The organism is Pseudomonas sp. GW822-FHT07A10 (assembly GCF_058798795.1).
Genome location: NZ_JBXAKV010000013.1, coordinates 1 through 54,698, shown reverse-complemented (window position 1 = coordinate 54,698; position 54,698 = coordinate 1). Strand labels below are relative to the sequence as shown.

General features: G+C 59.6%; 57 protein-coding genes (1 of these 57 running past the window's edge). 34 read left to right on the top strand and 23 right to left on the bottom strand.

The window, feature by feature from the left end:
• The 5 genes in view from AC1RL4_RS21140 to AC1RL4_RS21120 are tightly spaced (each overlapping or abutting the next) and all read right to left on the bottom strand, a layout consistent with a single transcriptional unit that may run on beyond the window.
• Window positions 1-1,618 carry the 5' portion of a hypothetical protein gene (locus tag AC1RL4_RS21140; protein WP_230174461.1) on the bottom strand. The gene continues 434 nt to the left of window position 1, outside the view, so only the first 1,618 of its 2,052 coding nucleotides appear in the window; its start codon is at window positions 1,616-1,618; the stop codon falls past the left edge of the window.
• Entirely contained in the window at window positions 1,615-2,220 is a 606-nt protein-coding gene (locus AC1RL4_RS21135) for a phosphatidylinositol-specific phospholipase C/glycerophosphodiester phosphodiesterase family protein (protein WP_230174459.1), read from the bottom strand. Before AC1RL4_RS21135 ends, AC1RL4_RS21140 begins: the two co-directional genes overlap by 4 nt.
• Window positions 2,217-2,915, bottom strand: coding sequence for a glycosyltransferase family 2 protein (locus AC1RL4_RS21130; RefSeq protein WP_230174457.1), 699 nt, complete (start codon window positions 2,913-2,915; stop codon window positions 2,217-2,219). The genes AC1RL4_RS21135 and AC1RL4_RS21130 overlap by 4 nt, the downstream gene beginning before the upstream one ends.
• Window positions 2,912-3,316, bottom strand: a complete 405-nt coding sequence (locus AC1RL4_RS21125; protein ID WP_230174455.1) for a GtrA family protein — start codon at window positions 3,314-3,316, stop codon at window positions 2,912-2,914. The genes AC1RL4_RS21130 and AC1RL4_RS21125 overlap by 4 nt, the downstream gene beginning before the upstream one ends.
• Entirely contained in the window at window positions 3,313-4,986 is a 1,674-nt protein-coding gene (locus AC1RL4_RS21120) for a sugar phosphate nucleotidyltransferase (protein WP_230174453.1), read from the bottom strand. Before AC1RL4_RS21120 ends, AC1RL4_RS21125 begins: the two co-directional genes overlap by 4 nt.
• 493 nt (window positions 4,987-5,479) lie before the next feature.
• Between AC1RL4_RS21120 and AC1RL4_RS21115 the strand changes: the two genes are divergently transcribed.
• From AC1RL4_RS21115 to AC1RL4_RS21080, 8 genes are all read left to right on the top strand, one after another.
• A complete protein-coding gene (locus AC1RL4_RS21115) occupies window positions 5,480-6,451 on the top strand; it encodes a UDP-glucose 4-epimerase family protein (protein WP_230174451.1) in 972 nt (323 codons plus the stop codon).
• On the top strand, window positions 6,448-7,464 hold the full coding sequence (locus tag AC1RL4_RS21110; RefSeq protein WP_230174449.1) for an MraY family glycosyltransferase: 1,017 nt from the start codon (window positions 6,448-6,450) through the stop codon (window positions 7,462-7,464). The genes AC1RL4_RS21115 and AC1RL4_RS21110 overlap by 4 nt, the downstream gene beginning before the upstream one ends.
• Before the next feature lie 106 nt (window positions 7,465-7,570).
• Window positions 7,571-9,565, top strand: coding sequence for a polysaccharide biosynthesis protein (locus AC1RL4_RS21105; RefSeq protein ID WP_493120074.1), 1,995 nt, complete (start codon window positions 7,571-7,573; stop codon window positions 9,563-9,565).
• 113 nt (window positions 9,566-9,678) lie between these two features.
• A complete protein-coding gene (locus tag AC1RL4_RS21100; RefSeq protein ID WP_019582567.1) occupies window positions 9,679-10,014 on the top strand; it encodes a ComEA family DNA-binding protein in 336 nt (111 codons plus the stop codon).
• Window positions 10,015-10,207: 193 nt separating this feature from the next.
• On the top strand, window positions 10,208-11,002 hold the full coding sequence (locus tag AC1RL4_RS21095) for an SDR family NAD(P)-dependent oxidoreductase (protein WP_493120071.1): 795 nt from the start codon (window positions 10,208-10,210) through the stop codon (window positions 11,000-11,002).
• 31 nt (window positions 11,003-11,033) lie between these two features.
• The gene (fabF, locus tag AC1RL4_RS21090) at window positions 11,034-12,308 is read left to right on the top strand and encodes a beta-ketoacyl-ACP synthase II (protein ID WP_305409783.1); all 1,275 of its coding nucleotides are present in this window, start codon (window positions 11,034-11,036) and stop codon (window positions 12,306-12,308) included.
• A 78-nt stretch (window positions 12,309-12,386) separates the two neighbouring features.
• Window positions 12,387-13,040, top strand: a complete 654-nt coding sequence (locus AC1RL4_RS21085; RefSeq protein ID WP_019582564.1) for a GntR family transcriptional regulator — start codon at window positions 12,387-12,389, stop codon at window positions 13,038-13,040.
• Between the two features lie 16 nt (window positions 13,041-13,056).
• Entirely contained in the window at window positions 13,057-13,908 is an 852-nt protein-coding gene (locus AC1RL4_RS21080; RefSeq protein WP_433785688.1) for an urea carboxylase-associated family protein, read from the top strand.
• 125 nt (window positions 13,909-14,033) lie between these two features.
• Here the strand turns inward: AC1RL4_RS21080 and AC1RL4_RS21075 are convergent, their stop codons facing one another.
• On the bottom strand, window positions 14,034-14,201 hold the full coding sequence (locus AC1RL4_RS21075; protein WP_008006000.1) for a DUF2897 family protein: 168 nt from the start codon (window positions 14,199-14,201) through the stop codon (window positions 14,034-14,036).
• A gap of 125 nt (window positions 14,202-14,326) precedes the next feature.
• A complete protein-coding gene (gene eat, locus AC1RL4_RS21070; RefSeq protein WP_019582562.1) occupies window positions 14,327-15,691 on the bottom strand; it encodes an ethanolamine permease in 1,365 nt (454 codons plus the stop codon).
• 326 nt (window positions 15,692-16,017) lie between these two features.
• Here eat and kdpF point away from each other — a divergent pair, with 326 nt between their 5' ends.
• The 6 genes from kdpF to AC1RL4_RS21040 all read left to right on the top strand — a co-directional run bounded on the left by kdpF (window position 16,018) and on the right by AC1RL4_RS21040 (window position 24,151).
• A complete protein-coding gene (kdpF, locus tag AC1RL4_RS21065) occupies window positions 16,018-16,107 on the top strand; it encodes a K(+)-transporting ATPase subunit F (protein ID WP_007899818.1) in 90 nt (29 codons plus the stop codon).
• A gap of 8 nt (window positions 16,108-16,115) precedes the next feature.
• Complete coding sequence (gene kdpA / locus AC1RL4_RS21060; protein ID WP_019582561.1) at window positions 16,116-17,810, top strand: potassium-transporting ATPase subunit KdpA; 1,695 nt, start codon at window positions 16,116-16,118, stop codon at window positions 17,808-17,810.
• A 10-nt stretch (window positions 17,811-17,820) separates the two neighbouring features.
• Window positions 17,821-19,878 (top strand): potassium-transporting ATPase subunit KdpB, encoded by a 2,058-nt coding sequence (kdpB, locus tag AC1RL4_RS21055; protein WP_430954360.1) that lies wholly within the window; start codon window positions 17,821-17,823, stop codon window positions 19,876-19,878.
• A 241-nt stretch (window positions 19,879-20,119) separates the two neighbouring features.
• Complete coding sequence (kdpC, locus tag AC1RL4_RS21050) at window positions 20,120-20,665, top strand: potassium-transporting ATPase subunit KdpC (RefSeq protein WP_019582559.1); 546 nt, start codon at window positions 20,120-20,122, stop codon at window positions 20,663-20,665.
• Window positions 20,666-20,752: 87 nt separating this feature from the next.
• On the top strand, window positions 20,753-23,404 hold the full coding sequence (locus AC1RL4_RS21045) for a DUF4118 domain-containing protein (RefSeq protein ID WP_028939003.1): 2,652 nt from the start codon (window positions 20,753-20,755) through the stop codon (window positions 23,402-23,404).
• A gap of 48 nt (window positions 23,405-23,452) precedes the next feature.
• Complete coding sequence (locus AC1RL4_RS21040; RefSeq protein WP_086944657.1) at window positions 23,453-24,151, top strand: response regulator; 699 nt, start codon at window positions 23,453-23,455, stop codon at window positions 24,149-24,151.
• 49 nt (window positions 24,152-24,200) lie between these two features.
• On the opposite strand, the gene AC1RL4_RS21035 is transcribed toward AC1RL4_RS21040, so the two are convergent.
• Window positions 24,201-25,250, bottom strand: a complete 1,050-nt coding sequence (locus tag AC1RL4_RS21035; RefSeq protein ID WP_018929812.1) for a patatin-like phospholipase family protein — start codon at window positions 25,248-25,250, stop codon at window positions 24,201-24,203.
• Between the two features lie 219 nt (window positions 25,251-25,469).
• Between AC1RL4_RS21035 and AC1RL4_RS21030 the strand changes: the two genes are divergently transcribed.
• From AC1RL4_RS21030 to AC1RL4_RS21020, 3 genes are all read left to right on the top strand, one after another.
• Window positions 25,470-25,748 carry a hypothetical protein gene (locus AC1RL4_RS21030; protein ID WP_018929811.1) on the top strand — a complete coding sequence of 93 codons (279 nt, stop codon included), beginning with the start codon at window positions 25,470-25,472 and terminating at the stop codon, window positions 25,746-25,748.
• A gap of 46 nt (window positions 25,749-25,794) precedes the next feature.
• Window positions 25,795-26,562, top strand: coding sequence for a CHAD domain-containing protein (locus AC1RL4_RS21025; protein ID WP_430954361.1), 768 nt, complete (start codon window positions 25,795-25,797; stop codon window positions 26,560-26,562).
• Window positions 26,563-26,696: 134 nt separating this feature from the next.
• Window positions 26,697-27,494 carry an acyl-CoA thioesterase gene (locus AC1RL4_RS21020; protein ID WP_019582555.1) on the top strand — a complete coding sequence of 266 codons (798 nt, stop codon included), beginning with the start codon at window positions 26,697-26,699 and terminating at the stop codon, window positions 27,492-27,494.
• On the opposite strand, the gene AC1RL4_RS21015 is transcribed toward AC1RL4_RS21020, so the two are convergent.
• The 3 genes from AC1RL4_RS21015 to AC1RL4_RS21005 all read right to left on the bottom strand — a co-directional run bounded on the left by AC1RL4_RS21015 (window position 27,495) and on the right by AC1RL4_RS21005 (window position 30,570).
• Window positions 27,495-27,863, bottom strand: a complete 369-nt coding sequence (locus AC1RL4_RS21015; RefSeq protein WP_349746921.1) for a terminase — start codon at window positions 27,861-27,863, stop codon at window positions 27,495-27,497. It lies immediately after the preceding gene.
• A gap of 132 nt (window positions 27,864-27,995) precedes the next feature.
• On the bottom strand, window positions 27,996-29,477 hold the full coding sequence (locus AC1RL4_RS21010) for a methyl-accepting chemotaxis protein (protein WP_204124596.1): 1,482 nt from the start codon (window positions 29,475-29,477) through the stop codon (window positions 27,996-27,998).
• A gap of 283 nt (window positions 29,478-29,760) precedes the next feature.
• On the bottom strand, window positions 29,761-30,570 hold the full coding sequence (locus tag AC1RL4_RS21005) for a TatD family hydrolase (protein ID WP_204124597.1): 810 nt from the start codon (window positions 30,568-30,570) through the stop codon (window positions 29,761-29,763).
• 237 nt (window positions 30,571-30,807) lie between these two features.
• Between AC1RL4_RS21005 and AC1RL4_RS21000 the strand changes: the two genes are divergently transcribed.
• From AC1RL4_RS21000 to AC1RL4_RS20990, 3 genes are all read left to right on the top strand, one after another.
• The gene (locus AC1RL4_RS21000; RefSeq protein ID WP_028939008.1) at window positions 30,808-32,229 is read left to right on the top strand and encodes an MltF family protein; all 1,422 of its coding nucleotides are present in this window, start codon (window positions 30,808-30,810) and stop codon (window positions 32,227-32,229) included.
• Between the two features lie 103 nt (window positions 32,230-32,332).
• Window positions 32,333-32,767, top strand: a complete 435-nt coding sequence (locus AC1RL4_RS20995; RefSeq protein WP_019582550.1) for a DoxX family protein — start codon at window positions 32,333-32,335, stop codon at window positions 32,765-32,767.
• Window positions 32,768-33,027: 260 nt separating this feature from the next.
• The gene (locus AC1RL4_RS20990; protein WP_007939981.1) at window positions 33,028-33,336 is read left to right on the top strand and encodes a hypothetical protein; all 309 of its coding nucleotides are present in this window, start codon (window positions 33,028-33,030) and stop codon (window positions 33,334-33,336) included.
• Window positions 33,337-33,369: 33 nt separating this feature from the next.
• Here the strand turns inward: AC1RL4_RS20990 and greB are convergent, their stop codons facing one another.
• Genes greB through AC1RL4_RS20975 form a run of 3 tightly spaced genes read right to left on the bottom strand, consistent with a single transcriptional unit; the run spans window position 33,370 to window position 37,114 of the window.
• Window positions 33,370-33,867 (bottom strand): transcription elongation factor GreB, encoded by a 498-nt coding sequence (greB, locus tag AC1RL4_RS20985; protein WP_018929803.1) that lies wholly within the window; start codon window positions 33,865-33,867, stop codon window positions 33,370-33,372.
• 59 nt (window positions 33,868-33,926) lie between these two features.
• On the bottom strand, window positions 33,927-36,431 hold the full coding sequence (locus tag AC1RL4_RS20980) for an ABC transporter permease (RefSeq protein WP_430954362.1): 2,505 nt from the start codon (window positions 36,429-36,431) through the stop codon (window positions 33,927-33,929).
• Entirely contained in the window at window positions 36,431-37,114 is a 684-nt protein-coding gene (locus tag AC1RL4_RS20975; protein WP_007939984.1) for an ABC transporter ATP-binding protein, read from the bottom strand. Before AC1RL4_RS20975 ends, AC1RL4_RS20980 begins: the two co-directional genes overlap by 1 nt.
• A gap of 10 nt (window positions 37,115-37,124) precedes the next feature.
• Here AC1RL4_RS20975 and AC1RL4_RS20970 point away from each other — a divergent pair, with 10 nt between their 5' ends.
• The 3 genes from AC1RL4_RS20970 (at window position 37,125) to AC1RL4_RS20960 (ending at window position 39,184) form a co-directional block, all read left to right on the top strand.
• Complete coding sequence (locus AC1RL4_RS20970; protein WP_430954363.1) at window positions 37,125-37,730, top strand: arylesterase; 606 nt, start codon at window positions 37,125-37,127, stop codon at window positions 37,728-37,730.
• Between the two features lie 56 nt (window positions 37,731-37,786).
• A complete protein-coding gene (locus tag AC1RL4_RS20965) occupies window positions 37,787-38,080 on the top strand; it encodes a hypothetical protein (protein WP_007899882.1) in 294 nt (97 codons plus the stop codon).
• Between the two features lie 132 nt (window positions 38,081-38,212).
• A complete protein-coding gene (locus AC1RL4_RS20960; protein ID WP_019650542.1) occupies window positions 38,213-39,184 on the top strand; it encodes a L,D-transpeptidase family protein in 972 nt (323 codons plus the stop codon).
• A gap of 123 nt (window positions 39,185-39,307) precedes the next feature.
• Here the strand turns inward: AC1RL4_RS20960 and oprI are convergent, their stop codons facing one another.
• Complete coding sequence (gene oprI / locus AC1RL4_RS20955; protein ID WP_003172710.1) at window positions 39,308-39,559, bottom strand: outer membrane lipoprotei OprI; 252 nt, start codon at window positions 39,557-39,559, stop codon at window positions 39,308-39,310.
• A gap of 629 nt (window positions 39,560-40,188) precedes the next feature.
• Here oprI and AC1RL4_RS20950 point away from each other — a divergent pair.
• Window positions 40,189-40,470 carry a GNAT family N-acetyltransferase gene (locus tag AC1RL4_RS20950; RefSeq protein ID WP_007939987.1) on the top strand — a complete coding sequence of 94 codons (282 nt, stop codon included), beginning with the start codon at window positions 40,189-40,191 and terminating at the stop codon, window positions 40,468-40,470.
• Between the two features lie 65 nt (window positions 40,471-40,535).
• Here AC1RL4_RS20950 and AC1RL4_RS20945 read toward each other — a convergent pair whose 3' ends face one another.
• Both AC1RL4_RS20945 and AC1RL4_RS20940 read right to left on the bottom strand, forming a co-directional pair.
• Window positions 40,536-41,612, bottom strand: coding sequence for a 3-deoxy-7-phosphoheptulonate synthase (locus AC1RL4_RS20945; protein ID WP_019582545.1), 1,077 nt, complete (start codon window positions 41,610-41,612; stop codon window positions 40,536-40,538).
• A gap of 189 nt (window positions 41,613-41,801) precedes the next feature.
• Entirely contained in the window at window positions 41,802-42,245 is a 444-nt protein-coding gene (locus AC1RL4_RS20940) for a PilZ domain-containing protein (protein WP_081625788.1), read from the bottom strand.
• Here AC1RL4_RS20940 and AC1RL4_RS20935 point away from each other — a divergent pair.
• From AC1RL4_RS20935 to cysB, 5 genes are all read left to right on the top strand, one after another.
• A complete protein-coding gene (locus AC1RL4_RS20935; RefSeq protein WP_493120057.1) occupies window positions 42,244-42,630 on the top strand; it encodes a thioredoxin family protein in 387 nt (128 codons plus the stop codon). The two genes, AC1RL4_RS20940 and AC1RL4_RS20935, sit on opposite strands and share 2 nt — an antisense overlap.
• Window positions 42,627-43,583: a putative 2-dehydropantoate 2-reductase gene (locus tag AC1RL4_RS20930; protein ID WP_028939011.1), complete on the top strand. Its 957-nt coding sequence runs from the start codon at window positions 42,627-42,629 to the stop codon at window positions 43,581-43,583. The genes AC1RL4_RS20935 and AC1RL4_RS20930 overlap by 4 nt, the downstream gene beginning before the upstream one ends.
• Before the next feature lie 23 nt (window positions 43,584-43,606).
• A complete protein-coding gene (locus AC1RL4_RS20925; RefSeq protein WP_018929795.1) occupies window positions 43,607-44,512 on the top strand; it encodes a 5'-nucleotidase in 906 nt (301 codons plus the stop codon).
• Window positions 44,513-44,608: 96 nt separating this feature from the next.
• The gene (locus AC1RL4_RS20920; RefSeq protein ID WP_019582542.1) at window positions 44,609-45,112 is read left to right on the top strand and encodes a universal stress protein; all 504 of its coding nucleotides are present in this window, start codon (window positions 44,609-44,611) and stop codon (window positions 45,110-45,112) included.
• A gap of 113 nt (window positions 45,113-45,225) precedes the next feature.
• Complete coding sequence (cysB, locus tag AC1RL4_RS20915; RefSeq protein WP_007899921.1) at window positions 45,226-46,200, top strand: HTH-type transcriptional regulator CysB; 975 nt, start codon at window positions 45,226-45,228, stop codon at window positions 46,198-46,200.
• Between the two features lie 13 nt (window positions 46,201-46,213).
• Here cysB and AC1RL4_RS20910 read toward each other — a convergent pair whose 3' ends face one another.
• Window positions 46,214-46,696 carry a GreA/GreB family elongation factor gene (locus AC1RL4_RS20910; protein ID WP_026331950.1) on the bottom strand — a complete coding sequence of 161 codons (483 nt, stop codon included), beginning with the start codon at window positions 46,694-46,696 and terminating at the stop codon, window positions 46,214-46,216.
• 14 nt (window positions 46,697-46,710) lie between these two features.
• Window positions 46,711-47,109 carry a hypothetical protein gene (locus AC1RL4_RS20905; RefSeq protein ID WP_007939998.1) on the bottom strand — a complete coding sequence of 133 codons (399 nt, stop codon included), beginning with the start codon at window positions 47,107-47,109 and terminating at the stop codon, window positions 46,711-46,713.
• A 124-nt stretch (window positions 47,110-47,233) separates the two neighbouring features.
• On the opposite strand from AC1RL4_RS20905, the gene earP reads away from it, so the two are divergent.
• Together earP and AC1RL4_RS20895 are read left to right on the top strand one after the other, a co-directional pair.
• Window positions 47,234-48,376 carry an elongation factor P maturation arginine rhamnosyltransferase EarP gene (gene earP / locus AC1RL4_RS20900; RefSeq protein ID WP_033051726.1) on the top strand — a complete coding sequence of 381 codons (1,143 nt, stop codon included), beginning with the start codon at window positions 47,234-47,236 and terminating at the stop codon, window positions 48,374-48,376.
• A 48-nt stretch (window positions 48,377-48,424) separates the two neighbouring features.
• Complete coding sequence (locus AC1RL4_RS20895; RefSeq protein ID WP_007940000.1) at window positions 48,425-48,994, top strand: elongation factor P; 570 nt, start codon at window positions 48,425-48,427, stop codon at window positions 48,992-48,994.
• 73 nt (window positions 48,995-49,067) lie between these two features.
• Here AC1RL4_RS20895 and AC1RL4_RS20890 read toward each other — a convergent pair whose 3' ends face one another.
• The 3 genes from AC1RL4_RS20890 to AC1RL4_RS20880 all read right to left on the bottom strand — a co-directional run bounded on the left by AC1RL4_RS20890 (window position 49,068) and on the right by AC1RL4_RS20880 (window position 51,240).
• Window positions 49,068-49,487, bottom strand: coding sequence for an organic hydroperoxide resistance protein (locus tag AC1RL4_RS20890; protein WP_018930027.1), 420 nt, complete (start codon window positions 49,485-49,487; stop codon window positions 49,068-49,070).
• A gap of 265 nt (window positions 49,488-49,752) precedes the next feature.
• Window positions 49,753-50,214 (bottom strand): MarR family winged helix-turn-helix transcriptional regulator, encoded by a 462-nt coding sequence (locus tag AC1RL4_RS20885; protein ID WP_430954368.1) that lies wholly within the window; start codon window positions 50,212-50,214, stop codon window positions 49,753-49,755.
• A 69-nt stretch (window positions 50,215-50,283) separates the two neighbouring features.
• Window positions 50,284-51,240 (bottom strand): LysR family transcriptional regulator, encoded by a 957-nt coding sequence (locus AC1RL4_RS20880; protein WP_230174402.1) that lies wholly within the window; start codon window positions 51,238-51,240, stop codon window positions 50,284-50,286.
• A gap of 125 nt (window positions 51,241-51,365) precedes the next feature.
• Here AC1RL4_RS20880 and AC1RL4_RS20875 point away from each other — a divergent pair, with 125 nt between their 5' ends.
• Window positions 51,366-52,100: a sulfite exporter TauE/SafE family protein gene (locus AC1RL4_RS20875; RefSeq protein ID WP_081625787.1), complete on the top strand. Its 735-nt coding sequence runs from the start codon at window positions 51,366-51,368 to the stop codon at window positions 52,098-52,100.
• On the opposite strand, the gene AC1RL4_RS20870 is transcribed toward AC1RL4_RS20875, so the two are convergent.
• On the bottom strand, window positions 52,090-52,944 hold the full coding sequence (locus tag AC1RL4_RS20870) for a LysR family transcriptional regulator (RefSeq protein ID WP_019650550.1): 855 nt from the start codon (window positions 52,942-52,944) through the stop codon (window positions 52,090-52,092). The two genes, AC1RL4_RS20875 and AC1RL4_RS20870, sit on opposite strands and share 11 nt — an antisense overlap.
• Before the next feature lie 96 nt (window positions 52,945-53,040).
• Between AC1RL4_RS20870 and AC1RL4_RS20865 the strand changes: the two genes are divergently transcribed.
• Window positions 53,041-53,256 carry a DUF1127 domain-containing protein gene (locus AC1RL4_RS20865; RefSeq protein ID WP_018930023.1) on the top strand — a complete coding sequence of 72 codons (216 nt, stop codon included), beginning with the start codon at window positions 53,041-53,043 and terminating at the stop codon, window positions 53,254-53,256.
• Window positions 53,257-53,320: 64 nt separating this feature from the next.
• On the top strand, window positions 53,321-54,550 hold the full coding sequence (locus AC1RL4_RS20860; RefSeq protein ID WP_430954364.1) for a winged helix-turn-helix domain-containing protein: 1,230 nt from the start codon (window positions 53,321-53,323) through the stop codon (window positions 54,548-54,550).
• Window positions 54,551-54,698 lie beyond the last annotated feature (148 nt).

The window sequence follows — 54,698 nt, the reverse complement described above, 5'->3', positions numbered from 1 at the left end:
GCACCTTCTCTTCGGTGTGCCCGCGCTGATGTACGTCGCGCTGAAGCTTGAAGTGGCGCCTCAGGCTTTCGTCGATATCGAGGTAGACACTCAGGTTGTAGCACTCGCGAAGAATCGGCATATAGAGCGCGTGCAAGCCGCTGGCAATGACAAAGTCATTACTCTTGATCATGAAGGGGCGGCTCATGCGACCGGTTTGATGATCGTAATGCCGCGAATGGATATTCTTCGAATCGGTCAATGCCACCAGGTCATTGGCGAAGCCTTCAAGGTCGTTGGCCATGGGGTTCAAGTGAGTCATGACCTGCCACATCGGTTTCTGACGGTCCCACAGGTGGTAGTCATCACCGGAGAGAGTTGTGACCGAGTGGCCGCCAAACAGCCCTTTTATCGCATCCGAATAGGTATCCTTACCCGCGCCAGAGTCGCCGGCCACGCCAATGACGAATGGCTTGCGGCTGAGACGGAAGTAATCGTTGCGGCTGACAGACTCTCGCCAGATTCGAATGGCCAGGACTACACCGGTCGCGACCATGGCGGTGTGGACCAACGACAACAGCTTGTCGCTGAACAACCATTGGCTGGCCGCTTGCGGCAGCCATGATGCCTGCTCGATGATCAGTTTGATGTCCGGGGTTACCAGCAGAGCGCTGACCACATAGAGCAGCGAAAAGATCCCGGTGATAGCGACCGCAACCCGGTTGCTGGCGGCCTGATAGGCCACGAGGGATGGAATGGCCCAGATAAACCATCCCGGGGACGCCGGCGTCATCAGGATAACGAGCAGGAACACCATGCCGAGCATGGAGTGAAAGAGCTCGAAGTTTGGACGTTTGATTCGCCAGGCCGCATAGAGCATCAGCAGGTAGGCGAGGGGCACCACATATAGGGTGGTATCGCCGATGCTGAATGCCAGCTTGTAGACTTTGCCTATTTCCGGATTGTTGAAGAGCATGCTGACGCCTGCGCTGGACAACAGGAATGGAAGAATTGTCGCGACGGCACCTACGCCAAGACCGATCAACAGGCGTGGCAGGTGCTGACGCAGAGGGCGGTTGTGTTGCAGGTAGATCAGGAAGAAAGGGAGTGCCAGCACCATGCTCAGCTTGGCTGAGATCGCGGTCACAAACACCACGCCCGCCAGGATCAACCGTGCACGCTTGAGGAAGTAAAGCGACCCAGCAAGCAGAAGCACCGGTACAAGGTCATTGAACCCGAGTACGTAACTGCCGACGATTACGATAGGCGATAGCCAATACACCGCAATGAGCAATCGGTCGCGGTTGGGTACTATTTTTCTGAGCACTGCCAAGAGCAGGATGTCTGCGCCTATGAGTGTCAGGCCATATCCGAGTATCAGGGGGAGCGAGAGCGCTTTACACAGCAACATCGCTGGCAGGAAGGCCCCCCACATGACATAGCCATAGGGGAATGCGTTGATTGCGCCACCTTGATCCAGCCATGTCCCCCACGGGTTCAGTGTCAGTATGTTGGTGCTGGTGTCCAGAAATGGCAGATACCACTCGGTCACCGGTGCAGGGGCTACCCATAGTACAAGCACAAGACGAAGCACCAATCCGATCAGAAAGGTCGGGTGGCAGAAAAACTTTATATTCATGCGTTCGCAGCCAACGTTTCCCAGAGGTCCGGTCGTTTGGTGCAAACCGCTTCGGCAACAATATTCCGTTCGGCCAATAGTTTCGCCAGCATTGGAATTTCGGTTTCGGCGTTACGGCCTTGGAGTTCCGGGGAAACCAGGCACAGTTTGAACCCCGCATCCTGCAGTCGCTTGGCGTCGTCATGGCTGAGTGGGAATTGGGTGAAGCAGTCGACCCACACCCAATCAACCTTGCCTGCCAGCGTCAGCGCCGTTTCGATCGATTCGAACTCGGACACACGGACGGCGCAACGGCGTTCGCCGGCTTTGGACCACTTGATCAGGAACGGAAAGGATTGATCGAGGAAGAAGTAATCTTCAATTCCTTTCTCTTTCATCAGCGCGATCAAGCGTGCTTCCAGGCCTTCTTCCTTGACGTTCAGAATCAGCGTGCCGTGCCGATATTCGGCAATCCACTCATCAAACGATTCACCTGGCACGCAGGGGTCATGGTGAATGATCAGGTCGTTACCGTAGCTGCGGATATCGACTTCAATGCCATATTTTTCTTCAGTAGCATTGAGTTCCTGGCGGGTGTTGCGCCGATGCGAGATGAGCTTCATGTCCTTAGACTCTTCTTAAGTTGCAAACTGAAATCGACAGTTCTGCGGATGAACTTCCGTTTCGCGGCCCAGTTCACGTTCCAATGCGAAACGCCATGGGCGCGCTCACCAAAATGCACAGCAAATCGATAAACTTTCAGACCCTGAATGTGGGCTTGGTAGTACGCATATAGATCAAGTGCGAAATCCGATGGTGCAGCCTGCCAGCGCTCAAAAAAGGCTTTGGAGAACATGGTGGGCTGCGCATTTATATCCCACATCGGTTTGCCGAGCAGAACCGTTTCGAAAACGCTCATGCCGAAGGTGAACACAACATCTGCCAATGGTCGGCCGAAGCGACGTCCTTTTACGAAAATGTCTGGCCCGTGCTGGTCAAAGAACGTCAGGCCACGCATGGCGTCCATTGGGTCGGTTTGCAGGTCTGCATGGGTCCAGCCGAGAATCTCGCCCTCGGCTGCACGCAGGCCGGAAAGAATGCCGAAACCATAACCTTGATTGACGTCGACTCGAACACTTCTGCATCCGGGATACGCCGGCAACAGACGCTCTAGAACCTTCGGGCTGTCGTCGGTGGAGCCATTGTCGACCAGAATCACCTCTACGCCAGGTTGTTCGACCAGGCCTTTGCAGCGTTCCAGCAGCAGCGGCAAATTGGCCGACTCGTTATAGCAGGGGATGATGAGCGAAAACTTCATGACTTCTCCGTAAGGCTGCTGGCCTTGAACACGAACAACTTCATTCCAAGGAAGTTGAGAGCGGCCGATACGCCCGTGGCAATCAAAAATGCAACCGGGACTGCAATGGACATTGTGCTGAGTAACGCCAGGCACCCGGCGTTGACCAGAACGTTGGCGCCCAACGTGATTGCATACAGCAGGACGAAGCGCCATACGCTGCCGGGCGCGTGCTCCTGGTGACCGAATGTCCATACCTTGTTTGCAAAGTAGGCAAACAGGGTGCCGGTCAGAAAGCCTACCGCTTTGGCCTGGTCGACACTCATCCACCCAGTCCAGACCAGGCCGCGATAGGTCAGGAAATCGATCAGGACAGTCAGCGAGCCTACGACCAGAAAGACTGCAAGCTCACGCTTGATCATGCTGCAGTGCCTGGTAACGCGGGCACCGTTGCTTGATAACGAGACTCAAGCTCGGCAACAGCATCGCGCGGGATCCGACCATCGTTCTGCAGTCGATAAGGGTGACCTGCCCATTTGTGGAAACACGACTGCCAGTATTCGAACGTGCGCAGGTCATTCGGGGTGCCCCATGACAGGAAGCTGTCGACTTCGAACAGTTCGCAGCGCAGGCCCGATTCGATGGCATCATTAATTGTCGAGTCAATGTAGAACTCGCCATTGATACGACCATCACGCTGAACCAGTCGCGAAACCACTTGGCGGAAGTCTTCCGCGCGGCGGAATGTAAAGGTTCCCAGGACGATCGGATCTGTCGCCGGGGATTGCAGTGGTGTCTTCACGGAGATTTGACGAATCCGACCGTTCTCGGCATCTATCCAGCCAAACATTTGCGGATGGCGGACGGCATTTGCATGCCCCCTCACGCCCCACACAATGACATCGACATCCGGATTGTCGATCAGGGCCTGAAATGCCTGCTCATCATAAAGAACACCATTGTCACAGGCGCCAAAGGTGATGGGGCCTTGAATATCCGCGACGGCACGCTCCAGAGCCTCCAGGCCGAGCAACGCTGTGCAGGCTTGGCCTTCCGTTACTTGCGGGATTGTTTCAATCACGGTGCCAGGGAATACACGCTCGAGTTCTTTGGCGATCTCGGCGTAACCGGGCATGTCCTGGCGAAGAACAAAGGCATGGTGCTCGGCTTTGGGCAAGTCTTCAGTGGCCTGGGTAACCATGGGTTTGCCTGACACGGGGATCAGCGGTTTGGTCAGTGCATAACCCTCGTTTGCAAATCGCTGCCCCATTCCCGCCATCGGGATCACAAGAGCGCCTGTCGGGGAGGTCTGCGAACGTTTCGGTTGGCGGTTCATCGTTTCAAACGCTGCCGACCAGCCGTTGTATTCACGGACATCGTCCGGTGTACCCCACTGCATGAAGTGCTGGAGGGGGTAAACCGCGACGGGTTGTTTTTCCGCCAGCAGAGGCTTGTAAGCCAGGCTGACGTAGTACTCGCCACCGACGTTGAGTTGCTGGTCCATCGTTTTGCGGAACGCTTCGCTCATGGTCTTGCCCGAGTCGAAATAGTAAGTCCCACTGGACGCGAACTCTTCCATGCGATTGGAGGTGTAGGGTTGCTTTTCTTGAATGTCTTGCACCCAACCCTGCGTTTCGCGGATGTAGGCGTAGTTGGTGCTGCCGAGGGTGTGTGGGTGAAAGCCCTTATAGGCCGGGATTGCCCCAACACATGCCGTAGCCTTTACGAATTGCTTGAAATGCTGCCAATCCCAGTAGCAGGTAAAATCGCAGTAGTTGACGATCACCGGACTGTCGGGGTTTATCAGATGCTCGACCTGGCGTACGGCATAAATCGGCCCGAGCTTATGGGCCGGAATGCCAATTATCTGACCGGTAGGGCAGTGATGTTGCAGGATGGAGGCCATGCGGTAATCAGGGGTGTCCAGGTGGTCCTGATTGCAAATAAAAATAAAATCCGTTTCACCTGGAAACATGTCAATGACATGCCCAATGATCGGCTTGCCGTCTATTTCAATAAGGGGCTTGGGTACTGTGTAACCGGCCCGGCGGAAGCGCTCGCCGAAACCTGACATTGGAATGATAATTTGCACAAAATACTCGTTTACGTACTGTGTTGACTTTAAGGTTGTGCACAATCAACGTGCCAACCGCGCGACCAATAGCAAAAAGGTGGCATTTTAGTCCGAAGCCAGATTGAGCGTCATCTTTTTTAAAGGTGAGTTTGCTCAATGTCGGACACTCGTACCGGATACCGGGCGGTCGATGCGGTTTACAAGAAATCCGTGTCTTGCCAACCCCTGAACCTGCTTTTCAGGGGGTGCGAAAATGTTCGCTTGAATGGGATCAGTGAAAGCTCCGTGATACTATCGGCCCGATTTTTTGCTCTAGCTGATCCTGCTGCGGCGGGGCAGGCCTTCCTGCTCAAGTCCGGAATATACCGTTAAGTTTGGAAGATCAGTGGCGCCAGGCAAGATCTGTAATATTTGACAACCTATCGACTTTTCTAAACGTCCGTAGATCGTTTTATCCAGTATTTGAAATTTCGATGCCAAGAAAATCTGTCGATGTCTAAAGAGTATCGAAATGAGTTCTGAGTTAGTTCTTGTGACAGGTGGCTCGGGCTTTGTAGGAAAGAGCCTGATAAAAACCCTCTGCATGGATCAGCGGTATAGCCTGATTGCCTCCACCCGTTACCCACATGGCAGTTTTCCTTCAGCGGTGCATAGTCTTTTCATACAGGGACTTGACGGGGACACGGACTGGCAGAGTGCCTTGACGGATGTCGGTATTGTTGTTCACTTGGCGGCGCGCGTGCATGTAATGCATGAATCGGATAGTGATCCGCTCATGGCTTTTCGCAAGGTCAATGTCGATGGGACCTTGAATCTCGCTCGCCAAGCTGCAAGGGCAGGCGTCAAACGCTTCGTTTATATCAGTTCCATCAAGGTCAACGGTGAAGGCACGTCTCGTGGCAAGCCCTATACCGCCGATGACGTTCCGGCGCCGATAGATCCTTATGGCATCTCCAAATATGAGGCCGAGCAAGGTTTGCTCGCGCTTGCTGCCGGCACCGGCATGGAGGTCGTGATCATCCGACCGGTCCTTGTCTATGGCCCAGGCGTCAAAGCCAACATGCTCAGCATGATGCGCTGGCTTAGCCGGGGAGTTCCACTGCCCCTGGGGGCCATAGACAACCGTCGCAGCCTGGTAGCCATCGACAATTTGGTCGATCTGATCGTAACCTGTTTAGAGCACCCGGGGGCGGCCAACCAGATTTTTCTGGCGAGCGATGGCGAAGATGTGTCGACAACTGGGCTATTGCGTCGTATGGGAGCCTCCCTGGGCTGTCCAGTCCGTCTTCTGCCAGTACCTGCCGGGCTCTTACGCTGTATGGCGATTCTGTCCGGGAAAGGGGCAATGAGTCAGCGCCTGCTAGGGTCGCTGCAGGTCGACATTGAGAAAAACCATCGTTTATTGGGGTGGTCTCCGCCTGTGACACTGGACCAGGCGTTACTTTCCACTGCCCGACACTTTCTGGAATCCGATCAAGCATGAATCTCTGGTGGCTTCTTCCAGCAGCAGGTGCTGCTTCGTTCATCCTCACCGCGTTACTGCGTCAGTACGCATTGGCGCGAAGCTTGATGGATATTCCCAATGCACGAAGCTCGCACTCCATGCCTACGCCCAGGGGCGGCGGAGTGGCGATTGTAGTGGTGTTTCTGTTGATGCTGTGTGCGATGTATGCGCATTCGTTGGTCACGTCCTCGTTCTTCTTCGCGATGGTTGGTGCAGGCGCTCTGATCGCCCTTATCGGATTTATGGATGACCACGGACACATCGCCGCCCGTTGGCGTTTGCTGGGACATTTCGTTGCTTCGATGTGGTTGCTGTTCTGGTTAGGTGGATTGCCGGCCGTCGAGATCTGGGGGGAAACTTTCGACCTCGGTTGGTTGGGCCATGTGTTGGCGGCGTTCTATTTAGTGTGGCTGCTCAACCTCTACAATTTCATGGACGGTATCGATGGCATTGCCAGCGTCGAGGCGATTTGCGTTTGTCTTGGTGCGTGTCTTCTGTATTGGGTGGGTGGTGCGACGGACCTGGTCTGGGCGCCATTGTTATTGGCCGTTTCCGTGGCGGGCTTTCTCTTTTGGAATTTCCCCCCCGCCAGGATTTTCATGGGGGATGCCGGGAGTGGATTCCTGGGCATTGTGCTCGGAGGGTTGTCGCTTCAGGCTGCCTGGTTCTCTGCCGACTTTTTATGGGGCTGGCTGATTTTGCTCGGCGTATTCATCGTTGATGCGACATTCACGCTGTTTCGCCGTTTGCTTCGAGGCGATAAGGTTTATGAAGCGCACCGTAGCCATGCCTATCAGTTCGCCTCCCGGCGGTTTGGCAAGCATTTACCGGTTACTGCGGCTGTTGGGGCGATCAATTTGCTTTGGTTGTTGCCAATTGCTCTGGGGGTTACACATTATGACCTGGACGGTGGTTTGGGCTTGATTCTGGCCTATGCTCCACTGCTTGTACTGGCAATAAAGTTTCGCGCTGGAGACCTCGAAACGGCATAAATGAAGAACTGAGTAACAGTCCTTTCATTTGTGTCTAACGTGGATTGGATGCTCCTATAAGAGTTGCGGTAGGTCAGGTGAGGTGGCTGAGGTGTTTGAAGAGTTTATGGATAAGGTCAGACAGCGTCTTGTAGCGCTTCCCAGACGGCAAAAACGACTGATTCAGGTAAGCACAGATATATTTCTGGTTTGGGTCGCCCTGTGGTTGGCGTTCATCGTCCGTTTGGGGATCGATGACATGTACAACCCCCTCAAGGTCCATTTTTGGCTGTTTGTTAGCGCTCCTGTCGTCGCCATTCCACTCTTCATACGCTTTGGAATGTATCGCGCCGTCATGCGCTATTTCGGCAATGATGCGTTGATTGCCATTATCAAGGCTGTCAGCCTATCCTCGCTGATTCTGGCGGTCGTGGTCTATTGGTATAGCAACCACGAAACCGTCGTCCCGCGCTCCATAATCTTCAACTACTGGTGGCTAAGCCTCGTCATTATCGGCGGGCTGCGTCTCTGTATGCGCCAGTACTTCATGGGGGACTGGTTTTCTGCTTCGCAACACGTACCGTTCACCAACCGCGACGACGGCCTCACCAAAGTCGCCATCTACGGTGCAGGAGTGGCAGGCAATCAGTTGGTGGCTGCATTGCGCATGGGCCGAGTGATGCGCCCAGTGGCATTCATCGACGACGACCCCAGCATCGCCGATCGCTCTATCTCAGGCCTCCAGGTCTACAAACCCAAACACATCCAGCAGATGATCGACGTCACCGGCGCACAGGAAATTCTCCTGGCCCTACCGTCATCCACCCGCGCACGACGCAGGGAAATTCTCAATCTGCTGGAAGCCTATCCCCTCCATGTGCGTAGCGTCCCGAACTTCACCGATCTGGCCAGTGGTCGGGTCAAGGTTGAAGACATCCAGGAAGTGGATATCGCTGACTTGCTGGGCCGTGATGCCGTGCCGGCCCAGGCGGATTTACTCGAGCGCTGTATCAAAGGCAAGACAGTGATGGTCACGGGTGCCGGCGGCTCGATTGGTTCGGAGCTGTGCCGGCAGATTTTTTCGCTGGGCCCGACCACGCTTCTGCTGTTTGAGCACAGTGAGTTCAATCTCTACAGCATCCTGTCGGAATTGGAGCAGCGCGCCACCCGTGAGTCGGTCCCGGTCAAATTGCTGCCTATCCTTGGTTCCATTCGTCACCCGCACAAACTGCTCGATGTGATGAAGACCTGGGGGGTGGACACCGTCTACCACGCCGCTGCCTACAAGCATGTGCCAATGGTCGAGCACAACATTGCCGAGGGCGTGCTGAATAACGTTATCGGAACCCTGAATACGGCTCAGGCTGCGTTGCAGGCGGGGGTCGCCAACTTCGTGCTGATCTCCACCGACAAGGCCGTACGTCCGACCAACATCATGGGCAGTACCAAGCGCCTGGCGGAGCTGACGCTTCAAGCCCTGAGTCGTGAAATTGCCCCTGTGCTGTTCGGCGATAAAGCCAATGTATCGCGCGTCAACAAGACCCGTTTCACCATGGTGCGCTTCGGTAATGTATTGGGGTCTTCCGGTTCGGTGATCCCACTGTTCCACAGCCAGATCAAATCCGGCGGCCCGCTGACCGTCACACACCCGAAAATCACCCGCTACTTCATGACCATCCCCGAAGCTGCGCAACTGGTGATTCAAGCCGGTTCCATGGGGCAGGGCGGTGATGTGTTCGTGCTGGACATGGGCGAACCGGTGAAGATTGTCGAGCTGGCGGAGAAGATGATTCACCTGTCCGGCTTGAGCATCCGTTCCGAGCGAAATCCCCAGGGCGATATTTCGATCGAGTTTACGGGCCTGCGTCCGGGTGAGAAGCTCTACGAAGAATTGCTGATCGGCGATAACGTTGCCGCGACGCCACATCCGATGATCATGACTGCCAATGAAGACCATTTGCTCTGGGACGTGCTCAAGGGGCGTCTCACTGAGTTACTGATCGCTGTCGAGGAGGATGATTACGCCCGCGTCCGTCAACTTCTACGCGAAACGGTCAGCGGCTACACGCCCGACGGCGAGATCGTCGACTGGATTCACCAGCAACGCCGCCTCGAACCCTGATTGTTTCACATCCTGTAACGGACACACTTTTGACAGCTCCATCACATCGCCTAAGTTTGGGAGGCAGCTTCGGAAAAGCTGCTTCTTCCAATCGATGTCATGGAGCTTCATTTATGCGTACTGGCTATTTCTACTCTCTGGTTTTTGCCCTGCTCACCAGCGCCTCTATTGCGGCAATCGCTGCGCCGACGGCTACGCCAGAGGCTGCCAAGGCACCCTTGGTGCTGGACGCTGCCGCCAAGCCTCAAACCGCTAAGGTCGATCTGAATGGGGCCGATGCGCCAACCCTGCAACGGGAGTTGACCGGGATCGGTGAGGCGAAGGCCAAGGCGATTGTTGCTTATCGTGAGAGTAATGGGCCATTTTCGTCGGTAGACGAACTGCTGGAAGTGAAGGGTATCGGCAAAGCCATTCTGGACAAGAATCGCGACAAGCTGGAAGTGAACTAAGCTTATAAATCCACACCAGGAGGCCGGTCATTGACCGGCCTTTTTTGCTTATTGCTGCAGAGGGTTATCTGGCACCTTTTATCGGGATGCAAAAAATTACGGCTATCATATGGCGATAAAATTATGCCTATAATAAATCCGTCGTTCGCTGAAGCATTCGTCTTCCCTTAAGCATCCTCCCAGGAGCACTGTCATGAATTCTGTCCAGACCCAAGGTACGGCCCTTGTCACCGGCGCTTCTTCCGGCATCGGTGCGGTTTACGCGCAACGGTTGGCGGCGCGTGGTTTTGATTTATTGCTGGTTGCCCGTGATCAGGAACGGCTGGAGGCTGCCGCGAGCAAATTGCGCGCGGAGCATGGTGTTCAGGTGGAGGTGCTCAAGGCGGATCTGACGCAAAAGGATGATGTATTGAAGATTGAGCAGCGTCTGCGCAGCGATTCAAGCATCAGCCTATTGTTGAACAACGCCGGTATCGCGGCGGATGGTTTGTTGGCCAACGCCGACATGGATCAGATGGAGCGCTTGATTCAACTGAACGTCACCACGGTGACGCGGTTGGCTTCGGCGGCGGCAGCCGGTTTTACCAAGGCCGGTCGTGGGACGATTATCAATATTGCGTCGGTGGTGGCGTTGTTTCCTGAGCGGTTCAACGCGACGTACAGCGCGAGCAAGGCTTATGTATTGAGCCTGACTCAGTCGTTGAATACTGAGCTGCAAGGCACCGGGGTTCAGGTGCAAGCGGTATTGCCGGGCGTGACACGCACCGAGATTTTGGAGCGTTCCGGTATTGATGCGTCCCAGATTCCGGAGGACATGATCATGGAAGCGGGAGAGATGGTCGACGCGGCGTTGTCGGGTCTGGATCAGGGTGAACTGATCACCATTCCTTCGTTACCGAATGCCTCCGAGTGGGAAGCTTTTATGGCGGCGCGTCATGCGATGGCGCCGAATCTGTCCAGAAGCACGGCCGCCGCGCGTTACAAGTGAGGCGCCATGAATCGACTGAGGTATTTGCGCTATGAGTAATCGTCGGGTGGTAGTCACGGGCATGGGCCTGGTGTGTCCGTTGGGGAGCGGCGTCGAAGCGGTTTGGGCGCGTATGTTGGCTGGACGCTCCGGGGTGCGGGCGTTGCCGGACGAGGTGGTTGCCGATTTGCCGGCCAAGGTCGGTGGCGTGGTGCCGACTCTGGCGGAAGATGCCGAGGCGGGTTTTGACCCGGATCGGGCGACGCCGCCCAAAGAGCAGAAGAAGATGGACCGCTTCATTGTGTTCGCCATGGAGGCGGCGCGTCAGGCAGTGGAGCAGGCCGGTTGGCAAGCGCTCGACGCCAATGCCCAGGAGCGCACGGCCACCATTATCGGCTCGGGCGTGGGTGGTTTCGGCGCGATTGCCGATGCGGTGCGCACCACCGACAGCCGTGGTCCGCGACGGTTATCACCGTTCACCATTCCTTCGTTTCTGGTCAACCTCGCCGCGGGCCATGTGTCGATCCAGCACGGTTTCAAGGGCCCTTTGGGGGCTCCGGTAACAGCGTGCGCGGCCGGGGTTCAGGCGATTGGTGACGCGGCTCGGCTGATTCGCTGCGGTGAGGCGGATATTGCGGTGTGTGGCGGCGCGGAGGCGGCGATCGATCGGGTCAGTCTCGCCGGGTTCGCTGCGGCACGGGCCTTGTCCAGCGGTTACAACGATACCCCGGAGCGCGCCTCGCGGCCGTTCGACAGTGGGCGCGATGGCTTCGTGATGGGCGAGGGTTCGGGCCTGCTGGTGATCGAATCCCTGGAACATGCCCTGGCACGCGGCGCACAACCATTAGCTGAGCTGGTCGGTTACGGCACCAGCGCCGATGCTTATCACCTGACTGCGGGGCCGGAGGATGGCAGCGGTGCGCGTCGGGCGATGTCGCTGGCGTTGGCTCAGGCGGGCATTTCGCCGGCACAGGTGCAGCATCTCAACGCGCACGCCACCTCGACACCGGTTGGCGATTTGGGAGAGCTGGCGGCCATCAAGTCGCTGTTCGGCTCGGACAACAAGATCGCGGTGACGTCGACCAAGTCCGCCACCGGGCATCTGCTCGGCGCCGCAGGCGGGGTCGAGGCGATCTTTACCCTGTTGGCGCTGCGCGATCAGGTGGTGCCGGCCACGCTCAACTTCGATAACCCGGATCCGGCTACCGAAGGCGTGGACATCGTTCACGGTCAGGCGCGACCAATGAACATCGACTACGCGATGTCCAACGGTTTCGGATTCGGCGGTGTGAACGCCAGCGTATTGTTCAAATACTGGGAGGACTAGTTCACGACAGGCAGGTGATGGCACGAATAGTGATTACTCATTCGCAGACGATTGTTGAACAATCACGAGGCGTTGAGTATGAGCAGCGGACTGTCCCTGGCCGACCACATCACATTGGAATTGCGCGCTGACATCATCGGCGGTCGTTTGCTGCCCGGCATGGCGTTGGTGGAAAACGATCTGGTGTCGGCTTACAACGCCTCGCGCAACACCATTCGCGAGGCGTTGCACCGTCTGGGGCAAGAAGGGTTGACCCGCTATGTCCGCAACAAGGGCGTGATGGTGCGCAGGCTGGGGGCCGATGATGTGCGCGATCTGTTCAAGGTTCGGCGCACCCTGGAACTGCAAGCCATCAGCGCCAGCCAGCCATTGCGTGAGTATCAGTCCGACCGGATGCTCGAAGCCCTGGAGGCCACCGAACTGGCCCGGGAGCGTGAGGACTGGCGCGCCGTCGGCACCCACAGCCTGGCCTTTCATCAACACATCGTCGGATTGCTGCGCAGTCCGTTGTTCGATGAGTTCTTCACCAACGTCGTCGCGCAACTGCGCCTAGTGTTTTGCACCGCTCCCGATGAATCACGTTTTCAGGCGCCCTGGCTGGCGCGTGACCGGCAGATACATGAGTTGCTGGCCGACGGCGACAAGCGCGCGGCTGCGGACGCCATGAGCCGTTATCTCGACGATTCCGAACACCTCCTGTTGCAGATGCTTGCCCCTTCTTCCCATCACTGATCGAGGATTTTGTGCCATGTACAAAGACTATCCGGCGGCCTATCAAGTCAGCAAAGGCTCGGCCTTGCAGGTGGACACAGCCTTCTACGAACGGATCCGCGACCAGAAAGAGCGGCGCACGCTGATCGAGCAGTTCGAAGTGCCGATCCGCACCGGTCGGGCGTGGAATGTGCCGGCCGGGCACGTGTTCAGGGTCACGACCCCGGTCGGCCCGCAAGTCGGGGATTTCAACGTCTGGAATGCCCACGATCCACGCGAGCGCCTGTGGGCGGCGCGAACCCGGCAGTTGCAGGGCGCCCATGTCAGCACCCATGACCGGCTCTGGTCGAACCTGCCATTTTTACGGCCGCTGGTGACCATTACCGACGACAGCCTGGCCGGTTATGGCATCGACGAACACGGCGGGCGTTTGCACGATTTGCTGGGAACGCGCTGCGATCCTTACGTGAACAAAATGCTTACCGGCGAAGACTTCCATCATCACTGCCACTCCAACCTGACTCGCGCCGTATTGCCCCATGGCCTGACCGAGTTCGATGTGCATGACGTGTTGAACATTTTCCAGTGCACCGGCCTGAACCACGACGACCTGTATTTCATGAAAGCCTGCCCGGCGCAGAAGGGCGATTATCTGGAGTTCTTTGCCGAGATTGATCTTTTGTGTGCGCTATCGACCTGCCCGGGTGGCGATCTGTCGCTGGCCATGTGGGGGCCGGATGCGCAGGATCCGTTGAGTGTGTGTCGCCCTCTGGGGGTGGAGATTTACCGGTTGGAGGATTCGTTGCTTGAAGGCTGGAGCCAGCCGGAGCGTGCGGCTTACAAGGGGTTGCATGGCTTGCACATTGCCAAGGCCGATTGGGAAAAGTGAGGGGCTTTTGTGGCGAGGGGGCTTGCCCCCGTCCGGCTGCGAAGCAGTCGTAAATGTTTTAGGGCCGCTTCGCGCCCCAACGGGGCGGTGCGGCGAGGGGGCAAGCCCCCTCACCACAATTTCGGTCAGCGGTCCTGCGCATCCTTGGCATCCGCTTCCGCATTGCGTTCGGCGACGCGCTTGCGTTGCTCTTCAGTCAATTCGACCTTGTTGGCGGTGTCGCGCAGCATCATCAAACCGCCAACGATCGAGCCGATGGCAACGATCAGAATCAACCAGGCATACCAGGGCATAGGATTCTCCTTGAGGGCAGGTCGGTGGGCGGGTTTCGCCAACCGATCCTGCATACCACTTTTGAGCGATGGAATTTCGCAGTGGTTCCATTCTATGCCTGATCCGACAGCAGCACTGCGGCTGTTTAGAGCCCGGTCAACATCGCATCCGCCGGTGCATCGGCACGCAGTTGCGCGGTCAGCATGAAGTACACGAAACCCACTGCCATGAAGCCGAGGAAGATCAACCCGATCAAGGTGTTGAACCAGGCCATCGCCACCAGGCAAACCACCGCCAACACCAGCGCAATGAATGGCAGCAACGGGTAGCAAGGCGCGCGGAAAGTGCGTTCCAGGTTCGGTTCGGTTTTGCGCAGTTTGAACAGGCTGAGCATGCTCATGATGTACATCACGATCGCACCGAATACCGCCATGGTGATCATTGCCGCCGTCAGCGTCATGCCGCCGAGGTTGATCAAGCCGTCACTGTAGATCGCCGCGATGCCGATCACGCCACCGGCGATGATTGCCCGGTGCGGGGTCTGGAAGCGCGACAGTTTGGCCAGCGATGCCGGCAGGTAACCGGCCCGGGCGAGGGCGAAGAACTGCCGCGAGTAGCCGAGGATGATCCCATGGAAACTCGCCACCAGGCCGAACAGGCCGATCCCCACCAGCATGTGCAACCAGCCGGAGCTTTCGCCAACCACGGCTTTCATCGCTTGCGGCAGCGGATCGTTGATGTTCGACAGGGTGCGCCAGTCGCCGACACCCCCGGCAAAGAACATCACGCCCATCGCCAGCAGCACCAGGGTCAGGATGCCGCTGATGTAGGCCTTGGGAATTGTGCGTTTCGGATCCTTGGCTTCTTCGGCGGCCATGGCCGCGCCTTCGATGGCCAGGAAGAACCAGATGGCGAACGGGATCGCCGCGAACATCCCGGCAATCGCCGGCGCACCGAACACATCAGAGCCGGCCCAGCCGTTGAGGGCGAAGTTGCTGAAACTGAACGCCGGGGCGACCACGCCCATGAACACCAGCAGTTCGGCGACTGCCAATACGCAGACCACCAGTTCGAAGGTGGCGGCCAGTTTCACGCCGAGAATGTTCAGGCCCATGAACACGATGTACGCCCCGACTGCTGCGTGTTTCGGGTCGAGGGCGGGAAACTGCACGTTCAGATAGGCGCCGATCGCCAGGGCAATCGCCGGTGGCGCGAAGACGAATTCGATCAGCGTTGCCAGCCCGGCAATCAATCCGCCTTTCTCGCCAAAGGCACGGCGGCTGTAGGCAAAGGGACCGCCGGCATGGGGAATCGCGGTGGTTAGCTCGGTAAAACTGAAGATGAAGCAGGTGTACATCGTGGCGACCATGAATGAGGTCACCAGAAAACCCAGCGTACCGGCCACGCCCCAGCCGTAACTCCAGCCGAAGTACTCACCGGAAATCACCAGCCCGACCGCGATACCCCACAGGTGCAGCGTGCCCAGCGTGGGTTTGAGTTGTGTGTTCATGTGTTGCCCCCTGAACGGTTTGGAAAGCTCGGGGGAGGGCGTGTGCAGCGGGCGTGCCAGTGTTGTGGTGGCAGTCGTAAAGCGCGAAAAGGTGTCGTATCGGGGATGTTCGCGGCGGATTAGCCGCTTTTTGTGCGCCAGTTGGGGGCAGTGTCGTCAGTGCTGCCGCCTTCGCGAGCAAGCCCGGACACCACAGCAACCCCGGCATAAACCCACTCTTTACACATTCTTTATGCCCCGCCACACCCCTCGATCTCGCTCCTTTACAGCCTCCCTGCCGACAATCACTCCACACGCGGCAATACGCCGTAACACGGAGAACTTCCATGAGCGTTCTGGACGGAGTGTCACTGCTATTGGCAGTGGGGCTGTTCATTTATCTGTTGGTTGCGCTGTTGCGCGCGGACCGGAACTAGGAGCGGCTATGCACAGTTATGACTATTGGCTGATCCTCGCCTTCTTCGCCGTGGTGCTGATTCCGGCACCGTTTCTGGGGCGCTTCTACTACAAGGTGATGGAAGGGCAGCGTACCTGGCTTTCGCCGATTCTCGGCCCGGTGGAGCGTGGCTGCTATCGGGTGGCCGGCGTCGATCCGCAGGCCGAACAGAGTTGGCAGAAATACACCCTGGCCTTGCTCGCCTTCAACCTTGCGGGTTTTTTGCTGCTGTTTGCGATTCTGTTGTTCCAGGATCACTTGCCACTGAACCCGCAAAACTTGCCGGGCCAGGAGTGGACACAAGCGTTCAATACCGCCGTCAGCTTCATGACCAACACCAACTGGCAGTCCTACAGTGGCGAAGCGACCCTGAGCTACTTGAGCCAGATGGTCGGCCTCACCGTACAGAACTTCGTCAGCGCCGCCACCGGCCTGGCGGTTCTGGTTGCACTGTGTCGCGGCATCGGTCGCAAGTCGACCAAGACCCTGGGCAACTTCTGGGTCGACATGACCCGCGCCACCCTCTACGGCCTGCTGCCTCTGTGCTTGCTGCTGGCGCTGTATCTGGTGTGGCAGGGCGTGCCGCAAACCTTCGCGCAATATGTGAATGCCGTGACGATGCAGGGCGTCGATCAGGTGATCCCGCTCGGCCCGGCCGCCAGCCAGATTGCGATCAAGCAACTGGGCACCAACGGCGGTGGCTTCTTCGGCGTCAACTCGGCGCATCCGTTCGAGAACCCGACGGCGTGGAGCAACCTGTTCGAAGTCGCCTCGATCATTCTGATTCCGGTGGCGTTGGTGTTCACCTTCGGCCATTACGTGAAAGACCTGCGTCAGAGCCGCGCGATCATCGCCTGCATGCTGGCGCTGTTTTTGATCGGTGGCGCGACGTCGCTGTGGGCTGAATACCAACCCAATCCAACCTTGGCCAACGTCGCCGTCGAACAGACCGCGCCGCTGGAAGGCAAGGAAGCGCGTTTCGGCACCACCGCCACCGTGCTGTGGTCGGTGACCACTACCGCAGCGTCCAACGGTTCGGTCAACGGCATGCACGACAGCCTCAACCCGCTGAGCGGTATGGTCGCGATGGTCAACATGATGGTCGGCGAGGTGATCTTCGGCGGTGTCGGTGCCGGGCTCTACGGCATGTTGCTCAACGTGTTGATCGCGGTGTTCCTCGCCGGGCTGATGATCGGTCGCACGCCGGAATACCTCGGCAAGAAACTGCAAGCCCGGGAAGTTCAGCTGCTGGTGGTGACCTTGCTGGTGATGCCGGTGGGCGTGCTGGTGCTCGGCGCGATTGCCGCCAGCCTGCCAGGCCCGGTGGCGGCGGTGAGCAACCCCGGTGCTCATGGTTTCAGTCAGTTGCTTTATGCCTACACCTCGGCCAGTGCCAACAACGGTTCTGCCTTCGGCGGCTTTGGTGCCAACACCGCGTTCCACAACCTGATGCTGGGGCTGGGCATGTTGATCGGGCGCTTCGGTTACATCCTTCCGGTGCTGGCCCTGGCCGGCAGCCTGGCGATGAAGAAAACCGCGCCGATTGGCCAGAACAGCTTCCCCACCCATGGCCCGCTGTTCGTGACCTTGCTGACCGTGACCATTTTGCTGGTGGGTGGTTTGACCTTCCTGCCGACATTGGCGCTGGGTCCTATCGCTGAACACTTGAGCATGGGCTTCTGAGGATCTAATGATGAATATGCCCGTTACCAAAACCGTCGCCGCCAAAGCGCCGGAACAACCGAAAACTGCGATCTCGGCCCTCTGGCGTCCGGCGCTGGTGCAAGCGTTCGTCAAGCTCGACCCTCGGCAATTGCAGCGTGCGCCAGTGATGCTGGTGGTGGAACTGACCGCTATCCTCACCACCGTGCTGTGCTTCATTCCCGACAGCGCCGTGCCGACCTTCGTTGCCGCGCAAATCGCGCTGTGGCTGTGGTTCACCGTACTGTTCGCCAACTTCGCCGAAGCGTTGGCCGAAGGTCGCGGCAAGGCCCGCGCCGACAGTCTCAAGGCCGGCAGTGTTGGCTTGAGCGCCCGGCGCAAAAGTGCCAATGGCAGCTTTCAGGTAGTGCCCGCCAATAGCCTGCGCAAGGGCGACGTGGTGCGCGTCGAAGCGGGGGAGATGATTCCCGGTGACGGCGAGGTGATCGAAGGCATCGCGGCGGTCAACGAAGCGGCGATTACCGGTGAATCGGCGCCCGTGATTCGCGAGTCCGGCGGCGACCGCTCGGCTGTCACCGGCAACACTCGTCTGGTGTCGGACTGGTTGTTGGTGCGCATCACCGCCAACCCCGGCGAGTCGACCCTGGATCGCATGATCGCGCTGGTCGAAGGCGCCAAGCGCCAGAAAACCCCGAACGAAGTGGCGCTGGATATCCTGCTGATCGGCTTGACCCTGATCTTCTTGCTGGTGGTGGTGACCCTGCAACCGTTCGCCCACTTCGCCAACGGTAACCTGCCGCTGGTGTTCCTGGTCGCGTTGTTGGTCACGCTGATTCCGACCACCATTGGTGGCCTGCTGTCGGCAATCGGTATCGCCGGGATGGACCGTCTGGTGCGCCTGAACGTGATCGCCAAATCCGGTCGCGCCGTGGAAGCGGCGGGGGACGTGCACGTCCTGCTGCTGGACAAGACCGGCACCATCACCTTCGGCAACCGTCGCTGCAGCGCGGTTTATGCCGCACCAGGCGTCAGCGCCAAGGAACTGGCCGAAGGCGCGTTGTTCGCCTCTCTGGCCGATGACACCGCTGAAGGCAAATCCATCGTCGACTACCTGCGCGGTCTTCACTCGCACCCCGAACCGTCCCCCGCAGTACTGACCGCCGTGCCGTTCAGCGCTGAAACCCGCCTGTCCGGTGTCGACTATCAGGGCCGGGTCTATCGCAAGGGCGCGGTGGATTCGCTGCTGAATTTCGTCGGCCTGAAACGCGCTGATCTGGCTCCCGCCCTGTCCCGGGAAATCGACAAGATCGCCCAGAGCGGTGGCACGCCGTTGCTGGTGTGCGCCGACGGCAAATTGCTCGGTGTGATCCATCTGAAGGACGTGGTCAAACCCGGCATCCGCGAACGTTTCGCCGAGCTGCGCAAACTGGGGATTCGCACGGTCATGATTACCGGCGACAACCCACTGACCGCCGCCGCGATTGCTGCCGAAGCGGGCGTGGATGACGTACTGGCCGAAGCCACGCCGGAGAAGAAACTGGCGCGCATTCGCCATGAGCAGAACGACGGTCGGCTGGTTGCCATGTGCGGCGATGGCGCCAACGACGCCCCGGCCCTGGCTCAGGCGGACGTGGGCATGGCGATGAACGATGGCACGCAGGCGGCGCGGGAGGCGGCGAACATGGTCGACCTCGACAGCGACCCGACCAAGCTGTTGGACGTGGTGCAGATCGGCAAGGAATTGTTGGTGACCCGTGGTGCGCTGACTACCTTTTCCATCGCCAACGACGTGGCCAAGTACTTCGCGATCCTGCCGGCGCTGTTCGCCTCGATCTACCCGCAATTGGGTGTGCTCAACGTCATGCACCTGAGCAGTCCGCAGAGCGCGATTCTGTCGGCGATCGTGTTCAACGCCCTGATCATTGTGGTGCTGATTCCACTGGCGCTGCGCGGTGTGCGGGTGCAGGCGGCGAGTGCGGCGGCGTTGTTGCGACGCAATCTGCTGATCTATGGACTGGGCGGGATTCTGGTGCCGTTCGTGGGCATCAAGGCGATCGACATGCTGTTGACGGCGTTGCATCTGGTTTAGCGGTTGTTGTTTGAGGCAGGGGCTTTTTGTGGCGAGGGAGCTTTTGTGGTGAGGGGGCTTGCCCCCGTTGGACTGCGTAGCAGTCCTGAAACCAGCCAACTCGTTGGGCCAGACAGCTCGCGGTTGCCGCATTGGGGCTGCTGCGCAACCCAACGGGGGCAAGCCCCCTCACCACAAGAAGCACTATTGCCTGAGCAGTAGCATCCAGACCTGAGTTTTTTATCGAATCGAGGATTTTGAAATGTCCACACTGATACGTCCGGCCCTGAGCCTGCTGGTGCTGATGACCCTGATCACCGGCGTCGCCTACCCCTTGGTGGTGACCGGCGTTGCCCAGGTTGCCTTCCCGGACCAGGCCAATGGCAGCCTGGTGCGCGACGCCGACGGCAAGATCCGCGGCTCGTCGCTGATTGCCCAGGATTTTGTCGGCGACGCCTGGTTCCACCCACGGCCATCGGCCGGTGCCTTTGCCACCGTGTCGAGCAGCGCCAGCAACCTTTCACCGAGTAATCCGGCGCTGGCTACTCGGGTGATCGAGGAGGCCAATAAACTGCAGGTGGCCGGGCAGGGGCCGGTGCCGTTGGCGCTGCTGACCACCTCCGGCAGCGGCCTCGATCCGCACTTGCCACCAGCGGCGATTGCCTATCAACTGGCGCGTGTCGCGGCAGCGCGTAATCTGCCGGTGTCTACGCTTGAGCAATTGATGAATGCGCACATCGAACAGCCGTTGGTGGGGCCGCCGGTGGTGAATGTGCTTGAGTTGAACCTGGCGCTGGAAAAGCTGTAAATCGGTGGCGCCGCTAATCGCGGGCAAGCCCGCGAAGAGGCCCTGACAGTCACTGCATCAACATCAGCATAAGAGAGAACTTCCAGCATGAGTGATTCCGGCCGCGCCGATGCGCTGTTAGCAGACCTGCCCCGCGATGGTCGCGGCCGGCTCAAGGTGTTCCTTGGCGCCGCTCCGGGGGTCGGCAAGACCTACGCCATGCTCCAGGCCGCCCACACTCAACTGCGCCAGGGCGTGAAAGTCCTGGCCGGGGTGGTCGAAACCCATGGCCGCGCCGAAACCGAAGCACTCCTCGCCGGTTTACCGCAGCAGCCGTTGGTGCGCTCGGAATACCGTGGCGTCATGCTCGAAGAAATGGACCTCGATGGCTTGCTCGCCGCCAAACCGAAACTGGTGCTGGTCGACGAACTGGCCCACACCAATGCCCCCGGCAGCCGTCACACCAAACGCTGGCAAGACATCCAGGAATTGCTGGCTGCCGGCATCGACGTGTTCACCACGGTCAACGTCCAGCATCTGGAAAGCCTCAACGATCAGGTGCGCGGCATCACCGGCGTACAGGTGCGTGAAACCCTGCCGGACTGGGTGTTGCAAGAAGCCTACGAACTGCTGCTGATCGACCTGCCGCCGCGTGAGTTGCTGGAGCGTCTGCGCGACGGCAAAGTCTACGTGCCGGAGCAGGCGCGGGCGGCCATCGATGCGTTCTTCACCCAGACCAACCTCACCGCCCTGCGCGAACTGGCGATGCAAACCGCCGCCGCTCAGGTCGATAACGATCTGGCGCAGGGGTATCGCCAGTTAGGGCAAGCGGCGCCAGCGGTGCGCGGTCGCTTGCTGGTGGGCGTCGATGGCGATGCGCAGGCCGAGCGTCTGGTGCGTCACGCCAGTCGCGTCGCCCAGCGGCGGCATCTGCCGTGGAGCCTGGTGCATGTGGACAACGGCCGGGTGCGTGACGAACAGTCGCGCCTGCGCCTGCAAAGCGCCCAGCAACTGGCCGAACGCCTCGGTGGCGAAGTGGTGTTGCTGCGCGCCGGTGAGGTGGCGAAAACCCTGATCCAGCACGCCGCTGAACGTCGCGCCAGCCTGGTACTGGTGGGCCAGTCACGCCAGCGTTTGCGTCGACGCTTGTTCGGCGGCGGCCTGGCGTCGCGTTTGTTGCGCGATGCTCGCGGGCTGGAAATCAACGTGCTCGACAGCGATCACGAACAGCATCAGCCACGTCAGCGTTCGGCGCAGTCGCTGGTGTGGTTCGACTACGCGTTGGCGCTGGTGGCGACGGTGCTCGCCAGTGCCTTGGCCTGGGCGGTGTCGAGCGTCTTGCCACTGCCCAACATTTCGTTGGTGTTCCTTGCGGCGGTGTTGCTGGTGGCGGTGCGCAGCAGTCTTGGCCCGGCGCTGGCTTGTGCGGCGCTGTCGTTTCTGACCTATGACTTTCTGTTCATTCCGCCGACGTTCTCTTTCAGTATTCAGCGCGAAGAAGACGTGCTGACCTTGCTGTTCTTCCTGCTGATGGCGGCCCTGACCGGTAACCTTGCAGCGCGGCAACGGCGGCAACTGGAAGCCTTGCGCGACACTCAGGAAGAGACCAGCGAACTGCTCGACCTGTCGCGCAAGCTCACCGCCGCCACCGACCGTCAGGCCGTGGTCAGCGCCGCGGCCCAGCATCTCAACGGCTGGAGCGACCTGAAGCTGTGCCTGCTCAATCGCGATGGCCAGAGCGGCTGGAAAGTTGAAACCGGTGGGCCGCTGGAGTTTTCCGAGGCCGAGCGCGCCGCCGCCGATTGGGCCTGGCAACACGATCAACCGGCAGGCGCGGGCACCGGCACCTTGCCGTTCGGGCGCTGGTGGTGGTGGCCGTTGTCGGTGGACGACGGGCCGCTGGCATTGCTCGGCGTGTGTGCCAAAGAAGGCCAGACCCTGAGCGGCCAGCGTCGGCGCTTGCTGACCGCACTGAGCCAACCGTTGGCCCAGGCGTTGGCCCGGGCGCAACTGGCCGATGACCTTGAGGCCGCGCGTTTGCATGGCGAAACCGAACAGTTGCGCAGTGCGCTGCTGGCGTCGGTGTCCCACGATTTGCGCACGCCGTTGACCTCCATGCGCGGCAGCATCGACAGCCTGTTGGCGCTGGGCGAGGCGATTCCGCTTGCGGACCGTCGCGAACTGCTCGAAGGCACCCGCGATGAAGCCGAACGGCTGGATCGCTACATCCAAAACCTGCTGGACATGACCCGCCTCGGTCACGGCGCCCTGAAGCTGGCGCGGGACTGGGTATCGCCGGCAGACATCGTCGGCAGTGCACTTAATCGTCTGCGCGCGGTGCTGGCGTCGTTGCACGTCGTGACCGAAGTGCCGGCCGAACTGCCGCTGCTCTATGTGCATGCTGCGTTGATCGAGCAAGCACTGGTCAATGTGCTGGAAAACGCCGCGCGTTTTTCTCCGCCCCACGGACGTCTTGAATTGCGCGCCGGCGCCACTGACAGCGAGCTGTTTTTTTCGGTGAGTGATGAGGGACCGGGGATACCGGAGGAGGACCGGGCGAAAATTTTCGACATGTTCTACACCGCCGCTCGTGGTGATCGCGGTGGGCAGGGTACGGGGTTGGGGCTGGCGATCTGTCAGGGTATGGTCGGTGCCCATGGCGGGCGGATCAGCGTCGCCGACGGCATCGAAGGGCGCGGCACCTGCATCACGCTGCACTTGCCGTTGCAGACTCAGCCGGGATTGGACAGTGAAGCCTGATCCCGCCTGCGCTACTCTCTTGCCACCTCTTTGTGTTGATGTGAATTCATGAGCCAGACCGCGACCATTTTGGTCATTGACGACGAACCGCAGATCCGTAAATTCCTGCGCATCAGCCTCGCCTCCCAAGGCTACAAAGTGCTGGAGGCCGGCACCGGCTCGGAAGGCCTGGCCCAGGCCGCATTGAACAAACCCGACCTGCTGGTGCTCGACCTCGGCCTGCCGGACATGGACGGCCAGCAGGTATTGCGCGAGTTTCGCGAGTGGTCGACGGTGCCGGTACTGGTGCTCTCGGTGCGCGCCAGTGAAGGGCAGAAAGTCCAGGCGCTGGATGGCGGCGCCAACGACTACGTGACCAAGCCGTTCGGCATCCAGGAGTTTCTCGCCAGGGTGCGCGCCTTGCTGCGTCAGGCGCCAACGGGTGAGGCCCAGGAAGCGGCGCTCAATTTCGGTCCGCTCACTGTCGACCTGGCTTATCGCCGGGTGCTATTGGACGGCGCCGAAGTGGCGCTGACGCGCAAGGAGTATGCGGTGCTGGCGCAACTGGCGCGGCATCCGGGGCGGGTGATCACCCAGCAGCAATTGCTCAAGGACATCTGGGGCCCGACCCACACCGAGGACAGCCACTATCTGCGGATCGTAGTCGGGCATTTGCGGCAGAAACTGGCGGATGATCCGACTCAGCCGCGGTTCATCGTCACCGAGGCGGGGGTGGGGTATCGGTTGTTGAGTGAAGTCAGCCTTTAGTTCTGTTTATCGCTCCCACGCTCTGCGTGGGAACGATCGTCAGTACGCTTTACCGCCAATCTTCATTGCGCTCACTCTCATACCGATCCAGCGTATCCCGGGCAATCTCCCGCCCCAGCGCGATCAGTTCCGGCGCCTTGTAGAACTCGAAAAACCGGCACACCCGCTTGGGCACGTTGATCAGGATATCCGGTGGATACCCGGCAATCTTGTACTGCGCCAATGAAGTTTGCATCACCTCGAAACTCTGGTTGATCAGGTCCAGCAAAGACGCCGGCCCGACGTTGTCGATGATGAACGACCCGGTGGCGGATTTCGGTGCGCCGTCGCTTTCCGGGGCTGCGGCCGGTTGCTGGGCTTCGGGCTGGGCGGATTCGATCCACGGGTTGATCTCGGCCGCTTCTGCCATCAGCGCTTCCTTTTCGAGAAGTAGCAATTGCTCCGCCTGTTTGCGGCGGAAAGGCAATTTCGAGCCCAGCGAGCTGATCAGGCTGTCGAAGCGGGTCTTGAATGCCGCCGGGCGCTGGATCACCGGCAGTTGATAGTGACGCTGGTTGGTGGAGTTGAGGTTGACCGCGATGATCAGGTCGCAATGGCTCGACACCACCGGCACGATCGGCAACGGGTTGAGGATGCCGCCGTCCACCAGCATTCGATTGCCCTGCATCACGGGGGTGAACAGGCTGGGGATCGCCGCCGACGCACGCATGGCCTGGTGCAGGCAACCTTCCTGGAACCAGATTTCCTGCTGGTTTGTGAGGTCCGTGGCCACGGCTGTATAGGGGATGCGCAGGTCTTCGATATTGATCTCGCCGACGATCTTGCGGATCTGCCCGAAGACCTTCTCCCCGCGAATCGCGCCCAGGCGGAAGCTGACATCCACCAGACGCAACACGTCGAGGTAATCCAGGCTCTCGATCCAGTCGCGATAATCATCGAGTTTGCCGGCGGCATAGATCCCGCCGACCACCGCGCCCATGGAGCAACCGGCGATGCAGGCGATGTCGTAGCCACGCCGTTCGATCTCTTCAATAACGCCGATATGGGCGTAGCCCCGGGCACCGCCCGAGCCCAACACCAGTGCGACACGCTTTTTCATGAATCGACCTCTTTGACAAGGTTCAACAATGCACCCAACGAGGGGCTCGCTTCAATCGCTATGGTCGTTCGACGGGAGCGGGCGTCGTTTTTTGACACTCAACGAAGGCGAGTAGGTATCCTCGCGAGCGCTATAGTTTCCACTGCGGGTCCAAGGCACTTTTCGCGCGCCAGAGCGGTCTTACCTGCACGACTGTCTATTATCTTTGAGGTGTGAGTGATGAAAGCCTGGATTTGTGTGCCTTTGATTGCGTTGGCGCTTGCCGGTTGTGCCGGTAAAACCGCTTACCGTGACAGCTGCGGTAGCCAGCTCGACGCCGCCTGGCACGAACTGGATCTGGCCAAGGCCGAGGGTTTAGCCGGGACTGTCAGCTACTCCAAGGCGCTGTCGTTGCTGACCGGTGCCAAGACCCAGCAACAATTCGAAGCGTACGAGGGGTGTACCAGAAAGGCCGAGAAGGCACGTTTCTACATTCGTGAGTCCCGCGCCGGCCGTTGAGGCATGATGGAGCGTACTCAGGGTAATTCGATTCAGGGAGTACGCGATGTCTGCCGTGGTTGATCGGTTGGTGGCTCAAGTACTGGGCCTGGAAGTCCGTTTGCTGGCCTGTCAGGCTCGCTTGAGTGCCCGCACCGATCCGGAGGCGCTGCACGATCTGCGCACCACCGTGCGCAGATTGCGCAGCCTGCTTCGTCCCTTGCGCGGTTTGCCTGGGGTCGAACAACTGGAAGCAGCGTCGTCCCGGGTCGGCCAACTGACCACACCGTTGCGTGATCGTGAAGTGCTGGCAGCGTACTTGCTCCAGCACAATCAACCCGAGGCCGCGCACCGGCGCATGGCGCGGATGGCTGAGGCTTATCCCACCGTGGCGATGAGCCCGGAGCTGACGCAGTTGTTGATGATCCTCGACGCCTTTCCGCGTTTCCTGCGGGCCTCCCAGCGCCAGCGTTTGCTCAAGGGCTTGCGCCAGCGCATCGAAAAACGCCTGGCCAAACAATGGAAGAAACTCGACCAGGCCCTGCACGATCCCGCCCATGACCGCCATCGTCTGCGCCTGCTGATCAAGCGTGCGCGTTATGGCATCGAAGCTTATCCCGAACTGGATCGTTTGCCGGAAGCAGCCATGCCCAGGCTGAAGTCGGCTCAGGCTGCCTTGGGGGATTGGCACGACAGCTGGCAATGGCTGGCCCGCGCCGAGGAAGAGCCTGATTTGCAGCCATGTGTCGAAGTCTGGAAAACCACCATGGCCCAGGCCGAAGAGCGCGCCGACCGTGTTCTCGACAAACTCAGCAGAGCCTGTTTCAAATCCTGAAACCACCACGAATCCAATGTGGGTTCCAGTCGAGCACGGCTCATCTGTCAGTAATTTTGGCCGGAATAAGCGCTGTGCCGGCCTTGCGGGCTGGTTAAGATCGCTCCATCCATTTTCCAGTCTTTGAGGTTCCCATGCGCTTTTCCGATCTGCTCGACGCTGTTCGCAGCCAGCCGCAGGAAGTGTCTATTCCACCTGAGTGGGGCCAGGGGCGGGCGAGTTTTGGTGGTCTGATCGCCGCCTTGCAATACGAAGCCATGCGCGCAAAAGTCCCGGCGGATCGTCCGGTGCGCTCGCTGGCAATCACCTTTGTCGGCCCGGTCGAGCCCGATGTACCGGTCAGTTTTGAAGTCGACGTATTGCGCGAAGGCAAAGCCGTCAGCCAGGTGCTGGGCCGGGCGATGCAGAAGGGGCAAGTGGTGACGTTGGTCCAGGGCAGCTTCGGCGCTTCGCGAACTTCCGAAGTGGTGGTCGCGGCCAACCCGGCTCCTGAGATGAAGCATTGGGACGACTGTCAGGAACTGCCGTACATCAAAGGCGTGACCCCGGAATTCATGCGCTACCTGGCCATGCGCTGGAGTGTCGGTGGCATGCCGTTCACCGGTAACAAATCGCGGGACATGGGTGGTTGGGTACGCTTGCGCGGGGATGGGGAGGGCGAGTCGGTCAGCGAGGCCCATATCCTGGCGCTGGTCGACGCCTGGCCGCCGTCCTTGTTGTCGCATCTGAAGAAACCGGCGGCAGGCAGCACACTTACCTGGACCATCGAATTCGTCCAGCCGTTGCTGGCGTTGAGTACGCTGGACTGGTGCAAGTACCTGGTGGACATCGAACATGCCGCTGACGGCTACGGGCACGCCGCCGCCAATCTCTGGAGCGAAGACGGTCAGTTGATCGCCATGAGTCGGCAGACCGTCACGATTTTCGCCTGATCAGCGATGGCGACGGTGGCGTTCGCGCCAGGCGCGCCACCAGCCGCCACTGAAGAAAAACCGTGGGAAGGTCAGGAACTGCTCGACCAGCAAGCGTGATACCGCGTCTTTGCGATTACTGAACGGCTCGGAGGCTTGCGCCTCCAGGCTATGACCGTGACGCTGCAGGCCCAGGGCGGCAATCAAGCCGATGACGCCAATTGCGAAGCTCGCCAGATCCAGGCTGAACACCCCCGAGACCATCAGCAAAAACGCCACGATGAACAGCGGCACGGCAATCAGGTGCAACACCAGATTGGTCGGGTGCTGGTGATTGTGCGGGTACAGGCGCCATTGCCAGGCGGGAAGGTTGGGGTGACGTTTGCCCATGATGCTTATCCTTGGTTCGTTGAGGCTCATGAACAAAGAATAGGTCGGGCGAAAGCCGTCGGCGAATCAAGGCTGGCTATCGGCGCGATAGGGGTCATGGTCGATATTCATGTTGACTGCCTTCGCGGGCCCTTAAAGCTTGAGCTGCCCGATGGCCTTGCTCAATTCCCCGGCCAACATCGCCAATTCATTGCTGGTAATCGCCGAGTTCACGGTCTGCTTCACGGTGTTCTCGGTCACGTCGCGAATGCTCACCACGGCCCGATTCATCTCCTCCGCCACATGACTCTGTTGCTCGGCCGCCACCGCGATCTGCGTATTGCTTTCACGCATTTGCGCCACCGCACCGGTGATTTCAGCCAGGGCCACACTGGCTTCCTGGGCCTGTTGCATGCAGTCGTCCGCCTTGTACGAACTTTCCTGCATGAAATCCACCGCATCCCGAGTCCCGGCCTGCAGCGCTGAAACCATGGTGGTGATCTCGTCGGTGGACGTCTGGACCCGTTTGGCCAGGTTGCGCACTTCATCGGCGACCACCGCAAACCCTCGGCCCATCTCACCGGCCCGGGCCGCTTCGATGGCCGCGTTCAGGGCCAGCAGGTTGGTTTGTTCAGCGATGCTGTGAATCACGTTGACCACGCCGTTGATCTTCTGGCTGTCCTCGGCCAGGCGCTGAATCATCTCGGCGGTTTGCTGCACGCCAGTGGACAATCCGCCAATCGATTTCTGTACCCGAGTCACCACTTCCTGACCGCTGCCAGCCAGGGTGTCGGCGGTTTGCGAGAGGTCGCGGGTGGCGCCGGCGTGTTGGGCAATGTGATGGACCGTGGCGGTCATTTCGTTGATCGCCGTAGCGGCCTGATCGGTTTCGCTTTGCTGGCCGAGCATGCCGTGACGCACCTCGTTCATGCTCGCGGCCAGTCGCGCGGCGCCGACGTCCAGTTGCCGGGCGGTGCTGGCGACAGTGTTGACCACCCGCTGGTAGCCGGCCTGCATGGCATTGAAGGCATTGGCCATCTGCCCGACTTCGTCCTTGCAGGCCAGTGGCACACGGGCCGACAGGTCGCCGCTTTTCTCGACGTGGAGCATCACGTCTTTCAAGGTGTTGAGCTGGCTGAGCAGGAAGCGGATCAACAGTTGCGACGCGCCGAGCATCGCCAGCATCAGGATGAACACCGCTACCGCGTAGTGAGTGAAGCGCTCGCCGAACACCTGGCTCAGGCTCGGGCTGTAGGCAACTACCGCGACCTGTTGACCATCGGGGCGAGCGAACACCTCGGCGCCCATCAACGGATTTTCCCCGAACAGCGGCATGGCATTGATCTGGACCCAACCGAGGGTATCGGTCAGCTCCAGCAGCGGTTGCCCGTTCAGTAAAGGCGCCTGCCCACGATTGAAGGTCAGCAGGTTGTCGGCCTTGGGCAACGGCTGCCCGACAGGCCAGGCATTGAGCAATCGTGCCTGGGCCTGGGCCGATACTTGCGCGGCGTGACTGCGGGCCTGTTGTTCGAGCTGCACGGCGTACAGCACCAGCAACAAGGTGGTGACAAAGGCGACTGCGTTGACCGCCCAGAATTTGTATTTCAGCGAGATATTGCTAAGCCAGGCACCCATGGAGGTCTTCTCTGATAGCGGAAACAGTTTTGGCAAGGTGCCATTATTGTGCCGCTGCTCAGGGATTCAGATGTTGATACAGGTCAACAAGCACGTCATATCTAAATGTGTGGACGATCCTGTGTGGCGAGGGGGCTTGCCCCCGTTGGGTCGCGAAGCGGCCCCGAAACCTGCAATCGCGGTGTATCAGGTACACCGCACATAATTATTTACGACTGCTACGCAGCCGAACGGGGGCAAGCCCCCTCGCCACACTGGCTCGTTCCCACAGGGGAATGTGTGTTTATTGAGGGGTCGAGGGCAACCCGAAAAACGCCCGGGCGCTGGCGGTGCTGTGGGCGGCGAGATCTTCCAAGCTTTCCCCGCGATGCAACGCCACTTCACGCAACACTTCAGTCAGATACGCCGGCTCGTTGCGACCGTTTTTCGGCTTGGGACGCAAGCTGCGGGGCAGCAGATACGGCGCGTCGCTCTCCAGCATCAAGCGCCCGCGTTTAATCTCCTTGACCAACGGATGCAGGTGCGTGCCCCGGCGTTCGTCGCAGATCCAGCCAGTGATGCCGATGTGCAAGTCCAGATCGAGATAACTGAACAGCGCCTTCTTTTCACCGGTGAAGCAGTGCACCACGGCGGCCGGCAATTGATCGCGGTAATCGTGCAGGATCTCCAGCAATCGTTGGCTGGCGTCACGTTCATGCAGGAACACCGGTAGTTGCAGTTCGACCGCCATTGCCAGATGTTCTTCGAGGACTTTTTCCTGCTGCGGGCGGGGTGAGAAGTCACGATTGAAATCGAGGCCGCATTCACCCACGGCCACTACGTTCGGCTCCTTGAGCAAACTGCGCAGACGCTGGGCGCTGTCGGCGTTCCAGTCGCTGGCTGAATGCGGGTGAATTCCGGCCGTAGCGAACAGTCGCTGAGCGCTTTCGTCCAATTGCCGGCACAGTTCCAGCGCCTGTTCGCTGCCCTCGACGCTGGTCCCGGTAAGCACCAGTTGGCAGACCCCGGCAGCGTAGGCACGGTCGAGTACAGCCTGGTGTTTGTCGGCAAAACTGGGGTTGGTCAGGTTGACGCCGATATCGATGAGTTGCATGGTGCTACCTCGGACCAAAGGCCGGAAAGCATATCAGAGCTGTAGATTTATAAGAAAAACCAAGAACTACAACGAGTTAAAGCTGTCTGTTGAGGCCGCGAGGCAGGTCGGGGTTGGTAGATTTGCCATCACTGTGCCACTCTCTCGCACTTTATCAGCGCTTCAAGCGCTCTGTTTCTGTTGCCCGATGTCATGAAATCACTCATGAGGTTGGCCAGTATTCTTTCCGGAGAGTGGATGACACGTCCCTCGGTTTTGTTACTGCTGTGTTGTTCGTTGCTGCTGCCGATGCCGGCGGTTGCGCGTCTGGCCGGGCCGTTGCAAGCCGTACCGGCAGCCAAGGTCCGTGACCTGGCGGAGATTCGCAGCAGTCGTGTGCTGCGGGTGCTGGTCAACCAGAGCCGCAACAGCTCCGGCGAAATCCAGGGCCAGGCCATCGGCGTCGAATACCACCGCCTGCGGGCTTTCGAGCAATACCTTAATGGCCACGCCCGTGATGGCCAGGAAATCACCCTCAAGATCATTCCTAAAGCCAAGGATCAACTGCTCGGCGCGTTGCAGCGTGGGGAGGGTGATCTAGTCGCACCGGGGGAATTGCTTGATCCGCAATCGGGGCACGCGGTCAGCACCAGTGAGCCGATTGCCAGCAACGTGCCGTTGCTGCTGGTGGGGATCAAAGGCGAAAGGCGTTACACCCACCTCGAACAACTCTCGGGTAAAACCCTCGCGCTGCCCACCGGCAGTGCTGCCGGGGATGCGGTCAGCCAGATCAATCAGAAGCTCGCGCTGCACAAACTGCCCCCGGTGAAGATCGAGTGGGTCGACCCAAGCCTGGCCGTCGAGGACGTACTGGAAATGGTCCAGGGCGGGATCTTCCATCTAACCATCGTCGAGCAACCGATCGCCGAGCGCTGGGGCAAGATCCTGCCCAAGTTGCGCTTCGATCGACAGGTGCTCATCAATGAGCCGGGCGAGGAATACTGGTTCGTGCGTCGCGACGCCTCGATGCTGCGGGCGAGCATCGACCGTTTCCTGACCACCTACAAGCAACCGTCGGACCAGGATGCGGCGTTCCTGCGGATCTACCGGCGCCTGTATCAAGTGCACTATCCCTTGGCCAAGGCCGATCGTCAGCGCCTGGAAAAACTTCGACCGGTGCTGCAAAAACACGCGCAAGCCCAGGACATGGACTGGCTGAACCTGGCAGCGCTGGCCTTCAAGGAATCGGCGCTGCAACCCACCGCCAGAAGTGGAGGCGGCCCCACCGGCCTGATGCAAATAACACCATCGGCCGCCCAACGGGTTGGCGTCAGTGACATTCAGAATCTCGATGCCAATGTGCAGGCCGGCGCCAAGTACCTGGCGATGATCCGCCGTAAATTCTTTGCCAGCCCCAAACTCAACGAGCGCGAGCGCATGGCGTTCGTGCTGGCGGCCTACAACATGGGGCCGGAGCGGGTCCAGGGCATGCGGGCCGAGGCTCGGCGCCGCGGCCTGAATCCTAATCAGTGGTTTTTCCAGGTTGAGCGCATCGCCATGGAGCAGGTGGGAATGGGGGCTGTCAGCTATGTTAATAGCGTGAACAAGTATTACCTGGCGTTCGATCGGGAGCGGGAATCGTTGGAGCCTCAGGGGCAGAAAGTTGCCTTACGTAAATGATCGACTAATCTGATTGTTATGGTGCGTTTTTTGCGCTTTTAACATGAGATAAACCGATTAATATGGCGACCAACCAACACACTCTCACAATGGATGACACAGCATGAGCACACTGATCAACAAGGTACTGTCTACCCGCGCTGGCTACGGCCTGACGATTCTGCGGATTTTCGTCGGCATCATCTTCGCGGCCCACGGCTCACAGAAACTCTTCGGGGCATTCGGCGGCTACGGCATTGCCGGCACCGCGCAGTACATGGAAAGCATTGGATTGGCGCCCGGTCACCTGATGGCGATCCTGGCCGGCGGTACTGAATTCTTCGGCGGTCTGGCGCTGATCATCGGCCTGCTGGTACGCCCGGCGGCGTTGGGGCTGACCTTCCTCTCGCTGGTTGCGATTTTCTCGGTGCACATCAGCAACGGTCTGTTCATGGCCAACAACGGTTATGAATTCGCCCTGGCCTTGCTCGGTGGCAGCCTCGCAGTGCTGATCGAAGGCGCAGGCAAGCTCTCGGTCGACCGCGCCATCGCCGACTGACCGCTCTGACTCAACGAAAAGGCCCGCGCAGTGTGATGCACTGTGCGGGCCTTTTTTGTTGCTGGCGATTCTTGACACTGTCCGGTCAGCTTCTCTAGGATGCTGCTCATGCGCCGATTTAAACAGCTACTTGCGGGGCGCCAGGTGACTCATTCAGTTGCCGATAGAAGCTTGAAACAGGCTTCGAAATACCGCTAAAGCGCTGGTTCGGTGTTGCCTCTCACCTGCCATGCAGACTTTTGAGGCAGAGACACGACACAATGAATGCATTGAACCCCGTTGTACGCCCCGCGCCGATCACGGCACATCTCACCCAACGCAATCCAAAAATCCTGCTTGGCGGTAAACATCAGCCGACGCTGTTGCGTTACCTCGATGGCTGGCCACGTCGCACCGGCGGTCCGGCAGCATTCCTGATCCAGTTTGTCGAAGATGGCGAGTCGCTGGAGCGCTTCGCGACTGACAGTTTCGATCTGGCGGTGATTCAGGCACCCAGCGCCGAGGACGCGCCTGAAGTGATCAGGCAACTGACCCGCGTCGCGCGCCAAGGGCTGATTGCCCGCTGCTGAGGCTCAGGGCTCTACGGCTTAGAGCTCCGTGGCTCAAAAATAGTCGATTGCCACGATATACACGCACTGCTCACCGGTTGGTGTCTGCACTCGCACTTCGGCGTCCAGTGCCTTGCCGATCAAGGCGCGGGCCAGCGGTGAGTCGATGCTGATCAGGCCTAGCTTCAGGTCCAGTTCATCCGGGCCGACGATGCGATAGCGCGACTCTTTGCCGTCCTCGTCTTCGATCGTGACCCAGGCGCCAAAGTAGACCTTGTTCGGATCGCTGGGCTTTTCACTGACCACCTTGAGCGCTTCCAACCGTTTGGTGAGGAAGCGCACACGGCTATCGATCTCGCGCAGCATCTTTTTGCCGTAGGTGTATTCGGCGTTTTCCGAACGATCGCCCTGGGCCGCCGCCTCGCTGACCGATTGCGTCACTTGCGGTCGGCGCACATGCCAGAGCTCATGAAACTCGGCGCGCATCCGCGCTTCACCTTCGGGGGTGATCAGCGCTGTGCCGGCGGTGCGGGGAGGGCGATAACGGCTCATGGCGACTTCTTGTGGTTGAGTTCTTGAATCGGGTTTTTAAACAAGCGTACTTGAGTTTATCAACCCTCGCGCAAGACTGTCAGCGGGCTGGCGTTCAAGGCGCGGCGTGTGCCGAATACACCGGCACCACCGATCAGCACCGCGCCGATCAGCGGCATTACCAGCAGCCATGGATGCGGATGCCAAGGCAGGTCGAAGGCGTAGCGGTAGAGCACCAGGCTCACCAGTTCCGAGCCCAATGCCGCCAACAGCCCGCTGACCGCGCCGAGCAAACCGAACTCGATTCGCCGTGCCCTGACCAGCAACTGCCGTTCGGCGCCCAGCGCTCGCAGCAACGCGCCTTGGCGAATACGTTCATCGAGGGTGGCCTGCAAGCCGGAGAACAACACCGCCATCCCCGCCGCCAACACGAACAACAGCACGTACTCCACTGCCAGGGTGACCTGCGCGAGAATGCTGCGCAACTGCTCCAGCAACGCTTCGACTTGCAGAATGGTCACCGCTGGAAAACTGCGGGACAGGTCGACGATCTGCTGGTCGTGACCGGGTGCCAGATAGAAACTGGTCAGGTAGGTCGCCGGCAAATCCTTCAAGGTGCCGGGTTGGAAGATCATGAAAAAGTTCGGCTGGAAGTTGTCCCAGTTGATCTCCCGCAGGCTGGTGACTTTCGCCTCCCGGTTGACCCCGCCAACGCTAAACACCATGTGATCGCCGAGCTTGAGCTTGAGGCTTTCGGCGACTTTACCTTCCACCGAAACACCGGGTAGTTCATCCGCCGGTTGCTGATCCCACCAGTTGCCGGCGGTGAGCTTGTTGCCCGCCGGCAGGTCCGCTGCCCAGGTCAGGCTCAGGTCGCGTTGAATGGCTCGATCGCCGGCCGAGTCCTTGCTAACGATGTCCTGCACCGGTTTGCCATTGATGCTGATCAGCCGTCCCGGCACCACCGGGTACAGCGGTGCCGATTGTGCCGACAGCTCCATCAACCGATCGCTAAAGGCTTGTTTGTCCGCTGGCAGAATGTTCAGGGCGAAATAGTTCGGGGCATTTTTCGGCAACTGGTTTTGCCAGGTGTCGAGCAGCTCGCCACGCAGCAAAGCGATCAACGCCATCGACAGCAGAATCAAGCCGAAGGCCAGGGATTGACCCGCCGCCGCCAGTGGATGGCGCAACAGTTGGCCCAACCCCAGACGCCATGGCAATGAGGCGCGGGCCAGCATCCGGCGCAGGCTCTTGAGCAGCAGCAAGAGCAAACCGCCAAGCACCAGTGCCGCGATCACGCCGCCGCCGAGCAGGGCGAAAGTCAGCACCAGGTCCAGGCTCAAGCGCCACATGATCAGGCCGAGGGCGCCCAACGCCGCGCCATAGACCATCCAGGTGCTGGAGGGAATCGGTAGCAAGTCCCGGCGCAATACCCGTAGCGGTGGGACTCGCCCCAAAGCGGCCAACGGCGGCAGGGCGAAACCGGCCAGCGCGACCAGCCCGGTGCCGATCCCCGCAATGGCCGGCAACAGACCTCCCGGTGGGACGTCAGTTGGCAGTAAATCATGCAGCAGCGCAAACAGCCCGAGCTGCGCCAGCCACCCAAGCAGGGCGCCGCTGATGCTGGCGAGCAGTCCGAGAACCGTCAGTTGCAGACTGAACAGCACCATGGTTTCCCGGCGTGACAGACCCAGACAGCGCAGCAATGCACTGGCATCGAATCGGCGGGTGGCGAAGCGTGTCGCCGACAACGCCACCGCCACGCCGGACAGCAGCACCGCCACCAGGCTGGCCATGTTCAAGTAACGTTCGGCCTTGCCCAAGGCACCGCCGATCTGCCGATTGCCATCGCGGGCATCCTGGATGCGCTGGTTGGCGGCCAGGCCTGGCTTGATCAATTGACGATAGGTTTCCAGCGCCTGGGCGTTGCCGCGCCAGAGTTCGCGGTAACTGACCCGGCTGCCGGGTTGCACCACGCCGGTTGCCTCGAGGTCGCTGAGATTGATCAGCACCCGTGGCGTCAGGCTGTAGAAGTTGCCGGCGCGATCCGGTTCGTAGGTCAGTACCCGCGCCAGTTTCAGGGTTTTCATGCCGACGTCGATGCTGTCGCCGATCTTCAAGTCCAGCGCAGTCAGCAGTCGCGCTTCAACCCAGGCTTCGCCGGGTTTCGGACCGCCACCGGGCGCTTCTTGCGCGAACGGCGCGGGGGCGCTTTTCAGTTCGCCGCGCAACGGGTAGGCGTCATCGGCGGCTTTGATGCTGGACAGTTGAATGCCGTTGTCGGTGGCAATGACACTGGAAAATTCCACCACCTGAGCATGTTCAAGGCCCAGCTCGATGCCACTGTTGATCTGTTCCGGCCGCGCCGGCGAACTGCCTTCCAGCAACAGGTCGGCGCCGAGAAACTCGGTGGCGCGCAGCATCATGGCGCCGTTAAGGCGGGCGCCGAAGTAACCGATGGCGGTACTCGCCGCCACGGCCACCAGCAAGGCGAAGAACAACACGCGCAACTCACCGGCGCGGGCATCGCGCAGCAGTTGGCGAATGGCGAGACTGAACAGGCGCAATAGCGGCAGGCGTGCCATCAAGGCTCCAGAGGGGCGACCAGCAGGCCGGCTTCAAGGCGGATCAGGCGCCGGCAGCGATGTGCCAGGCGTTCGTCATGAGTTACCAGCACCAGGGTGGTGCCGCGTTCCTTGTTGAGTTCGAATAGCAGATCGCTGATGCGCTCGCCAGTGTGGCTGTCGAGGTTGCCGGTGGGCTCATCGGCGAACAACACATCGGGCTCGGCGGCGAAGGCACGGGCAATCGCCACGCGCTGCTGTTCGCCACCGGAGAGCTGGCGCGGCGAATGGGTCAGGCGTTGACCCAGGCCGACCCGTTGCAACAGCTCGGTGGCGCGCTCACGGGCATCTTTGCGGCCATCGAGTTCCAGTGGCAGCATGACGTTTTCCAGGGCGTTGAGGCTGTCGAGCAGTTGAAAGGACTGGAAGACAAACCCCACGTGCTCGGCGCGAATGCGCGCGCGCTGGTCTTCGTCGAGATTGCTCAGGCCTTGGCCGGCGAGAGTGACTTCGCCGCTGCTCGGCAGGTCGAGGCCGGCCAGCAGGCCGAGGAGGGTGGATTTGCCGGAACCGGAGGCGCCGACAATGGCCAGGCTATCGCCCTTGTTCAGTTCCAGGCTGAGTTCGTGCAGGATAGTCAGTTCACCTTCCGCGCTGGGAACCACTTTGCTGAGGTTCTTCGCGGTGAGAATGCTTGCGCCCATGGAGAATCCGATGCGTGTGTGGTTTTTGAGTGCTGGCCTGGCCTTGATGTGCATGGCCCAGAACGCAGCGGCGGGTACAGTCCTGATCGTTGGCGATAGTATCAGCGCCGGTTTCGGCCTGGATACCCGGTTGGGGTGGGTGTCGTTGCTCGAGCAACGGCTCAAGCGCGAAGGTTTCGACGATAAGGTGGTCAATGCATCCATCAGCGGCGACACCAGTGCCGGAGGCCGGGCACGCCTGCCGGCGCTGCTTGCAGAGCATAAGCCTGAGCTCGTCATCCTCGAGTTGGGAGGCAATGACGGCTTGCGCGGAATGCCGCCAACACAATTGCAACAAAATCTTGCGTCGATGATCGACAGCTCCCGCGTCAGTGGCGCCAAGGTGCTGTTGCTGGGCATGCAATTGCCACCCAACTATGGCGTGCGTTACACCCAGGCATTCGCCGAGGTCTTCACCAAGGTGGCCGATGAGAAAAAAATCTCGCTGGTGCCGTTTTTTCTCGACGGCGTGGGCGGTCATCCAGACCTGATGCAATCCGACGGCCTGCACCCGGCGGCGGGGGCTCAGGGCAAGTTGCTGGAAAATGTCTGGCCGACACTGAAACCGCTGCTTTGACGCTTTTCTAGCGGCGGCGTTTCGGCTAAGGTGGCGCCCCCGATTTGGAGGCCCCGATGCCGCGTCCCGCCTGGTCCCTTTTTGCCTATCAACTGATCGAGCCTGACGAACAGCTGGATCTGTTCGCCTGCCAGGAAGTGCGGGTGCATCTGGTGACCCGTCAGCTGGAGCTGGGCGGCTCGGCCGACCGAACCCTGTGCGGCAGCCTGTTGCCGGCGCAACCACGCTGGTCGAGCGTCGATCGCACGGTGTTCCAGGACCAGCGCCTGTGCTCGCTGTGCCGGGCCATTCTGGAATCGCAAAAACGCGGCACCTCGCCGATCTGGCCTGAGTTGCGGTTCGAGCTGTAGCTCCCTCGCCACAGGAAAGCTTCCACCGCAGGCAATCCCCCTCGCCACAGGTCTTGCATCTCCCCGAAATAACGGGCGGCGGTGTACAATCGGGTTTTTATACCCTTGTCGATCATGCGAAGGATTTTCCGGATGTTGCCGCGCTTTCCCGCCGTCACCCGCTGCCTGTCTCTTGCTGCGCTCTGCGTGGCGGGTCCCGTTGCAGCATTGGAGTTGCCCCTGCCACCACCCGGTGAAGACATTGTCGGCCAGGTGCAAGTGATCAAGGCCAAATACGAAGACACCTTCGCCGACCTTGGCACCACCTACGACCTGGGCTATCTGGAAATGGTCGCGGCCAACCCTGGCGTCGATCCATGGCTGCCGGGCGCCGGTACCGAAGTCGTCCTGCCGACGCGCTTCATCCTGCCGCCTGGCCCGCGTGAAGGCATCGTCATCAACCTGGCTGAATACCGCCTCTACTACTACCCGAAAGGCCGGAACGTGGTGTACACCTTCCCGCTGGGTATTGGCCGTGAAGGCTGGGGTTCGCCGATTGCCCACACCAGCATCGTCGCCAAGACGCCGAACCCGACCTGGACCCCTCCAGCGTCGATCAAGGCCGAGCACGCCGCCGATGGCGACCCACTGCCGAACGTAGTGCCGGCCGGCCCGGATAACCCGCTGGGGCCTTTCAAATTCACCCTGGGCACTCCGGGCTACCTTATCCACGGTTCGAACAAGAAGTTCGGCATTGGCATGCGCACCAGCCACGGTTGCTTCCGCATGTTCAACAATAACGTGCTGGAAATGGCCGGCATGGTGCCGGTAGGGACGTCGGTACGCATCCTCAACGATCCGTACAAGTTCGGCCTCAGTGGCGGCAAGGTTTATCTGGAAGCGCACACGCCGCTGGATGACAAGGGCAACCCTTCGGTGGTCGACAAGCACACCGCCGTGATCAATGCGATGCTCAAGCGTGAGGACATCACCAACAACTTGCGCATGAACTGGGATGTAGTGCGCGACGTGGTCGCCGCTGAGGATGGCCTGCCGGTGGAAATCGCCGTGCCGAATACGTCGGCACCGATGGTCTCGAGTGCGCCGATCGACCTGCAGCAGTAACGCGTTAAAGCAACCCGCCGATGCAGGCCGCATCGGCGGGTTTTTTATGGCCTGCAGAAACCCCAGGCAATAAAAAAGCCGACCCAAAAAATGGATCGGCTTGATAACAATCCCGAAGGATTATTACTTGCGGCTAGCTTTTTCCAGCATGCGCAGAGCACGCTCGTTAGCTTCGTCAGCAGTCTGTTGTGCTTTTTGAGCAGCAGCCAGAGCTTCATCAGCTTTACGGTAAGCTTCGTCTGCACGAGCTTGGGAGCGAGCTGCTGCGTCTTCAGTAGCAGTCAGACGTGCTTCAGTTTCTTTCGATACGCTGCTGCAACCGGTAGCCAGAACTGCGGCCAGAGCCAGAGCAGAGAATTTCAGAACGTTGTTCATCGTGTTCCCCTTCAAGGACTTTCTATTAAGTAGCTGTCTCCTCAGAGTGAGGAAATAGCCGGCGTACATACTACCCATTACTTGTAGTAAGTAAACTGACGTAGCGCAAGAAGCAAAAAAAATTGTAGGCGTTGATTCTTTTTCGAGCAACTTTTAACTGCGTTGTATAAAAAATATCCAGCTACGAGGCCCGAACTGAGCGAGCCGTTGGGAAAAAGTTCCCTGGCCCGGCAGCTGTTTTTTGGTCTTGCCCAAAGTCCGTCTAGATGGGTTTGTCTACACTTGTGTTCGAATTTTGCGCAGCCGCTCGCATATCTTTATCCATGTTGAGGTGACTTAAACAAAGGGCGCTCGTCTTAAGTCTCAATATCCGGCAATGTTCAGGCTTTGACCCGTTCGGTCGAGCCGTTCCTGCGTAATCCGCGGCAACACCCGCCATCCGATGCACAATGACGAGCGTCCCTTGAGCATTTTTGCCAATGGTGCCTACTATTTGATACGTGCTCGGTTGCGCGAGATTGGTGCGGCTCTCTCGGTGTCCATTCAGGCACGGGGTGGCGTAGTTGTTCCTTCGCCGGAAAAACATCGGTAAGGTAGGGGTCAGAATTAAAGACCCGCGAGGAGTAGTGATGAGCGAGGCGTTGTCCATCCACCATGACCAGGCTGGTCATCAGTTCGAGACCACTGTGGACGGTTATCGTGCCTACCTGACCTATATGGATCTGGGAAAACAGACCCTGGATATTTATCGCACTTTTGTGCCCAACGCGTTGCGTGGTCGCGGCATTGCGGCGGCTTTGACCGAGCAGGCGCTGCAATATGCTGATGAAATGGGCTACACGGTGATTCCATCGTGCTCCTACGTGGAGCGCTACATGGAGCGTCATCAGCGGCATGCCGCCAAGCTGTGAGCAAAACCAACGCATAAAAAAACGCCAGGTTCAAACCTGGCGTTTTTTTATGCGCGAAACGGCGATCAGCTGCGATTGCGTTTAGGCAATACGTCCTTGAGCTTGGCATGCATGCTGCGCAAGGTGTTTTCAGTGGCAGTCCAATCGATGCAGGCATCGGTGATCGACACGCCGTATTGCAGGTCGGCGAGGTCTTTCGGGATTGCCTGGCAGCCCCAGTTCAGGTGGCTCTCGACCATCAGGCCGATGATTGACTGGTTGCCTTCGAGGATCTGGTTGGCGACGTTCTCCATCACCAGCGGTTGCAGGGCTGGATCCTTGTTGGAGTTGGCGTGGCTGCAATCGACCATGATGTTCGGCTTGATGTTGGCCTTTTTCAGCGCTTGCTCGCAGAGCGCGACGCTGACCGAATCGTAGTTCGGCTTGCCGTTGCCGCCGCGCAGTACCACGTGACCGTAGGCGTTGCCCTTGGTGGTGACGATCGACACGCCACCTTCCTGGTTGATGCCCAGGAAACGGTGCGGGCTGGAAACCGATTGCAGGGCGTTGATGGCCACCGTCAGGCCGCCATCGGTGCCGTTCTTGAAGCCGACGGCCGAAGACAGGCCGGAAGCCATTTCACGGTGCGTCTGGGATTCGGTGGTGCGTGCGCCGATCGCCGACCAGCTGATCAGGTCCTGCAAGTATTGCGGGGAGATCGGGTCGAGGGCTTCGGTTGCGGTCGGCAGGCCCATCTCGGCCAGGTCCAGCAGCAACTGACGACCGATGTGCAGGCCATCCTGAATCTTGAACGAGTCGTCCAGGTACGGATCGTTGATCAAGCCTTTCCAGCCAACGGTGGTGCGTGGCTTCTCGAAATACACGCGCATGACCAGATACAGGGTATCGGACACTTCGGCCGCGAGCGCTTTCAGGCGCTCGGCGTATTCGTGGGCGGCCTTGATGTCATGGATCGAGCACGGCCCGATCACGACGAACAGGCGGTGGTCGGTGCCATCAAGAATGTTGCGAATGACTTCGCGGCCCTTGGTGACGGTGCGCAGGGCAGCGTCGCTCAGAGGGATATCACGCTTGAGCTGATCGGGAGTGATCAGGGTCTCGTTGGAGGCGACGTTTAGGTCGTTGATCGGTAAATCAGCCATCGTTTACTCGTCAGGTCACGGGTGCCGGCCGCCAGCGAACCCGCGCGGCGGAGCACAGCAAATTAAGCGCGTCGGGGAGCAGAACCTTAGCGCGTTACACCGTGGCTCGACAATGGGCAGACACCGGTTTAATGGGCATTCCCCATCAGTTTCCCCCACCGTGGCGGGGAAACTGATGGGGAATGCACCCTAACCGGCCATTGGCTGCGCAAATGCCTTGCTGACTGTATCGTGGGAGAACTCGTCGGCATGCTGCTGGACCCACTCGAGGGCCAGGGTCTCATTGTTCTGCTGTTGACTTTGGGGTTCATGCTGACGGCAGTAACGTTCGATCTGGCAGATCTGCTCACCCATCCGCGCGCAAAACAGCGTCTGTTCGTCGACGAAGGCGATCCCCACCAGATAGCCGCGTTTTCGTCGCAAACACCACGCCACATAACCCAGGAAACGCAAGTCCGGGTTCAGGGTCGGCATGCGTATTTCCAGCGCCGTACCGTGGCGCCACGCGCGGTGGTAATTGCAAGCCATGCCGCCGAGGCTGATAGTGTGCAGCTCTTGCCGCGAAATACACTCATGTTTGAGCAACGTTAATTCGACGGGCACATCGTCAGGATGAGGAAGATAACGTCTCATGAACACGGACTCCCTGTGTCGGCCACTTGACACTGTTTCTCCCAGTATAGTGGTCGAATCGGAACTGACCGATTTCGACGCCGACCAACGGTTGCTGGCAATGAGCGGCATTTCACTGGTGATATTTACCAGCGTCGGCTGTGCCTGTTGCCGTTTTGCCCGCGAGCAGTTGCCCAGGCTCGAACTGGCGGTCGATCGGCTGTGCTGGATCGATGCTGGAAGCAATGGCGGGGTGGTCGAGCGTTATCGGGTCTTTCATTTGCCGGCACTGTTCGTGGTGCGCGACGGTGAGTATTTCGGGGCGCTACAGTCGCGCCTGACCCGCACAGCGCTCAACGAGGCTGTGGACCAGGCGTTGAGTCGACCAGCAGAGGAGCTGCCATGACAGGCACAGTGGCCAAGCCGACAATCGGCATTATCGGGACCGGCGCGATCGGTGGTTTCTACGGGCTGATGCTGGCGCGTGCCGGCTTCGATGTGCATTTTCTGTTGCGCAGCGAGTTTACAGCGGTGGCCGAACGCGGCTTGCATCTTGACCATGCGTCGTTGGGCCCGCTGACCCTGAACCCGGTCCAGGCCTATTCGTCGGCTGCCGACATGCCGCCCTGTGACTGGCTGCTGGTGGGCGCCAAGACCACCAGCAACGCGGACCTGGCACCGGCCATTATTCAAGCCGCCGCACCTGATGCCAAAGTGCTGTTGCTGCAAAATGGCCTGGACGTCGAAGACCATCTGCGCGAGTTGCTCCCCGATTCGCTGCACCTGCTGGGCGGGCTTTGTCTGATCTGCGTCCATCGCGCCGGCCCCGGGGTCATCACCCATCAAGCGCTGGGGGCGGTGAATGTCGGCTACCACAGTGGCCCCGCCGCCGATGCACAGGCACGCATGAACATCGTCGAGGAGGGCGCCGGATTGTTCCGCACTGCCGGTATCGACGCCCAGGCCATGCCGAATTTGCAGCAGGCGCGCTGGCAGAAACTGGTCTGGAATATTCCCTACAACGGTCTGTCGGTGCTGCTCGGGGCCAGCACCACGCCATTGATGGCGGATGCCGACAGCCGCGCGCTGATTCAGGCCTTGATGGCCGAAGTGGTTCAGGGGGCCAAGGCCTGCGGTCATGACATGCCGCCGGGTTACGCCGATTATCTGTTCATGATGACCGAGAAAATGCCCGACTACTGGCCGAGCATGCATCACGATTTTCTGCACAAGCGGCCGCTGGAACTGGACGCCATCTACACTCGGCCACTGGCAGCGGCGAAGGCGGCGGGATGTGAGTTGCCGCGAATCGAGGCCTTGTATCGCAGCTTGAGTTTTATCGACCGACGTAACCACTGAGTCGGTCAAGAAGGGGGAAGGGCATGGCAAATGTCATAGACGACAAACTGGTGCTGGCGATTTCTTCGCGAGCGCTGTTCGATTTGAGCGAGAGCCACAAGGTCTATCTGTCGAGCGGCGTCGAGGCTTATCGGCAGTACCAGATCGAACACGAAGACGAAATTCTCGAGCCCGGCGATGCATTCCCGTTGGTGGAAAAACTCCTGAACCTGAATACCCGTCTCGGCCGTGCCCGGGTCGAGGTGATCCTGGTGTCGCGCAACAGCGCCGACACCGGCCTGCGGGTTTTCAACTCGATTCATCACTATGGCCTGTCGATCTCGCGTGCGGCGTTCGTCGGCGGGCGCAGCCCTTATCCGTACCTCAAGGCTTTTGGTTGCGACCTGTTTCTCTCGACCCATGCCGAAGATGTGCGCAATGCGCTGGAGGCCGGATTCGCCGCAGCGACTATTCTATCGGGCGGTGCCAGTCGCGCCGCCAGCGATGAATTGCGCATTGCTTTCGACGGTGACGCGGTGCTGTTTTCCGACGAGTCGGAGCGGGTCTATCAGTCGGGAGGCCTGGCGGCGTTTCAGGCCAGCGAGCGTGAGGCGGCCCGTGAGCCTTTGCGCGGCGGGCCGTTCAAAGGCTTCCTCGCGGCGCTCAATCTGTTGCAGCGTGAGTTCCCCGATGATGCCTGTCCGATCCGCACCGCGCTGGTGACCGCGCGATCGGCGCCGGCCCATGAACGGGTGATCCGCACCTTGCGCGAATGGGACATTCGTCTGGATGAATCGCTGTTTCTTGGCGGCCTGACCAAATCGGCTTTTCTTGAAGCCTTTGCCGCCGACGTATTTTTTGACGATCAGGCAGGCCATTGCGAGCTGGCCCGTGAAGTGGTTGCCACCGGGCACGTGCCCCATGGCATCAGTAACGAGCCGTCGGTTTAAAGCCCGGCGGTTCAATGCGTTGCGCCGGGCGCCGCACTCGCCACGGCACTGCTAAGCTGAATCAATCTCCGCCATGTTGGCATTTGAGGAGGTCATATGATTCGTTCGATGCTGTATGCCACTGACTTGGGTCTGTACGCACCATTGGTGATGCAGCATGCCTTGGAACTGGCTCGAACATTCAATGCCGACTTGTATGTGGTGCATGCGGTAGAGCCCATGGGGCTGTTTGCCGAATCCGTGTTGCAGAGCTATCTCGACGAGAAGGCCTTGAACGAATTTCACAGTCAGGGTCTGAACAATGTGATCGCCAATATTCAGCAACGGGTGCTCGACAACTTTCGCGAAGAGCTGGGGGATGAAGGAGTGCAGGATTTGCAGCGGATTCAGGCAGTGAGGGTGCTGCAGGGCGATCCGTCGCAGGTGATTCTCGACCAGGCGCAGAAACTCTCTGTCGATTTGCTGATCGTAGGGAGTCACAGCCATGGTGCTGGCGCGGAAACGCCGTTGGGTCGAACCGCTGCGCGCGTGTTGCAACTGGCCAGGGTGCCGGTCTATTTGGTGCCGCTGGTAGAGCGTCGCCGCAAAGAGGATCGCTAGAACACGAATAATGGCATTTTGACAAAAAAGTTCTAGATTTATTGGTCTAACCATTAATATAGTTATATACCGTCGCTGATGCCCGTGGCGTCTACCTGCTTTGAGGGATTCATATGAAGCTTCAACAATTGCGCTACATCTGGGAAGTGGCGCACCACGACCTCAACGTTTCTGCTACAGCCCAAAGCCTCTACACCTCGCAACCGGGCATCAGCAAACAGATTCGTCTGCTGGAAGACGAATTGGGGGTCGAGGTTTTCGCCCGCAGCGGCAAGCATCTGACCCGCGTTACCCCGGCCGGCGAGCGCATCATCACCACCGCCGGTGAGATCCTGCGCAAAGTTGAAAGCATCAAACAGATCGCCCAGGAATTCTCCAACGAGAAAAAAGGCACCCTGTCGATCGCCACCACCCACACCCAGGCGCGTTATGCATTGCCGCCGGTGATCAGCAATTTCATCAAGCAATACCCGGACGTTGCCCTGCACATGCACCAGGGTTCGCCGATGCAGATCGCCGAGATGGCTGCGGACGGCACCGTCGATTTCGCCATCGCCACCGAAGCCCTGGAGCTGTTCGGTGATCTGGTGATGATGCCGTGCTATCGCTGGAATCGCTGCGTGGTCGTGCCTCAGGGTCACCCGCTGACCAAGCTGTCGAAGCTGACCCTCGAAGCCCTGGCCGAATACCCGATCGTGACGTACGTATTCGGTTTCACCGGCCGTTCGAAACTCGACGAAGCCTTCAGCCACCGTGGCCTGACACCGAAAGTGGTGTTCACCGCCGCTGACGCCGACGTGATCAAGACGTACGTTCGCCTGGGGCTGGGCGTGGGCATCGTGGCGAAAATGGCGGTCGATACCAAGCTCGATAGCGACCTGGTGGTGCTCGATGCCAGCGAGTTGTTCGAATCCAGTATTACCAAAATCGGTTTCCGTCGCGGCACTTTCCTGCGTGGCTTCATGTGCGACTTTATCGAGAAGTTCGCTCCGCACCTGACCCGCGAAGTGATGGCCAAGGCCATTCAATGCCACAACAAACAGGAACTGGAAGAGCTGTTCGACGGCGTCGAACTGCCGGTCCATTAAGCGTCAACAGACGCTAGACCACCTCGGTGACAGCAAACTGTTGCCGAGTGCCCGCCACCAGAATCTCCACTTCATCCCCTTCGAACTTGCCCAGCAGGCTTTTACCCAGCGGCGAACGAGGGGTGATGACGGTAATCAGTTGCCCCACCAGATCAATCTTCAATCCGGCTGCGTCGGGGGCCAGGAACAGCCATTGTTCGCGACCTTTTTCGTCTTCCAGGCCGAGCAGGGCGCCGACCTCGATGCCGCGCCGCTCGTCATAAGGCCGCAGTGTCAGGTTCTGGCAAAGGGTCAATGACAGTCTGATTTCCTCCACTCGCCTGGCCTGCCCGGCCGCCAGATAAGACGCCTCCAGCCCCAGGGTGTCGTACTTGTTTTCGGCTATGTTTTCTTCGTGGGTCGCGGTTTCGTAAGCGGTTTGCGCGGCACGCTCGGCGATGTCGAGATCGATCCGCAGCTTGTCGATAATCAGTTGGTGGACGGTCGGCTTGTGCATAGAGAGCTTCATGATCAATCGCAGAATTGCAGGACGTTGGCGCGGCTTTTTTCGCTCGGCGCGGTCTGGTCCTGTTGCAGCCAGAACTGACATTTTGGATTGGCCAGATTGTGTTTGCTGCTTCTGGCCTGTTCCACCATTTGCTGCTGATCGTTCCTGCGCAGGTGTTCCTCGTACTGTTCGAACATCGGGTTTTGCGCAGCGGGTTGTTCAATCACCGGCGGCTTGGCCAGTTGCTCCACCGCCTGGGCCAAGGGTGCCAATTGCTCGTTGAACAACAGGCGCCAGGCGAGCCAGCAAGTCAGTGCGATCGCGATAAATCCCAGCCACAAACCGAGGGCGATGCTGCCGGTCAGTTGCAGCGCATTGAGCTGGATCGGCATGGAGCGGCGCGGGTGGGGACGGTAGGGCATGACTGCCTCCTGGCGGGTGGTCGCGGGCAAGTGGCGATTGTCGCACGAAGATTAATCGTCGTCGGCTCTTCTGCACGGGGTAATTTATGCGGACAATCGGCGCTTTTGCCAACGGGAACCTGGAATGCCTGAAATGAAAACCCGCTGGGATATTTTTTGCACCGTGGTCGACAATTTCGGCGACATCGGTGTGACCTGGCGTCTGGCCCGCCAACTGGTGGCCGAACATTCAGTGACGGTGCGCTTGTGGGTCGATGACCTGCGGGCCTTCGAGCGGTTGTGTCCAGAAATCGACATCCACGCTACGCAGCAGTGGCAGCAGGGTGTCGAGGTTCGGCAATGGTCAGCGCACTGGCAACCCACCGAAGCCGCGGATGTCGTTATCGCCGCGTTCGCCTGCCAGTTGCCGAGTGCTTATATGGAGGCCATGGCCGAGCGGGAAAAGCCGCCGCTGTGGATGAACCTCGATTATCTGAGCGCCGAAGACTGGGTCGTCGGTTGTCACGGCTTGCCGTCGGTGAAGTACAAGAACGTGCAGAAGTTCTTTTTCTTCCCGGGTTTTCGCAAGGGCACCGGTGGCTTGCTGCGTGAGAGGGGATTGCTCGAGCGGCGTCGGCAGTTTCAGCAAAGTCCCGAGGCTCAGCGAGAGTTCCTGCAAGGCCTGGGGGTTGAACGCGCCCCGAACGCACAGCTGATCTCGCTGTTCGCCTACGAGAATAACGGGCTGGCCAGTTGGCTCGACGCCATGGCTGCCGACTCGACGCCCACTCATCTGTTGGTGCCCGAGGGCCGGATTCTCGGCGACGTCGAACGCTGGCTCGCAGTGGACGGGCTGACGGCCGGCGCGGTGCATGTGCGCGATGCCCTGACTGTGCAAGTGCTGCCGTTCGTCCGGCAGGATCAATATGACCTGCTGCTGTGGAGCTGCGATTTCAACGCCGTGCGCGGCGAAGATTCCTTTGTTCGCGCGCAATGGGCAGGCCGGCCACTGCTCTGGCACATCTATCGGCAGGACGAAGATATCCACCTGGACAAGCTCGACGCCTTCCTGACCCTGTACACCCAAGGCCTGTCCAAACCTGCTGGCGAGGCGATCAGCGGTCTATGGCGGGCATGGAATGCAGGTGAGACAATGGTCGAGCACTGGAAATCAACCCGCAAACATTGGCCGGAACTGGAAAAGCATGCCGAGGCGTGGTGTCTGGAACAAGCCTTGCAGGCAGATCTTGCCGCAGCGCTGGTACAGTTTTACCTAAATTGGATATGATACGCGGCCTAGATTTTTGTAAATCCCATCCAAATTCGGATATTCGCAATGAAAACTGGTAAAGAACTGAAACCCGGTATGGTGATCCGTATCGACAACGATCCTTGGCTGGTTCAGAAAGCTGAATTCACCAAGTCGGGTCGTAACAGCGCGATCATGAAGACCAAGCTGAAAAACCTGTTGACCGGTTACAAGACCGAGACCGTTTACAGCGCCGACGACAAACTGGACGACGTGATCCTCGACCGCAAAGAAGCGACCCTGTCCTTCATCAGCGGCGACTCCTACACGTTCATGGACACCACTGACTACACCATGTACGAGCTGAACGCTGAAGACATCGAAGCCGTTCTGCCTTTCGTTGAAGAAGGCATGACCGATGTTTGCGAAGCGATCTTCTTCGAAGAGCGTCTGGTTTCCGTAGAACTGCCGACCACTATCGTGCGTCAGGTTGACTACACCGAAGGCTCCGCTCGCGGTGATACTTCCGGCAAGGTGATGAAGCCTGCCAAACTGAAGAACGGTACCGAGCTGTCGGTTGCTGACTTCATCGAAATCGGCGACATGATCGAGATCGATACCCGCGAAGGCGGTTCCTACAAAGGCCGTGCTAAATAAGCACCGCTTGAGGAATGAAAAAGCCCGACCATTGAGTCGGGCTTTTTTGTGGGCGAATGATCAAGATCAGTGATTAAACGGCAACGTGCAGGCGCACATCGACGTTGCCACGGGTGGCGTTGGAGTAAGGGCAGACCTGGTGGGCGGCGTCGACCAGGCTTTGTGCATCGGCTTGTTCAAGGCCCGGCAGGCTGATGTGCAGGTCGATGTCCAGACCGAAACCGCCAGGGATCTGGCCGATGCCGACATGGGCGGTGATCGAGGCGTCGTCGGGGATTTTGCGTTTGGTCTGGCTGGCGACGAATTTCAGCGCGCCGATGAAGCAGGCGGAATAGCCGGCGGCGAACAGTTGTTCAGGGTTGGTTGCCGCACCGCCGGCGCCACCGAGTTCTTTCGGGGTAGCGAGTTTGACGTCGAGGACGTTGTCGCTGGAGATCGAACGACCGTCACGGCCGCCGGTGGAGGTTGCGATTGCGGTGTAGAGAGTTTGCATGGTGTGAGCCTCGTTTTGAATTGGGTGTTTCGCGCTAAATGTTTGCGCGCTAAGTAAGTGCGAAGTGAATGTAGCTCGCTAATATTTAGCGCGCAAGATAAATTTTTGAAAAAACTGACCCTGCCCATCACCTGGAGATTCGATCAAGCGGGAGATGCTTGAGATAGAGGCTTTCGTGCGGGATTTATGCGAAGTGAATTTTTTTGCGACGGGGAGGACGCCTTCGCGGGCGATCCGACTTGCCCGCGAAGAACGATAACGCGGTCTAAAGGCTGTCTTGCAGGTGGCTGCGCAGCTCCTGGAGATCCGCTTGCAGCTTCTTCAACTGTTCCAGCGTCTGCCCGCTGGCGCCGAGGATGCACTGCGGAATATCGCGTGCTTTGTCTCGCAGCGCATGGCCTTGCTCGGTGAGTTCGACAATCACTACCCGTTCGTCTTCGCGGCTGCGGGTGCGGCTCAGCAGGCCTTCGGCTTCCAGGCGTTTGAGCAGCGGGGTGAGGGAGCCGGGATCGGTCAGCAGTCGGCTGCTGATTTCGCCGACCGTCAACCCGTCCTTTTCCCACAACACCATCATTGCCAGGTACTGCGGATACGTCAGGCCCAGCGCTTGCAGCAGCGGCTTGTAGACCTTGGTCATCAGCAACGAAGTGGAATGCAGGGCGAAGCAGACCTGATTATCCAGCAGCAGGTTATCGCAGTTGTCCGGGGTGTCGCGCTCGGTGTGCATTTCAAAGCCTTGATCAGTGATCGTCATGAATCTAGCGGGCGAATCTTTAATGCGCCAGATAATTATGGACTAGTGGCGGTCCAGGTTGGTTTGCAGCGCCAGATCCCACGGTGGGATGGGGCTGAAACGGGTCTTCAGGTATTCCAGCAGCAAGCGGCTACGCGAACTGGGCTGCTGCTCCAGGCGTAACGCATAAATTCCGGTGCTTTCCGGTTGTGGCAGACCTTTTTCGCAGAACAGCGGCAGCAGTTCGCCACGCAATAAATATTCACTGGCCAGCCAGGTCGGCAGATGCGCGACACCCAACCCGGCCAGTGCGCCGCAGACCAGCGCCTCGGCGTTGTTGGCGCTCATGCGGATTCGCGCAGGCCGGTGCAAATGCATCTGCCCATCCCGCTCGAAGCGCCAGGCGAACGGCGGAGCCAGGCCGTCCCAATCCAGGCCGTCGTGGTCGACCAATTGCGCCGGCTCGGTCGGCACGCCACGGCGTTGCAGGTAATCGGGGCTGGCGCAGGCGATGCGCACCATGCTCGCCAGCGGCGTGGCCACCAGCCGGGTATCGGCCATTTGCCCGGCACGCAGCACCAGGTCGACCTTGCCCAGGTTCGAACCCTGCATGTCGACAAAGCTGTCGATCAGGTGCAATTGCACGTCGAGGCCGGGGTAAAGGGTCAGGAAGTCGGCAATCACCGGTGCCAGATGGCGTCGTCCGAACGCTGCCGGCGCATCGACCCGAATCAAGCCTTCCGGCGCATTGCTCAGGGACACCGCTTCCGCCCGCGCCAGTTGCAGCTCCGCGACGATCCGCCGCGCGCGCTCGGCAAAGGCCAAACCTGCCGGGGTAGCCCGCACCGCGTGGGTGCTGCGAATGAACAGCTGACTGCCGACGGCGCTTTCCAGGCTATCGATACGTCGCGCCACCGCCGATGGCGTCAGGGGATGACGGCGGGATGCAGCGGAAAAACTGCCGGTTTCCAGCACATCCAGAAACAGGCCGAGTTGTTCGGTCAATTGATTGGGGTTCATGGCTTCATCAACGCTTGTGCGAATTTGGCACAGCCATTGTGCGTTGCTGTGCGTTTCCCCGCCAGAGCCGACTGCGTAGGATGAACAGCCTGACAAGAGGAAAACCGCCTGTGATTGAGTTCGTGATGTACCTGGTTTTTGGCGCTGCCCTGGGCACCCTCGGCGGGCTCTTCGGCATTGGTGGCGGGCTGGTGGCGATTCCGCTGCTGGGCGTGTGGTGCGGTCTCGATCAGCAGGTTGCCCAAGGCACGGCGCTGGTGATGGTGGTGCCGAACGTGATGCTGGCGCTATGGCGCTATCACCAGCGTAATCGCATCGAATTGCGTCATGCGCTGCCATTGGCTTCGATGGGATTCTGCTTCGCCTGGATCGGTTCGATCTGGGCGGTGGGCGTTGATGCGCAAACCATGCGCGTGGGGTTTGTCGCGTTCCTGGTCGCGCTGTCGGCCTACAACCTGATGCGAATGTTTACCGCCACCGCACCGGCGTCTTCGCAGATGCATTATTCATGGCCGTGGCTGGGTGTGCTCGGCGCGGCTTCCGGGACCATGGGCGGGTTGTTTGGCGTGGGCGGGGCGGTGGTGGCCACGCCAGTGTTGACCAGTCTGTTCGGTACCAGCCAAGTGGTTGCCCAGGGCTTGTCGCTGGCGCTGGCATTGCCGAGCACGGGCGTCACGTTGGCGACTTATGCGGTGCACCATCAGGTGCACTGGGCGATCGGAATACCGTTGGCGGTCGGTGGATTGATGAGCATCAGTTGGGGCGTGAGAATCGCCCACGCACTGCCGGAGCGGCTGTTGCGCGGGCTGTTCTGTGGTTTTCTGGTGTTCTGTGCGGTGATGCTCGCCTTTAAAGTTTGAAGCCTTCGATGATGTGTTCGGCCAGGCATTCGGTGATCGGCGAAGGGTTGTTCAGGTTGCGGATCAGCATGATGCTGGCTTCCGGCAGCAGGGGCAGGTCCTGGTCGGCGCCGAGGATGCGCATGTCCGGCGTGATCAGGCTTTCCAGTTGCGCGGTGATCGCTAGCCCTGCGCTGACCACCGCCATCAATGCCGACAGGCTGGAGCTGTTGTAGGCAATGCGGTAATCGCGGCCCATGGCGTCCAGCGCATTACACGCCCAGACGCGGCAGAAACAATCACTGTTGAACATCGCCAGCGGCAGCGGCGTCTGCTCGTGGGCGTTGAAGCATTGGGCTTCGGCCCAGACAAAGCGCTCCTTGCGCAACAACTGGCCGATCTCGTTACCCGGCTCGCGGGTGACGATGGACAGATCCAGATCCTGGCGCTGCAACAGTTGCCGGGTCGATTCGCAATGAACCTCGATCTGGATCAGCGGGTAGAACTGCGCGAAGCGCGACAGGATGCCCGGCAGAAAGCGCATCACGTAATCGTCGGGTGTGCCGATGCGCACCGTGCCGACCATGTGCGGCTCGCGCAGGGTATTGAAGACTTCGCTGTGGAGTTTGAGGATGCGCCGCGCATAGCCGAGCAACACCTGGCCTTCGGCGGTCAGTTTGACCTGGCGCCCGTCGCGTTCGAACAGCTGGCGCTGCAACACGTCTTCTTCCAGACGTTTCATCTGCATGCTCACCGCCGACTGGGTGCGGTTGACCATTTCCCCGGCGCGGGTAAAGCCACCCTGATCAGCGATCGCGACGAAGGTGCGCAGTACATCGGTGTCGATACTGGGGTAGGCGGACATTCATCAATCTCCGAGATGTATGCCATCAGAAACATTCGTTGGATTGATCTTAGCGCTGCGGCGAGACTGGATCCATCCCTAAAGGAGGGCTACACGATGAAAGGTCACAACGAGCATGTAACGGAACAAAAATTCTCAATCCACGCGGTATCCGATCTGCTGCACAAGTTTAGTCGCTGGTACGAACTTCACCGTGAACGTGAATTACTGGCGAGCTTGAGCGACGAAGCACTGAAGGATATCGGCGTGAGCCGCGCGGATGTGGAGCATGAGGCAGTAAGACCGTTCTGGGATGATCCGATGCACAAATGATGATGCCATCGCTACACAAACCACTTTCGGGTGAGGTAGGTTGCGAGCAGACAAGGAGATGCTCATGCCCGCCACACTGTCCTTTTCCCTCAAACAGGCTCGGCGTCTGGCGCTGGCTGCCCAAGGGTTCAACGGGCGCCAGCCGCCGGCGGCGACCAAGCCGGTTCAGCTCAACCGGCTGATCGAACGGCTCGGCATTCTGCAGATCGATTCGGTCAATGCATTGGTGCGTTCGCACTACCTTCCCTTGTTTTCCCGTCTTGGCAATTATTCAACCGACTTGCTCGATCAGGCTGCCTGGAGTCAGGGCCGTCGGCGCACGTTGTTCGAGTATTGGGGCCACGAAGCTTCGTTATTACCGTTGTCGATGTACCCCTTGATGCGCTGGCGCATGCAGCGCGCTTCCCGTGGCGAAGATATCTACCAGCAACTGGCGCGTTTCGGTCGTGAGCAGCAGGACACGATTCGCCGTGTTTTAGCGTCGGTCCAGGAGCTCGGTGCGCTGGGGGCGGGCAGCCTGTCGACCCGTCAGGAACGGGCAGGGCCGTGGTGGGACTGGAGCGCTGAAAAGCATGCGCTTGAATGGTTGTTCGCCGCCGGTGAAGTGACCGTGGCCAGCCGGCGCGGGTTCGAACGGCTTTATGATTTGCCGGAACGGGTGATTCCTTTGGCGCTTCTGCAGCAGCCCTTGCTCAGTGAAACCGAAGCCCAGCGCGGGTTGTTGCTGCATGCGGCCACGGCGTTGGGCGTCGGCACGGAAAAGGACCTGCGGGACTATTTTCGCTTGAACCCCGCAGACAGCCGGCCGCGTCTGGCGGAACTGGTCGAGGGCGGTGAGCTGCTGGTCTGTGAGGTTGAAGGCTGGCGGCAACCGGCCTATTGCCTGGCTGAGCCGAAAGTGCCGCGCAAGGTCGAGGCCAGTGCGCTGCTTTCACCGTTCGATTCGCTGATTTGGGAGCGCAGCCGTACCGAGCGATTGTTCGATTTCCGTTATCGGCTGGAGATTTATACGCCGCAGCACAAACGCGTCTACGGCTATTACGTCTTGCCGTTTTTGCACAATGAGCGGATTGCTGCGCGGGTCGACTTGCGGGCCGAACGAGCGTCGGGCCGGTTGGCGGTGCATGCCGTGCATGAGGAAGAGCCGGGGCTGGATGATGAAGGGATGCTGGCGTTGGCAGTCAATCTGCGGCGGATGGCCGATTGGTTGGGGCTTGAGCGGGTTCAGCTGAATTGCCCGCGGGCGAGTGCGGCGCGGTTGCGGGGGGCGTTGGCTCAATTCAGTGTTGTTTGAATTGACGCCTTCGCGGGCAAGCCTCGCTCCTACAGGTTTTATGTCGTCCACCGGAAATGTGAACGACCCAAAACCTGTAGATACTCTGTTCACGGTCAAGCTTTTAGTAGATGTTTTTCGCTGAAAAGCTTGGCCGTATCGAAATCCT

Coding starts and splice junctions, on each gene's coding strand:
- AC1RL4_RS21135 (WP_230174459.1), bottom strand. CDS start 2,220: ATGAAGCTCATCTCGCATCGGCGCAACACCCGCCAGGAACTCAATGCT.
- AC1RL4_RS21130 (WP_230174457.1), bottom strand. CDS start 2,915: ATGAAGTTTTCGCTCATCATCCCCTGCTATAACGAGTCGGCCAATTTG.
- AC1RL4_RS21125 (WP_230174455.1), bottom strand. CDS start 3,316: ATGATCAAGCGTGAGCTTGCAGTCTTTCTGGTCGTAGGCTCGCTGACT.
- AC1RL4_RS21115 (WP_230174451.1), top strand. CDS start 5,480: ATGAGTTCTGAGTTAGTTCTTGTGACAGGTGGCTCGGGCTTTGTAGGA.
- AC1RL4_RS21110 (WP_230174449.1), top strand. CDS start 6,448: ATGAATCTCTGGTGGCTTCTTCCAGCAGCAGGTGCTGCTTCGTTCATC.
- AC1RL4_RS21105 (WP_493120074.1), top strand. CDS start 7,571: ATGGATAAGGTCAGACAGCGTCTTGTAGCGCTTCCCAGACGGCAAAAA.
- AC1RL4_RS21100 (WP_019582567.1), top strand. CDS start 9,679: ATGCGTACTGGCTATTTCTACTCTCTGGTTTTTGCCCTGCTCACCAGC.
- AC1RL4_RS21095 (WP_493120071.1), top strand. CDS start 10,208: ATGAATTCTGTCCAGACCCAAGGTACGGCCCTTGTCACCGGCGCTTCT.
- fabF (WP_305409783.1), top strand. CDS start 11,034: ATGAGTAATCGTCGGGTGGTAGTCACGGGCATGGGCCTGGTGTGTCCG.
- AC1RL4_RS21085 (WP_019582564.1), top strand. CDS start 12,387: ATGAGCAGCGGACTGTCCCTGGCCGACCACATCACATTGGAATTGCGC.
- AC1RL4_RS21080 (WP_433785688.1), top strand. CDS start 13,057: ATGTACAAAGACTATCCGGCGGCCTATCAAGTCAGCAAAGGCTCGGCC.
- AC1RL4_RS21075 (WP_008006000.1), bottom strand. CDS start 14,201: ATGCCCTGGTATGCCTGGTTGATTCTGATCGTTGCCATCGGCTCGATC.
- eat (WP_019582562.1), bottom strand. CDS start 15,691: ATGAACACACAACTCAAACCCACGCTGGGCACGCTGCACCTGTGGGGT.
- kdpF (WP_007899818.1), top strand. CDS start 16,018: ATGAGCGTTCTGGACGGAGTGTCACTGCTATTGGCAGTGGGGCTGTTC.
- kdpA (WP_019582561.1), top strand. CDS start 16,116: ATGCACAGTTATGACTATTGGCTGATCCTCGCCTTCTTCGCCGTGGTG.
- kdpB (WP_430954360.1), top strand. CDS start 17,821: ATGAATATGCCCGTTACCAAAACCGTCGCCGCCAAAGCGCCGGAACAA.
- kdpC (WP_019582559.1), top strand. CDS start 20,120: ATGTCCACACTGATACGTCCGGCCCTGAGCCTGCTGGTGCTGATGACC.
- AC1RL4_RS21045 (WP_028939003.1), top strand. CDS start 20,753: ATGAGTGATTCCGGCCGCGCCGATGCGCTGTTAGCAGACCTGCCCCGC.
- AC1RL4_RS21040 (WP_086944657.1), top strand. CDS start 23,453: ATGAGCCAGACCGCGACCATTTTGGTCATTGACGACGAACCGCAGATC.
- AC1RL4_RS21035 (WP_018929812.1), bottom strand. CDS start 25,250: ATGAAAAAGCGTGTCGCACTGGTGTTGGGCTCGGGCGGTGCCCGGGGC.
- AC1RL4_RS21030 (WP_018929811.1), top strand. CDS start 25,470: ATGAAAGCCTGGATTTGTGTGCCTTTGATTGCGTTGGCGCTTGCCGGT.
- AC1RL4_RS21025 (WP_430954361.1), top strand. CDS start 25,795: ATGTCTGCCGTGGTTGATCGGTTGGTGGCTCAAGTACTGGGCCTGGAA.
- AC1RL4_RS21020 (WP_019582555.1), top strand. CDS start 26,697: ATGCGCTTTTCCGATCTGCTCGACGCTGTTCGCAGCCAGCCGCAGGAA.
- AC1RL4_RS21015 (WP_349746921.1), bottom strand. CDS start 27,863: ATGGGCAAACGTCACCCCAACCTTCCCGCCTGGCAATGGCGCCTGTAC.
- AC1RL4_RS21010 (WP_204124596.1), bottom strand. CDS start 29,477: ATGGGTGCCTGGCTTAGCAATATCTCGCTGAAATACAAATTCTGGGCG.
- AC1RL4_RS21005 (WP_204124597.1), bottom strand. CDS start 30,570: ATGCAACTCATCGATATCGGCGTCAACCTGACCAACCCCAGTTTTGCC.
- AC1RL4_RS21000 (WP_028939008.1), top strand. CDS start 30,808: ATGACACGTCCCTCGGTTTTGTTACTGCTGTGTTGTTCGTTGCTGCTG.
- AC1RL4_RS20995 (WP_019582550.1), top strand. CDS start 32,333: ATGAGCACACTGATCAACAAGGTACTGTCTACCCGCGCTGGCTACGGC.
- AC1RL4_RS20990 (WP_007939981.1), top strand. CDS start 33,028: ATGAATGCATTGAACCCCGTTGTACGCCCCGCGCCGATCACGGCACAT.
- greB (WP_018929803.1), bottom strand. CDS start 33,867: ATGAGCCGTTATCGCCCTCCCCGCACCGCCGGCACAGCGCTGATCACC.
- AC1RL4_RS20980 (WP_430954362.1), bottom strand. CDS start 36,431: ATGGCACGCCTGCCGCTATTGCGCCTGTTCAGTCTCGCCATTCGCCAA.
- AC1RL4_RS20975 (WP_007939984.1), bottom strand. CDS start 37,114: ATGGGCGCAAGCATTCTCACCGCGAAGAACCTCAGCAAAGTGGTTCCC.
- AC1RL4_RS20970 (WP_430954363.1), top strand. CDS start 37,125: ATGCGTGTGTGGTTTTTGAGTGCTGGCCTGGCCTTGATGTGCATGGCC.
- AC1RL4_RS20965 (WP_007899882.1), top strand. CDS start 37,787: ATGCCGCGTCCCGCCTGGTCCCTTTTTGCCTATCAACTGATCGAGCCT.
- AC1RL4_RS20960 (WP_019650542.1), top strand. CDS start 38,213: ATGTTGCCGCGCTTTCCCGCCGTCACCCGCTGCCTGTCTCTTGCTGCG.
- oprI (WP_003172710.1), bottom strand. CDS start 39,559: ATGAACAACGTTCTGAAATTCTCTGCTCTGGCTCTGGCCGCAGTTCTG.
- AC1RL4_RS20950 (WP_007939987.1), top strand. CDS start 40,189: ATGAGCGAGGCGTTGTCCATCCACCATGACCAGGCTGGTCATCAGTTC.
- AC1RL4_RS20945 (WP_019582545.1), bottom strand. CDS start 41,612: ATGGCTGATTTACCGATCAACGACCTAAACGTCGCCTCCAACGAGACC.
- AC1RL4_RS20935 (WP_493120057.1), top strand. CDS start 42,244: ATGAACACGGACTCCCTGTGTCGGCCACTTGACACTGTTTCTCCCAGT.
- AC1RL4_RS20940 (WP_081625788.1), bottom strand. CDS start 42,245: ATGAGACGTTATCTTCCTCATCCTGACGATGTGCCCGTCGAATTAACG.
- AC1RL4_RS20930 (WP_028939011.1), top strand. CDS start 42,627: ATGACAGGCACAGTGGCCAAGCCGACAATCGGCATTATCGGGACCGGC.
- AC1RL4_RS20925 (WP_018929795.1), top strand. CDS start 43,607: ATGGCAAATGTCATAGACGACAAACTGGTGCTGGCGATTTCTTCGCGA.
- AC1RL4_RS20920 (WP_019582542.1), top strand. CDS start 44,609: ATGATTCGTTCGATGCTGTATGCCACTGACTTGGGTCTGTACGCACCA.
- cysB (WP_007899921.1), top strand. CDS start 45,226: ATGAAGCTTCAACAATTGCGCTACATCTGGGAAGTGGCGCACCACGAC.
- AC1RL4_RS20910 (WP_026331950.1), bottom strand. CDS start 46,696: ATGCACAAGCCGACCGTCCACCAACTGATTATCGACAAGCTGCGGATC.
- AC1RL4_RS20905 (WP_007939998.1), bottom strand. CDS start 47,109: ATGCCCTACCGTCCCCACCCGCGCCGCTCCATGCCGATCCAGCTCAAT.
- earP (WP_033051726.1), top strand. CDS start 47,234: ATGCCTGAAATGAAAACCCGCTGGGATATTTTTTGCACCGTGGTCGAC.
- AC1RL4_RS20895 (WP_007940000.1), top strand. CDS start 48,425: ATGAAAACTGGTAAAGAACTGAAACCCGGTATGGTGATCCGTATCGAC.
- AC1RL4_RS20890 (WP_018930027.1), bottom strand. CDS start 49,487: ATGCAAACTCTCTACACCGCAATCGCAACCTCCACCGGCGGCCGTGAC.
- AC1RL4_RS20885 (WP_430954368.1), bottom strand. CDS start 50,214: ATGCACACCGAGCGCGACACCCCGGACAACTGCGATAACCTGCTGCTG.
- AC1RL4_RS20880 (WP_230174402.1), bottom strand. CDS start 51,240: ATGAACCCCAATCAATTGACCGAACAACTCGGCCTGTTTCTGGATGTG.
- AC1RL4_RS20875 (WP_081625787.1), top strand. CDS start 51,366: ATGTACCTGGTTTTTGGCGCTGCCCTGGGCACCCTCGGCGGGCTCTTC.
- AC1RL4_RS20870 (WP_019650550.1), bottom strand. CDS start 52,944: ATGTCCGCCTACCCCAGTATCGACACCGATGTACTGCGCACCTTCGTC.
- AC1RL4_RS20865 (WP_018930023.1), top strand. CDS start 53,041: ATGAAAGGTCACAACGAGCATGTAACGGAACAAAAATTCTCAATCCAC.
- AC1RL4_RS20860 (WP_430954364.1), top strand. CDS start 53,321: ATGCCCGCCACACTGTCCTTTTCCCTCAAACAGGCTCGGCGTCTGGCG.